We start from the raw sequence: 57,671 nt of genomic DNA on the forward strand, positions 1-57,671 counted from the left end.
AAGGAGGCGGTTAGAGGAAAAAAATGAAAAGAAACGTTCTGATTATTGGTGCCGGTGGTGTCGCCCAAGTTGTTGCTCATAAATGTGCGCAATATAATGATGTTCTGGGTAACATCCACATCGCCTCACGCACGGTCGAGAAGTGTCAACAAATTGTCGACAGCGTACAGGAAAAGGGCAGCTTAAAAACTGCCGGCGACTTGCAAGCTCACGCATTGGATGCATTGGATATTGAAGCAACCAAGGCGTTAATTAGCAAAACACAGTCGCAAATGGTGATCAATGTCGGTTCGCCTTTCATTAATATGTCGGTCCTACAGGCATGCATCGAAACCGGTGCTGCTTATATGGATACGGCTATTCACGAAGATCCCGATAAAATCTGCGAAAACCCACCTTGGTACGCCAACTATGAGTGGAAACGCAAGCAGCTGTGTGCCGATAACGGCATAACTGCCATTCTGGGTGTGGGTTTTGACCCAGGCATGGTGAACACCTATGCCGCCGCCGCAGTAAAAGAAGACTACTTCGACCGCGTTGAATCTATCGATATTATCGATATTAACGCTGGCCACCACGGCCATTATTTTGCCACCAACTTTGATCCAGAAATTAACTTTCGTGAATTTACCGGTCGTGTCTGGACTTGGCAGAATAATGCTTGGGTAAAGAACAAGATGTTCGAAGTGAAGCGCACCGACGACTTACCCGTAGTCGGCATGCAAACCAGCTATATGACTGGCCACGACGAAATTCATTCTTTGTCTCACCACCTAGACGTACCAAATGTGCGTTTTTGGATGGGCTTTGGCGAGCACTATATAAATGTGTTTAACGTGCTCAACAGCCTAGGTTTATTATCTGAGCAACCGGTTACCACTGCCGAAGGCCTAGAAGTAGTGCCGCTCAAGGTGGTGAAAGCCATCTTGCCAGATCCAGCTTCCTTGGCGCCTAACTACACGGGTAAAACCTGTATTGGTGACTTGGTAAAAGGTCAGAAAGACGGTAAAGACAAAGAAATATTCATCTATAACATCAGCGACCACGAAGCCGCCTATCAAGAAGTGGGCAGCCAAGGTATTTCTTATACCGCCGGCGTACCACCGGTGGCTGCCGCCATCTTAATCGCTACCGGCGAATGGGATGTATCGCGCATGGTCAACGTTGAAGAGCTGCCGCACCGCCCGTTCATTAACCTACTTAATGACATGGGCATGCCCACGCGCATTAAAGACGAACACGGCGATCGCCCACTGAGCTTCTAAGCCTAGGCTTTTAGCGTAATAAGCGAACAGCAAAAAGGCCAGCCCCTAGGGGCTGGCCTTTTTTATTGGCTTTGTAGAGGCCGATTTATCTGGCCGGTTTTGCGCAGCAAAACGTCTCGCAGCGGTCGAATACCCTTATAAGAATACCTGATTACCCACAAAGCTCAGCCATGTTTCAGTGAACTCAGCACCAATGAATTCAATAGGTTACAAAGAGGTGCCGCCTCTTCGGTAAAGAATATAAGGCCCAGTTTGGTGTTTTGGTTTAAATCTAAACCTCAGTAACAGCCAGCAGAGCTGGCCTGCCGAATAAATTGGGCAGCTACAAAGAACAAACCTAAACAGGGTGCATTATGGCTAAGGTTCATACGTAATCAGGTAAGAATAAGACGCTTCTACGGCTTGAGGTTTTTCTTCCCGCTCTCAGCTGCAAGCTTACCGCTTCCCTTTCGGTGTTTTACCACCAATGGCCTCGGTCACTTCTTGGGCGGCATCTACTACCAGCTGACTTAAGTGCACTAAGCGCTCGCGCTTTACTCGTACGGCGGGGCCAGAAATTGAGATTGCCGCGACTGCTTCGCCGTATTCGTTATAAATATTGGCGGCAATACAGCGCAAACCCTCAAACTGCTCTTCGTCGTCTAATGAATAGCCTTGTTGCTTAATATACTGCAACTCGGTGGCGAACTGTTCGGCACTGGTGATGGTGTGCTCGGTAAAAGCCACCATGTTGGTCTGCTTGATTAACGCCATGGCATCTTTAATTGGCACCACAGATAACAATGCCTTACCCACCCCAGAAGCATGCAACGGTGAACTGCTACCTAATGACACCACCATGCGCATGGTTTGCGGTGACTCCACCTGCCCCACATAGACGACTCTGCCTTGCTCTAAAATAGCGAGGTTAGAGGTTTCGCCGGTGTCGGCCACTAAACGCTTCATAAAGGGCCGCGACTGGGCAATTACATCACGCTTTTTCAGATAGGCGTTACCTACCGCAAAGGCTTTTACGCCGATGCTCCACAAGCCTTGGGTGTCATCCACATCTACAAAGTCGTGGCTGCGCAAGCTGTTCAGTAAGCGGTGCGTCGTGGAAGGTGCTAGCCCTAGGCTATTGGCGACTTCGGTGAGTGACATTCCCATATCAGAGGCGGCCAAGCACTCAAGTAGCAATAAGGCACGCGAAAGCGACTGCACTTGAGTAGCGCTAGTCGGCTTGCTGGCTTTTGTTTTTTTAGGCATTACTTCTTCGGTCATGATATTGCCATGATCTACAGAGACTTATGGCCATTGTATGGCTATTTAGCCGCGAAGTCCTGTTTGTGTTTAAAGGACGGTGAGGCGTGAGGAAGAAAGCGGGTTAAAGCCAGATATCTCTTTTGTAGGCGCCAATTTATTCGGCGCGGTTTTGATCGATATTTAAAACCATCGACCGCTGGTTCTCACATTGTGCCGCAGGGGCAACTCTTTGGCCGCGACACTAGAAAGCAGAGCAAAATACCTTAAAACTATCCTGCTTCGCAGGACCGCCGAATAAATTGGCGGCTACAAAAGATGGTGAGGAGATGCACAACCAAGCTGTGCTTTCGTGTATGTCTGTAATTTTAGTAAATCGCAGACGAAAAAAAACCAGCTACTTGAGCTGGCTTCTTAATTGGTCGGCGTTGCAGGATTCGAACCTAAGAAAAACTATCCTGCTGCGCAGGACCGCCGAATAAATTGGCGGCTACAAAAGACGGCTCGGCGTTTTGAGTGCCAAAACGCAGACGAAAAAAAACCAGCTACTTGAGCTGGCTTCTTAATTGGTCGGCGTTGCAGGATTCGAACCTGCGACCCTCTGGTCCCAAACCAGATGCGCTACCAAGCTGCGCTAAACGCCGTAAAACTGTGCTACTAAACTTTAAATCAACCGTGCTTATTGCTCACGTCTGACTTTTAATTGGTCGGCGTTGCAGGATTCGAACCTGCGACCCTCTGGTCCCAAACCAGATGCGCTACCAAGCTGCGCTAAACGCCGAAATTTCTTCTTTACTCTTAAGGTCTAAGCCTTACTTTTTACCGCTCTGCATTGTACTCCGTTAGAGTACAATTACAACTTATTGAAGTAGTGGTGCGAAGGGGGGGACTTGAACCCCCACACCCGAAGGCACTAACACCTGAAGCTAGCGCGTCTACCAATTCCGCCACCCTCGCACATTTCTTTACTACTTCCAGGCCGTAACCTGAAACTGGGGTGACTGACGGGGCTCGAACCCGCGACAACCGGAATCACAATCCGGGACTCTACCAACTGAGCTACAATCACCATTAAACCTGACTAACTTTCTTTTTGCTTCGGCTTAGTCTACCAAGCTTTTTATTCTGATACTAGATTGTCTTCATGTACTAGATGGCGCGCCCGACAGGATTTGAACCTGTGACCTCTGCCTCCGGAGGGCAGCGCTCTATCCAGCTGAGCTACGGGCGCTCACATTCGGACGACGCAGATATTAAGACTCCGCCCTCTTCTTGTCCAGCACTATTTCATAATAAAGCCTTAGGTGGTGATTTTGTGGCCAAGCTGCTGCTTTTCTCTGCTAGGCCGCGAATATGCGACGCATCTGCACTGCGTTGAGCGATTGACTTACCAAAGAAAAGACCTAAAATCTCCCAAAATGAATGAACGTTCATTCATGCACTTTTTATACTGCAAGCGGTGATCATAATGCCCGATAAACGCGAACGTATTTTAAGCTCAGCGGAGGCTTTGATTGCCCAACGCGGCTTTCACGGTATTTCGATGCAACAAGTGGCGAAACGCGCCAATGTTGCGACCGGTACTATCTATCGCTATTTTTCTGATAAAGAAACCTTATTACGCTGTGTACACGAAGAACGATTACGTGATGCGGCAACCGCTATACTGCAAAATGTCGATGCCGAAGAGCCCAGTTACGCTCAGTTTCGCCAGCTCTGGCTCAACACCATGCACTATCTGCAAGCGAGCCCCGATAGCCTGTGTTATCGGGTGCAGTATGAAGCTTCTCCGTTGTTTAACCGAGAAGAAGAAAGGCAAATGGATGAACGCTACTTTAAGCCAGTCCATGAGTTTTTCGAGTGTGGTCGAGTCAAAGGGCTGTTTCGCGATTTGCCCGCTGAGTTACTCGGCTTTTTAGCTCTTGAAAATCTTATGTTACTGATCCAAAAGTGCACCAAAGGCTGTATTGAGCTCAATGATGATATATATGAACAGCTGCTTGATGCGAGCTGGAACGCCATTCTTAAACGTTAATATCTTATAAAAGTTGCGGGAGTAGACTAATGAAAAAATGGACATTGTCCATGTTGTTGCTGGTAGTGCTTATTTTCGGCAGCGTCATCGGCTTTAACTTATTTAAACAAAAGATGATGGGCGAATACTTCGCCAATATGCCGGTGCCTAGCTTTCCGGTGACCACCACTGAAATTACCCCCAAAGATTGGACGCCGCGTATTGCTGCCATCGGTTTTATTGAGCCGATCCAAGGCATCAATATCAGCAACGAAGCGACGGGTATCGTGCGCGCCATTCATTTTGAGTCCGGCCAAAAAGTTAAAGCCGGTGATATTTTGCTCGAATTGGATGCCGACGTAGAAAAAGCCAACCTGCGCAGTACTCAAGGCCGCGTGCCCTCGGTACAGGCCAACTTGAAGCGAACCCGCCAGCTGCTTGCCCGTGGCTCGGTTTCTCAAGGCCAGTTAGATGATGCTCAAGCTAATTATCAAGAGCTAATCGGCCAAGTAGACTCGCTGAAAGCGATCATTGCTCGTCGTACCATACGCGCCCCCTTCGATGGCGTTATGGGTATTCGTAATGCTTATCTAGGTCAGTATCTGAATGCAGGTTCCGATATCGCACGTTTAGAAGACAGCAGCCAGTTCCGCATTCGCTTTACCATTCCGCAAACCCGTATCGCCGATATTGCCGTGGGTCAGTCGTTGAATATTTTTGTCGATGCCTACCCAACCACACCATTTGAAGGTGAGATCACCGCCATTGAGCCGCAAGTTAATCCAGAATCCGGTGTGGTGCAGGTGCAAGCCAGTATTCCTAACCAAGATGGTAAGTTGCGTTCAGGCATGTTTGCCAAATTAGATGTACAGCTGCCCGCTCAAACCGCGCAGATTTTGGTGCCCCAGCAAGCCATTAACTTCACCCTCTACGGCCAAACTGTGTATGTAGTTGAAGAGCAGCAGCCAGAAGCAGGCAAAGACGCTAAGAAAGACGCCGAGCCGGTGCTGGTGGCAAAACAACGAGTAGTCGAAGTGGCCGAGCGTGAGGATGATTATGCCCGCGTGGTTAAAGGCCTGAAAGCTGGCGAAGTGATCGTGACCTCGGGTCAGGTGCGTTTGTCTAACGGCAGTCATGTGAAGCCAGTAGAAAACGATGCGCTGGACACCCCAGCGTCAGCGCCCCAGCTGTAAGCGGAGAATCTGATGCGTTTTACTGATATTTTTATTAAACGACCGGTGCTGGCGATATCGATAAGCTTGCTTATCGTGCTGCTCGGGTTGCAAGCGCTGCAAAAAATGCAGGTGCGTGAATACCCAGAAATGACCAATACCGTGATCACCGTGAGTACCGGTTACTTCGGTGCCAGCTCCGATCTGATTCAGGGCTTTATTACTCAGCCGCTAGAGCAAGCCATTGCTCAGGCCGATAATATCGACTTTATGAGTTCGAGCAGTCGTAACGGCAGCTCAAGCATTACCGTGCAAATGAAGCTGAACACCGACTCTAATGCAGCCCTCGCGGATATTTTAGCCAGGGTGAACTCGGTACGATCCCAGCTGCCGCGCGAGGCAGAAGATCCCAGCCTGGAAATGACTACCGGTGCTTCTACTTCCATCATGTATATCGCCTTTAGTAGTGACGAGCTGAGTGCCCCTCAGATCAACGACTATTTAGAGCGCGTAATACGGCCGCAGTTTTACTCGGTAGATGGGGTGGCCAAGATCAACCTATTTGGTGGTGCTAAATTTGCACTGCGTATTTGGTTAGATCCGCTGCGCATGGCGGCGCACAAGCTCACCGCGCCGGAAGTATTGTCGGTATTACAAGCGAACAACTACCAAGCAGCGGCCGGTCAGGTCACTGGCTACTTCATGGTTTACAACAGTGATATCAACACCCAAATAGAAAACCCCGAACAGCTAGAATCCTTGGTGGTCGCCACCCGCGATGATGCGGTGGTGCGCCTGCGCGATATTGCTCAGGTGTCACTGGAAAGAAGTCATGACGTAGTACGCGCGCTGGCAGACGGTCAATCTGCAGTCGTTATCGGTGTTGACCCTACGCCTTCAGCTAACCCGCTGAGCGTGGCAGAAAACGTGCGTAACATGTTGCCTGAGCTTGAAAGCAACATGCCTGACACCATCAAAATGAAGCTTTTGTACGACGCCACCGAAGCCATTAATGAGTCAATCAGTGAGGTTATTAAAACCATACTGGAAGCGTCATTAATCGTTGTTATCGTGATTACCCTGTTCTTAGGCTCGTTTCGTGCGGTGCTTATTCCGATCATCACCATTCCGTTATCACTGATTGGCGTGGCGATCTTGATGAGCGCGTTTGGCTTTAGTATCAACCTGATGACACTGCTGGCCATGGTACTGGCCATCGGCTTGGTGGTGGATGACGCCATCGTAGTGGTCGAAAACGTCGATCGGCATATTAAGGCTGGCGAAGAACCCTATCGGGCCGCCATTATTGGTACCCGTGAGATAGCCGTGCCGGTTATTACCATGACCATCACCTTGGCGGCCGTGTATGCGCCCATCGCCTTGATGGACGGTGTTACTGGCTCACTCTTTAAAGAGTTTGCGTTAACACTGGCGGGAGCGGTATTTATCTCAGGGATAGTGGCGTTAACGCTGTCTCCTATGATGTGCTCTAAGTTATTAAAGCCACACACCAACCCCAACCGTTTTGAGCGTGGTGTAGAAACCACCCTCGATAAGCTGACCCACAACTATTCCCGCATGTTAGATGCGGTGTTGGCGAAGCGTGCGGTGGTGATTGCCTTTGCCGTGTTAGTATTCGCCTCTATGCCGGTGTTGTTTAGCTTTATCCCCAGTGAGCTGGCGCCAAGTGAAGATAAAGGCGCCTTCTTGATGATGGCCAAAGCGCCTAACTCGGCCAACCTGGATTACATCGAAAACAATATGCTTAAGGCAGTGGATGTGCTCAATAAAGAAGATGGCCTAGCCACCTCTTTGACCATCGCCGGTGTACCGAACGCTAACCAAGGTTTGGCGGTGGCGGTACTTAAGCCATGGAGCCAGCGTGACGGCCAAAAAGCCGTTATCGACCGACTGACTCCGGGGCTGCAAGCCATTCCTGCGGTAGCGATCAGTGCCTTTGAGTTTCCTGAATTACCGGGTGCCTCTAGCGGCTTGCCGGTGCAATATGTGCTGACCACGCCTAACTCGTTTGAAAGCCTGTATGAAGTGGCGGCGGATGTGCTGCAAAAAATCAGCAAAAGCCCGCTGTTCGTCTATAGCGAGCTGGACTTGGCCTTTGACTCGGGCACCATGAAAATCAAGGTGAACCGAGATAAGGCCGGTGCTTATGGCATCACCATGCAAGACATCGCCATTACGCTGTCGACCATGATGAGTGATGGCTACGTAAACCGCGTGGACTTAGATGGTCGCAGCTATGAGGTGATCCCACAGGTGTATCGTAAAGATCGCCTTAATCCGGACTCAATCAATGATTACTATGTGCGCGCGCAAAATGGCGACATGATGCCGCTGTCAAACTTAGTGTCGATCACCATGGAAGCACAGCCTCGTTCTTTGCCGCACTATAACCAGCTGAACTCGGCAACCATAGGTGGCGTACTTACGCCGGGTGTCTCCATGGGTGATGCCATTAACTTCTTAGAGCAAGAAGTGTCGGCCAATCTGCCTAAAGGCTACAGCCACGACTACTTAGGTGGCGCTCGTCAGTTTGTTACCGAAGGTAGCGCGCTGTACATGACCTTCTTACTGGCCTTGTTTATCATCTTCTTGGTGTTGGCATCGCAGTTTGAAAGTGTGCGTGACCCACTGGTGATCATGGTATCGGTACCGCTGGCCATTTCTGGCGCCCTAATTGCCTTGGCGTGGGGGCTCGCCACCATGAATATTTATACTCAGGTGGGGCTAATAACCTTGGTCGGTGTTATCACCAAGCACGGTATCTTGATGTGTGAAGTGGCCAAAGAAGAACAGCTCGCCGGCGCCAGCCGTCACGATGCCATTCGCATCGCGGCACGCATTCGGTTACGCGCCATCTTGATGACCACAGCCGCAATGGTTGCCGGCTTAGTACCGCTGCTATTTGCAGTGGGCGCCGGTGCTATCTCACGCTTTGGTATGGGTATCGTTATCGTATCGGGCTTGAGTATTGGTACGCTGTTTACGCTGTTTGTGTTGCCGGTGATTTACACCTTCTTGGCTTCACAGCACAAGCCGCTGCCGGTGTTTGATGAAAACCAAGCACCCAAAATGGTGGATAGCCACTAATTTTTAATAGAAGACGATAGACAAAAGGGCTGCGTTTGCAGCCCTTTTTTATTGGCTTATAAAAGCCGAGCACAAGATGCTAAGCTGCCCTGTTATCTTAGATTAGCGATTATTTTACCTAACGCAGAGCTCAGCGTTGGCATCTAACAAGTAAATCAAGGAGCAACCACATGCTGGGAATAATATTATTAGGGTTAGCCATCGCCGCCGTCTTGCTGATGGTGAACCAGGGCCGCAGCCACCATGATATTGCACAACGCGTTGCGCAGTTAGAAGCACAAAACTTGCAGCTGCACGAACGAGTACAAGTATTGGAAGAATTGGTGTTAGAGAAAGAAAAACAACGCCCTTTTGATACGCTTGAATAGCCGCTTGATAGCAACAGATACATACCAACAGATAGATACAAACTGACAGACACAAACAAGCAGCCATGAAAAATCAAAAAAAAGCCTACCTTTACGGCCTAGGTGCCGTCGCCTGCTGGTCTACCGTGGCTACCGCCTTTAAGCTCTCGCTGGGCTACTTTTCGCCGGCGCAGTTACTGCTGGTGGCTACCGTGACTTCGTCGCTGTTATTGCTGGGCATAGTCGCTTGGCAAGGCAAGCTGCCCTTGTTGGCCAAAAGCTTAAAAGCCCATCCGGGCTATTACCTCTTGCTGGGGCTGATTAACCCTACCCTCTATTATCTGGTGTTGTTTCAGGCCTACGATCGGCTGCCAGCGCAACAGGCACAAACACTTAATTACACTTGGGCGATTACCCTCACCCTGCTGGCAGTGCCCTTCTTAGGGCAAACCATCCGCAAGCAAGACTGGGTAGCCATACTGCTGGGCTATTTAGGCGCCATGGTGATTGCCACCAAAGGTAACTTACTCAGTCTCGACTTTGAGGATCCGCTGGGGGTGGCGTTGGCGTTATTTTCTACGCTACTGTGGGCCGGTTATTGGATTTTAAATACCCGCCATCAAGGCGATGCATTAGTCAGCCTCACCTTGAGCTTCTTGCTGGCCTTGCCGTTAGTGGTGGCCGCCACCGCTTTGTGGTCGGATTTTCAGTTAACCGCTTGGCAAGGTTGGTTGGGTGCGATTTATGTTGGCTTGTTCGAGATGGGCATCGCCTTCGTGCTTTGGCTGCTGGCGCTGCGCCATGCAGAGCACACAGCGCGGATCTCGAACTTAATTTTTATCTCGCCGTTCGCCTCGTTATTGCTGTTACGTTTTTTAGTGGGCGAAGAAATTTATCCCGCCACTCTAGTCGGCCTCATGATGATAGTGGCCGCGCTGCTTATCCAGCAGGTCAAAACTAAACCATGAAGAGATTAAAGATTTTTCGCAACGGAAGAACACGGAATCCACGGAAAAATAGAGATCAGATCTGAAAGAGATCTTGATGGTAAGAGCCGAAATTAGACCCAAGCAAAAGTGACAAGCGAAACAGGGTGCATTATGGCTGAGGTTCTTACGTAATCAGGTACTTTGTAGTCTTGCGCTTTCCTGATTACCCACAAAGCTCAGCCATGTTTCAGAAAACTCAGCACCAATGAATTCAATAGGTTACAGGTAGGTACCGCCTCTTCGGTGAAGAATATGAGGCTCAGTTTGGTATTTCGACCTTGTAGGGGCCAATTTATTCGGCCCGGTTTGGTGTTTGGGTTTAAATCTAAACCTCAGTAACAGCCAGCAAAGCTGGCCAGCCGAATGAATTGGCTGCTACAAAACCCAGACCATTTGACCTTGGAGCCAGACCGGCAGCTACAAAAGAACAAACTGAAACAGGGCGCATAATAGCTGAGGTTCATAAGTAATCAGGTGCGCTTTAGCTGCAAGTTCTGCGAAGCAGAATAGTTTTAAAATACATTCTCGCTGAGACGGGACCGCCGAAGTCCTCTTTATTAAAGAGACGGGCGGGCTACAAAATATCGCCCTATGGTGCGACGCAAGCCTTACCGCTGTGATTTAGGTTTTGCTATAGTCTGTAGCTGACCGCCGATAGCTCACCGTCGCCTTATGCTTAACTAACGGTTAGCCAAGGCGCCTCACCGCCATTACTGCATTCTCATTAAGGAGCCCTAATGCCACACGTTCAGCGCCTCGCAGCGATTCGCCACTCCATGGCCGCCCAAAATCTGCAGGCCTTTATTGTGCCCCACGATGACGAACATCTGGGTGAATATATACCGCCCTACGCGGAGCGTTTGGCGTGGCTGACCGGCTTTACGGGCTCCGCCGGTGCTTGCGTGCTGTTAGCCGAACAGGCCGCCTTGTTTGTGGATGGGCGCTATACAGTGCAAGTGCGCCAGCAAGCTCCCGCTAGCTTATTTAATTATCATCATCTTATTAGCGAGCCCTATCTCGACTGGCTACTCAGCCAACTGCGTAACGGAGATAGCGTGGGCTTTGACTCGCATTTGCACAGCCAGCAATGGTATGAAAATGCCGAGCCTAAGCTGGCGGCGAAAGGCATATCGCTGGTGCCAGTAAGCGAAAACTTAATTGATGCTCAGTGGCACGACCGCCCGCAACCCAGCGTTAATCCGGCACTCTTGCTTAGCCAAGACTACAGCGGCCAACACAGCGAAGCTAAGCGCAGCCGTATCGCCCAAGATTTAGCAGCAGCGAACCTAGACGCGCAATTATTCACCCAAGCCGAGCCCATTAACTGGCTACTGAATATCCGCGGTCGCGATATCGACTGCTTGCCGGTGGTGCTGAGTTTTGCTTTGTTGCATCAAAATGGCAGCGTGCAATTATTTGCCGATCCCGCTAAGTTTGCTGATTTAGACTTAAGCGCCCACAGTGGCTCCGATGTCACCTTGCATCCGGTAGCCGAACTCACAGCGGCGCTAACAGCATTGGGCAATAAAAGCGCACGGGTGCAGCTTGATCCGACCACCGCTAACGCTTGGAGCGCACTTACTTTAAGCGAAGCGGGCGCCGAGTTAGCCTATGCTGATGACCCTTGCATGCTGCCTAAAGCCTGCAAAAACCCAGTAGAAGTCAACGGCAGTCGCGCCGCCCATCTGCGTGATGGTGCCGCCATGTGCCGTTTCTTGGCTTGGTTGGATGCGCGCGTTAGCCAAGCTAACCCCGAGCTTGAAGACGAAGGCAGTTTGGCCGATAAGCTCGAGCAGTTTCGTGCCGCTAACGATGAATTTGTAGAGCCCAGCTTTAGTACTATCTCTGCCTTAGGCCCCAATGCCGCCATGTGTCATTATCGTCATGATAACGGTACGCCGCGCCGCTTAGGCCAAGATGCTATTTACTTAGTGGACTCTGGCGGCCAGTATCTGGATGGCACCACCGATATTACCCGCACCGTGGCGGTCGGCCAGCCAGATGCGGAAATGAAGAAGCTGTTTACACTGGTGCTGCGCGGCCATATGGACTTAGCGGCCGCACGTTTTCCGGCCGGCACTTGTGGTCAGCAGCTTGATGTATTAGCACGCCAACCCTTGTGGCAAGAAGGCTATAACTTCGATCACGGCACCGGCCATGGGGTGGGCCATTACTTAAGCGTGCACGAAGGCCCGCAGCGTATTTCACCCAAAGGCAGCCAAACCGCACTGACTACCGGCATGATAGTGTCTAACGAGCCCGGTTATTATCGGGAAGACGCCTTTGGTATTCGTTGTGAAAATCTACAAGTGGTGCAGCCAGCCAACATAGGCGGGGATATTCCAATGTTCGCCTTTGAAACGCTGACCTTTGTGCCCTTCGACCGTCGTTTAGTGGATACTGCTTGGCTTGAGCCTAAGCATCTTGATTGGCTTAATCAGTATCACGCCCAAGTGTGGGCTAAAATTAGCCCGCAATTAAGCGGGACAGATCTGATTTGGCTGGAGCAGGCAACGCGAGCCCTATAAAGTGAGCACGCTGTCATTTGCCGCCGTTTGCTAAAATTCGCTAAACTGCCCGCGTATATTGTCGCTTGAGTATGATCTTAAGCGACAATTCATTAACCGGATCTACTTATGCCATTAGCTCAACATTACCGCTCCTTACTGCACCGCCTGCCTAGCTTGGCGGTGGATGCAGACCAAATACAAGTTTTGTATTCGGCGCAAAGCTTTAAGCAAAGGTTGTTGGAACTTATTGCAGCCGCGCAACAGCGTATTTATCTGGTTGCCCTGTATTTACAAGATGATGCGGCCGGCCGAGAGATTTTGACCGCGCTGTATGAAGCCAAACAAGCCAATCCGGCGTTAGATATTTGTTTATTTGTGGACTTTCACCGCGCCCAACGGGGCCTGATTGGTCATAAAGGCCAAGGTGGCAACCACAAGATGTACCAAGAATTTGCCGACCGCTATTCGCAGTCGATTAATATTTACGGCGTGCCGGTTAAAGGTCGCGAAGTGCTGGGTGTGCTGCATCTCAAGGGATTTATCTTTGACGATACGCTGCTCTATTCTGGCGCCAGCCTCAACGACATTTACCTGCACCAGCAAGAGCGCTATCGCTTCGACCGTTATCATCAACTCAACGATGCGGCACTGGCCGATACCATGATTGATTACATGACGCGGCTGTTTATGGATAATCCGGCGGTACCTTCACTGCTTGAAGCGCATATTCCCTCGGCACGCCAGTTGCGCTCGGTACTCCGCCAATTTAAGCCGCAAATGAAGCGTGCTCAGTATCAGTTTACTGACGAACCTCGCCAAACCGGTCAAGTGTCGGTCACGCCGCTCGCGGGCTTGGGTAAAAGAGGCAATCATCTCAACCGCGCCATCCGCACCCTACTGCGCAGCAGCGAGCAACAGCTGTTCATTTGTACGCCTTATTTCAACTTACCTAAACCGCTGGCCAAAGATGTGCGCACCTTATTAAAGAAAGGCGTGACCGTGACCTTGGTGATTGGTGATAAAACTGCCAACGACTTTTACATCTCTCCCGATGAGCCGTTTCGCACCATAGGCGGGCTGCCGTATTTATACGAAACCAATCTGCGCCGCTTTGCTCGTGCCCACCAAACCTCTATTTATCAAGGCAAGCTGAACATCATGCTGTGGAGCCACGAGCGCAACTCGTATCACCTTAAGGGCATGTTTGTAGACGACGACTTGGCCATGATCACCGGCAATAACCTCAACCCCCGCGCTTGGGGCCTAGATTTAGAAAATGGCCTGTTATTACAAGATCCCGAGCGGTTGTTGCAGCCCTGCTTTGAGGAAGAAAAAAACAATATTCTCAAACACTGCAAGCGCATTGAGCATTTCTCACAAATCGAGGAAATGGCCGATTACCCAGTACCGGTACAACGACTGCTAAAACGCGTACAACGCACCCGTGCGAATGTGTTGTTGAAGAGACTGCTTTAAACACAGCGCCCGGCGCCCAGCTCAACACCAAACAAAACGCCGCATTCCCAGAGTTCGGCGTTTTGTTGTTTTTGTTGTCTTCCTGATGACCATCAGGATCTCGCTTTGGATCTTAGTGACTTGAGCTATTTGCCACGGAAGGCACGGACAAAACAAGGAAAAATAGTGATCAGATCTGAAAGTGATTCTAGGAGTAAGAGCCAAACACCCCAGCTCATCTAAGATAGAGCTCTTACAAATCATAAGATCTTGTTACTTGTCGACCTTATCCCATCTTAATTTTTCCATGATGCTCGTAAACAAAGAGGGTGTTCTTCCGTGGCAAAAAGTCTTTAATCCCTAGTATCAGCTTTAGCTTGGTACTTATCTTTATGCCGTCTTCCTGACGCACGTCAGGATCTCGCACTATTTTTTAACTTACGGCATACCGCGACTCGAAGCGGCCTATTTTTATCCAAGAAAAATTCATTTTTCGTCTTAATCTTAATTTTTCGGTGGATTTCGTGGATTCCGTGGCAAAAAGTCTTTAATCCCTAGCTAGGCGCTCGGCGCTGCTGTTACTCCCTTTTTAATCAAGCCTTTGCTATTCTCTGTACATATTTACAGGTGAGGCCGTTATGAATCTGGACAAGATGTCTCTCAGTCTGCTCAAGGGCGTAGGCGACAAGATGTTAGAAAAACTGCAACGGCTCAACTTGAGCACGGTGCAGGATTTGCTGTTTCATCTGCCGCTGCGCTATGAAGACCGCACCCGCGTGCATGCCATTGGCGACTTAATGCCCGGCATGCATGTGTCGGTGATCGGTGAAATCGTCGACAGCAATATTAGCTATGGCCGTAAACGCATGCTGTTATGCCGCATGCGTGATGACAGCGGCAGTCTAACGCTGCGCTTTTTTAATTTTGCCGCCGCCCAAATGAATAACCTCACCGCTGGCACCAAAATTCGCGCCTTTGGCGAAATTCGTCCCGGCCAGCATGGCCTTGAGATTATCCATCCGGAATACAGCCTGCAGTTAGGCGACCAACAAATCGCTGGTGAAGCCAACTTAACGCCAGTGTATGGTGCTACCGAAGGCTTGCGCCAAATTACCCTGCGCCAACTCACCGACCAAGCGCTGGCGCTACTTGCGCAAACGCCATTACAAGAATGGCTACCCAGCGGCTTATACGACAAACAAGTGAGCTTAAACACGGCGTTACAGCTGTTGCATCGCCCACCGGCAGACGTGGATTTATTTACCCTAGAGCAAGGCAGCCATCCTGCTCAGCAACGGCTGATCATGGAAGAGCTGCTTGCCCATAATTTGTCGGTACTTAAAGTTCGCGAGCAAAGCCAAGCCCATCAGGCGCGCGGCTTACATTATCCTCAACAACTCATTAATGACTTTTTAGCGCAACTGCCCTTTACACCCACCGGTGCCCAGCAGCGAGTCGTGGCAGACATTGCCGCCGACTTAGCTAAGCAGGTGCCCATGATGCGCCTCGTACAAGGCGATGTAGGCTCAGGTAAAACTCTGGTGGCGGCACTCGCCGCACTGCACGTCATCGGCAATCAAGGCCAAGTGGCGTTAATGGCACCTACCGAATTATTAGCCGAACAACACGCCAATAACTTCGCCGCTTGGCTAGCACCGTTAGGTATTCAAGTGGGTTGGTTGGCAGGCAAGGTAAAAGGCAAGGCGCGCGCCGAGCAACTGGCGCGACTGGCCAGTGGCGAAGTGGGCATGATAGTCGGCACCCACGCACTGTTTCAGGAAGAAGTGCAGTTTAATGCACTGGAATTAGTGATTATCGACGAACAACATCGTTTTGGTGTGCATCAGCGTTTGGCACTGCGTGAAAAAGGCAGCCAAGGGGAGTTTTACCCCCACCAATTGATCATGACCGCCACCCCCATTCCGCGCACTTTGGCCATGACCGCCTATGCGGATTTGGATACGTCCATTATCGATGAACTGCCGCCGGGCCGAACTCCAGTAAAAACCGTGGCCATGCCGGATACCCGCCGTGAAGAAATCGTCGCACGGGTGCGAGAAGTCTGCCGCGAGCAAGGCCGCCAAGCTTATTGGGTGTGTACCTTAATTGAAGAGTCCGATGTACTGGAGTGCCAAGCAGCAGAAGACACCGCCACCGAGCTCACCGCACAGTTACCCCAGCTAAAAGTAGGCCTAGTGCATGGCAGCATGAAGCCCGCAGAAAAACTAACGGTAATGGCGGACTTTAAAGCCGGTAACTTAGATTTATTGGTGGCGACTACGGTAATAGAAGTGGGCGTAGACGTGCCTAATGCCTCTTTGATGATCATCGAAAACCCCGAGCGCTTAGGTTTAGCCCAACTGCACCAATTACGCGGCCGCGTCGGCCGCGGTGCCGTTGCCTCCCATTGTGTGCTCTTGTATCACGCGCCTCTTACCAAAACCGCCGGCCAGCGCTTAGGTGTATTACGCGACACCAACGACGGCTTTATTATTGCCCAAAAAGACTTAGAAATTCGCGGCCCCGGCGAGCTATTAGGCACCAAACAAACTGGCCTTGCGGACTTAAAGATTGCCGACCTCATCCGCGACCAACATCTATTACCCGAAGTACAACGCATCGCCCGTTATTTAGCGGACAAGCATCCAGAAGCCACAGCACCGCTGATCCGCCGCTGGCTAGGCGAGCGCGAGCATTATGGGAAGGTTTAACTGCAGCGCCGGGCGCCCAGCGCCTAGCTAAAGACAAAATCTAAAGCAAAGAGCTATTTTTGCCACGGAATACACGGAAGAACACGGAAAAATAGAGATTAAATCTGAAAGGGATTTTGATGGTAAAGGCTAAGATTAAGACCTTGTAGAAGCCGCTTTAGCCGGCTGGTTTTGCGCAGCAAAACTAAACCAAGAGATTAAAGATGATCTGCAACGGAATCCGCAGAACCAACGGGAAAAATAGAGATCAGATCTGAAAGGGATCTTGATGGTAAGAGCCGAGACTAGACACATGCAAAAGTGACAGGTGAAACAGAGACCGAATATACAGGCTGGTTTGGGTTTTGTAGGCGAACGCTTGCTCTCGCATTTCGCCGTAGGCGGAACGAGTTAAAAACCTAACAAAGAGGCGTATTTGTTGGAATGGGTAAAGCAGTCGGGCAGAGCGCACACTCGTAAAAAGAATGATTAATGCATTCCACAGACTTTAACAATCTCAGCGTAAATTCTAACTACCGATAGTTACGGCCATTATGTTTAATGGCCGTATGTCACTACAGGTAATACGGAGTTATGTTTAAGGAATCAGCGCACCATCTCCTTGGCGCGCTGACAGATTGCCGTTTTGCCGTTACCCTGGCACCTCAAAACTCAATTTTGCACAGGTGAAAACCTATTATGCGCGTTGACCAACTGTGCCTGCTGCTCGATAACGGCGATTTGTAGAACTTGCTGCCATCGAAGAAGTTAGGACTCTAGCGCACACGCTTATAGCATTGCTTTGTTTCCCACATGCCTGCTGGCTAGGTATGATGTAAGTCTCGGTTTCTAAAGGGATGCTGCATGAAAAAGCTGGCCAAATATCTGCTACTTACCTTGCTTGTGTTACTGCTCGCCGGTTGGTTGTTGTTGACGCTGTTTGATGCTAATCGCCTTAAGCAGCCCGTGCTGGCTTGGCTTAACGAGCACACCGACCTCGATGCATCCATAGGTGATATCACCTTTAACCCGCTGCATCCTTATACCTTGCTGGCTGAAGATGTGCGCTTAGGCGACTGGTTTAATGCGCGCCAAGTGTATGTGCAGCTGGCCACGCTTTCGCCGCTGTCCGGCCAAACTCGCATTGCCACCCTAGACCTTATTGATGCCAAACTGCTGCTGGATGACGCCATAGCGCTGCAGTTGCCAGATAACTTGGCCAATATTCACGTCGCCGAGTTCACCACCAAAAACTTGAGCCTAGACTGGCAAGGTTGGCAGGCGAAAGGTACCGATCTTACGCTGCATGATTGGCAGCCAAGGCTGGATGGCAATTGGCAGTGGGGTGCGGATGTGAATATAAGCGGCCAAGCACGCCAGCTTACTCAGCCAAATCTAGAGATGGCGCAACTGACTTTTCATGGCCAAGTACGCCAACAACAGCTGCAATTAACTGAAATAAAAAGCCGCTTATTTGATGGCATATTTGAGTCCAACGTAGTCGTAAACTGGCCCGAGCAACAGCTGACCTTAAACTCCCCGCAATTTAGTCATAACCAACTGCAGTTTGAACAACTGCCAGAACCTGCCTCCGGCTGGAGCTTACAGATCAATAAAGCTCAGCTCGAAAAAGTGAGCATCACTAGCCCTTACCTCACCAGTAATAATATCAGTGGTGAGCTGCGCTATTTTGAGTGGGCGGCAGGCCAGTTACCCGATGCCAGTGGCCAGTGGCAGGCCGATGAAGCCGTGCTGGATTGGCTGCGCCTTGATAAGCACCAAGGTGAGTTACTCAGCAGTCAAAAGCAGCTGAGCCTCAATATTAATGGTCAAGCCTATGAAGGCAGCGTGACCAGCGAGCTGCGCTGGCACCCAGAACAAGGCCGACTCGATATTGACTCTTTAGCGATGCAAAATAATAAGTTTGTGTGGCAAGCAGACATGAAATGGCCGCTACCAGAAGTGCGGTTGCATAAGCTGGACATCAGTAATGGTGAGCTATTATCGCTGGACCCAAACTTGCCGCTTTCTGTAACCGGTGGCGAGCTGTTTGTTAATGATATCGCTTGGTCGGCGGGCCAATGGCGACCTTTAAGTAAGCAAGCGCGAGCGGAAGCCAATTGGAATGAAATTGCCTTTAACAGCTTAATTGCCCGCCAAGGCAAGGCGAAGGCCAAGTTAGATGATACCCATCTGTGGCTAACGGAACTCAGCAGTGATGCACTAGAGGGCCAAGTCACGTTGAGCGGCAAGCTGGGTTTGTACCCGCCTTACGCGATTGACGCCGAGCTTAAAGGCCAAGAGTTAGCCTTGCGCCCGGTAAGCCGTTGGCTAAAGGCAGATCGTAACTTTTCAGGCAAGGTTGAGATTAATGCCGAGCTTAAAGGCGAGATACAAAATAGAAAAACTTGGCAGGGGCAAGTGGCCCTGAGCGGCCAAGAGGTGTTCGTCGAAAAATTGGGGCTAGATAATTGGCTCAGCCAACGACTGCGTGAAGATTATGCCCAGGTTAAAAGCGTAGATGCGCAACTGGCGGCGCTGGATTTAAACCAAGGCGACAGTTTTATTTATCAACTCGAACTTAAAGGACCCATTAACAACGGCCGTTGGCGCCTTGATGGCAGCGCGCTACAAAGTGTCCGCTATTTATTGGCCTTGCGCGGCGAGGTCGACTTAGCCGGCGGCTGGCAACTGGAGGTGGGTGCAGTTAATGATAAAGGCTGTCGCGAGCTGGCCATTGAACTGAGCGAAAGCTGGCGCGCGCCCAAGCTGACGATTCATCAACCCAAACTCGTTAGCCCTTGTAAGCCTTGGTATCAAGGTGGCGTGCCCTACCCTAAATCCGGTTTGTCTGGGAGCATATTAGAAGGTGTACGGGCGTTGCAGATGGGTGAAGAAGAGTAAAGATAGCGGTACGTTTTACGCCGTACGCTGTCCGTAAAGGCCAATGACAAAAGGCTTTCTCTGTTCTGATGTCGTGGCCAAAATGATTTACATCTATGGTGTAATGCGAGAACAAGTGTTCGCCTACAAAAAACACCGCTTTACCCCCTTAATAATGAAAGCAAAGGGCCATGTTATTTTTTTAACGTACGGCGTAAGGCGTGAAACGTATCGCTGCCCTTCGGGCGCTAATGCGGCAAAACCACGTAGCGGCCGTTAAAGATGGCGGCCACTTGGTCGCCGCTATACAAGGTCACCTTTAGCTCGATACGTACTCTCTCGCCGGCTTGTAGCGGGATCAGCTGCTCGCGCAGTCGACCAGTTACTTCGGCGGTGGGTTCATCCCACACCGGCTTGGAGTATTTAATATCACCACTACCCTGCACTATGTCGCCGCTTAAGCCAAATTCTTGCATTTGCAACCAGATAAGTCCCCAGCCAGTGAGCACGCATTGGCTGTAAATACTGCCGGCAAACATGGAGTCATGTAGGTTGAGATTCGCAGTCAGATTGGCCTTGGTCTTAAAGCGGGTACCGGTATATTGGATAATCTTAATGCCCATTTTCTCGGTGATCGGAATACGCTTATGCCACTCGCGCTGTAAATCGTCACACAATTCTGGGCAGTGGCGAATTTGATGAATCGATGTCAGGGCTTTGATCATCTGTCGATGAGGGATTTTGCCAAAACTAATGGGGCCTTCGCCAACCACGGTAAAACCGCAGCGGCTATAAAAAGACACGGCTTCTTCCCGGGCGTTCATCACTAAACGCCGTGCGCCTTGCTGGCGCGCTACCTGCTCTAACGCCTGCACCATGCGCGTGCCCAAGCCGTGGTCGCGATTATCGGATACCACCGCCATAAAACGAATTTGTGCTTCGTCGCCACTCACATACAGCCGACCCACAGCCACTAGTTTGCCTTGGTAATCGACCATCATGCGATGATGCGCATATTCATCAAACTCATCGCGCTCTGAGCCTTTGGGCTGTTGCCAGGGCTTGCGCAGTAATTGCCAACGCAGCTGATAATACGCCTCGAGTTCCGCTTCCGTTTGCGGGGTGACCACACGATACATGGTCTGCTCCTATGTATATAAATATGAGTGCGAATATGAATGTTGATTTAACTACCAGTCACACAGGCGAAACCTAGCCAAAGATTCAATTTAAGCTAGAGATGGAAAATCGTTAGCAATTAACACGCATCAGAGATTAAACCTGTAGCCAAAAGGTGACAGGGCCATCGTTGACTAAGCTCACTTGCATGTCGGCCGCAAAACGGCCAGTTTCGGTCGTCATGCCTTGTGCGCGAGCGGCCTGCACAAAATACTGATACCAATGCTCAGCATCTTGATGGCTGGCACCGTTAGAAAAGCTAGGTCGCAAGCCGGTATTGGTGTCGGCGGCCAAGGTGAATTGCGATACTACCAACAAGCTGCCGCCCACTTGGCTGACATTTAAATTCATTTTATCGTCGGCATCAGCAAACACCCGATAAGCCAAGACTTTGCGCACTAATTTATCGGCCTTGGCTTGGTCGTCACCCTTCTCAACGCCGAGCAAGACTAATAGCCCTGGCCCAATAGTGCCCACAGCTTCACTTTCAACTGTGACTGACGCCGAACTCACTCGCTGAATAAGCGCTATCATGCTTTCGCCAACTCCCTTGCCATCTGATCTGTGGCTTTTACTAAGGCGTCTATAATACTCGGTTCAAAAGCGGAATGTCCGGCTCCGGGTACAATTTGCAGATTTAATTCAGGCCAATGTTCGGCTAATTCTAGCGCCGCCGCAGGCTTACAAATCATGTCATAACGCCCGTGGATTAACACAGCGGGCAGGCCGCGTAATTTCTCCACTTGGCGAATGATGTGATTTTCTTCAATGAAACAATGATTGATAAAATAATGGCTCTCAATTCTGGCCAGTGCCAAGGCATCGTGGGCTTGGCCGTAATGCTCTATTGCGTCTATACGCGGCTGTAACGTTGAGATACGCCCTTCCCAAATTGCCCACGCCCGCGCTGCATTGAGCCGCGCCAGTTCGTTACTGCTGGTGAGCAAGCGATAATAATGAGTGAGTAAGTGGCGCGTCTCACCGTCAAGGGGAGTCAGAAAGTCTTGGTAATAATCGGCAAACACTTGCGCCGCGCCGCCTTCCGGCTGATACAGCCAGTTAAGATCTTGCTCACGCGCCAAAAACAGCCCGCGCAGCACTAAGCCCCGCACTCGATCTCTATGCTCAATGGCATAACAAAGCGCCAAGGTCGCGCCCCAAGAGCCGCCAAATACCAACCACGACTCCACGCCTAAGGTAGTACGGATCTGCTCCATATCGGCGATTAGCGCTTGCGTGTGGTTATCCGCTAATTCGGCGTGAGGTTGTGACTGACCGGCGCCGCGCTGATCAAACAAGATAATGCGATAGCTTTCAGGATCAAAAAAGCGTCTGTGCTCGCCACTGGTGCCCGCTCCTGGCCCGCCGTGCACTAACAGCACCGGAATACCCAACGGATTGCCGCTCTCTTCTACATAAAGGGTATGGCGATCAGAAACTTTAAGTTGATGCTGCTGATAAGGGGTGATACTCGGATATAAGCTGCGCATTAATCCTCCTCCGCCGCGGCGGCTTCTGGGTTTAAATCCTCGAAGCGCTTGCCTAGCAAACGCTCAAATTCGCCTAAGCCTGCGGTAATTTCAGCGCCCAGCAAGGCCACCATCCAGCTCAAATAGACCCACACAAAAATAATAGGAATGGTAGCTAAGGTGCCATAAATCGCTTCGTAAGACGGGAACTGCACTATGTAAAAAGCAAAGGCCCGCTTGGCAATTTCAAATAAGATACCCGCCACTAAAGCGCCACAAATGGCGTGAGTGAAACGCACCCGAATATTGGGCACCACCATGTAAAACACCACAAACATGCCGGTCGATAAGAAAAACGGCAACACAGACAACAAGTATGAGCTTAAGCCTAATACATCGTCATTAAATACTTGAATGGTAGTGATATAAGAGGTCAGCACTAGGCTAGCACCCACCAAGATAGGGCCTAATGTGAGGATCATCCAATAAGTAGCAAAGGCGACGGAGGCGCGGCGTTTATCGGTAACCCGCCAGATATAATTGAAGTTTTGATCGATAGCCGAAATCAACAGCATGGCGGTAAAAGCCAAGGCTGCCACGCCAATGGCGGTGGTTTTAGAGGCGTTATCGACGAAGCTTTGAATTTTTTCTTGTACTACGTCACCGGCGGCCGGCACGAAGTTAGTAAAAATAAAATGCTGTATGGTTGCTCGCAGCTCTTCAAACATAGGAAAGGCCGACATCATGGCAAACACCACCGCAAGCATGGGTACCAAAGACAATAAGGTGATGTAGGCCAAATATCCCGCCGTGACTTTGAGTCGATCATCCTCAATTCGGCGCCACATGAAACAGCCAAACTCTCGGCCGTGATCGCGAAGGAAATGCAGCCGATGCAGTAAGTGCGCGATAAGTTGACGCATAAGGTCCTCAAGGCTTCCGTAAATGTTTCTTATTGTGGCAAATTAACCATCACGAGTGCCAGTCGGATATGATTTACCGACAAATCTACTTCACAAAACTAGTCTTAAAGTACTGAAAGACAGCAAAGGCCGGCGTGTTTTGTGTTTATGCCGTCTTCCTGATGAAAATCAGGATCTCGTTTTTGATATTAGTGCCTAAGTGCGAGATACCGAGGCGAGCTCGGTAAGACGGCATAGGGCGGTATTTTTGTATTTAAGCCGTCTTCCTGATGCACATCAGGATCTCGTTTTTGATGCTAATACCTAAGTGCGAGATATGGTCGCAAGTCCGGTAGGCTGCAAGGGGCGGTGCTTGTCTTTAACTTACGGCGTTAAACGTATGGCGTACCGCTGCCCTTCGGGCATAAAAAAGGGCGCCCTTAGGCGCCCTTCTATTTAGCTGATATTAGTCGAGATTAATCGCGACCAGAGCGCTTACGCTCGTTTTCAGTCAAACCGCGCTTACGAATACGTAAGTGGTTTGGCGTTACTTCAACCAGCTCGTCATCACTGATGAATTCCAGTGATTGCTCAAGGGTCATCTTGATAGGCGTAACCAGGGTCAGCGCTTCATCAGTACCAGAAGCACGAACGTTGGTCAGCTGCTTACCTTTGATGCAGTTAACAGTCAGGTCGTTAGCACGGCTGTGAATACCGATTACCATGCCTTCGTACACTTCGGTAGCGTGGTCGATAAACAAACGGCCACGTTCCTGAATGTTAAACAGTGAGTAGGCAGAAGCCTTGCCCATACCGTTAGAAATCAGTACGCCGTTAGTACGAGCACCAATGGTACCGCCTTTGTGCGGGCCGTAATGGTCGAAGCTGTGGTTCAACAAACCAGAACCTGAAGTCAGGGTCATAAATTCAGTTTGGAAACCGATCAAGCCACGTGCTGGGATAGTAAAGTCGATACGTACGCGACCCTTACCATCTGGCACCATGTTGGTCAGTTCAGCTTTACGCTCGCCCAACTTCTCCATGACGGAGCCTTGGTTGCCTTCTTCGATATCTACGGTCAGGTTCTCGAAAGGTTCTAACTTAACGCCGTTTTCTGTTTTCAAGATTACTTCTGGGCGAGATACTGCCAGCTCGAAGCCTTCACGACGCATGTTTTCGATCAAGATGCCCAAGTGCAGCTCACCACGGCCAGATACGCGGAACTTATCTGGATCTGAACCTTGCTCAACGCGCAATGCTACGTTGTGTACCAGCTCTGAGTCCAAACGCTCCTTGATGTTACGTGAAGTAACATACTTGCCGTCTTTACCAGCAAACGGTGAGTTATTCACCTGGAAGGTCATGGTTACGGTAGGCTCATCTACAGACAATGGCGGCAAGGCTTCAACAGCGCCCACAGCACATACGGTGTCAGAGATTTTCAGCTCGCCCAAACCAGTAATGGCGATGATGTCACCGGCAGTACCTTCAGTGGTTTCGGTACGTTGCAGGCCTAAGTAGCCCATCACTAAGCCGACTTTACCGTTACGGGTCTTGCCATCGGCACCAATAATGGTGACCTGCTGGTTAGGCCTAACGGTACCGCGCTTGATACGACCAATGCCGATAACGCCTACATAAGAGGAGTAATCGATCTGAGAGATCTGCATCTGCAGCGTACCGTCTTGGTTCGCATCAGGAACCGGTACTTGGTCAACAACAGTTTGGAACAGCGTGGTCATGTCTGGCTCAGGCGCGTCCACATCTAAAGAAGCCCAACCGTTGATGCCAGAAGCATAAATGACTTGGAAGTCCAGCTGATCGTCGGTGGCACCTAAGTTATCGAACAAGTCGAAAATTTGGTCCAATACCCAGTCAGGACGAGCGCCTGGCTTATCAACTTTGTTGATGATAACGATTGGCTTTAGGCCTTGAGCAAACGCTTTTTGAGTTACAAAACGCGTTTGTGGCATTGGGCCTTCTTGGGCGTCAACCAGCAACAATACGGAATCAACCATAGACAGTACGCGCTCCACTTCACCACCGAAGTCGGCGTGTCCTGGGGTGTCTACTATGTTGATGCGGTATTCTTGAGCATCAGTAGGAGAAGTCCAACGAATCGCGGTGTTCTTGGCAAGAATGGTAATGCCGCGTTCCCGCTCGATGTCGTTGGAGTCCATGACTCGGTCTTCTGCTTCGCCGCGGCTCTCTAGGGTTCCAGATTGCTGCAACAGCTTGTCTACCAGAGTAGTCTTACCATGGTCAACGTGAGCTATGATTGCGATATTACGTAAATTTTCTAACATTCCTGCCTCAAAATACCGAAAGTGGGTAAAAAATGGTCTGTCATTTTACTCGGCTAGTGCTGATCTACCTAGAAGTATCGAAAATTACTCTAAGCTCGCTTTCCAAGTGACGTCGAATACACCATGATGGGCTGCGCCTAACACAGTGCACTGAGAAGATCCGCTACGCACCAATATGGTGCAGAAATAGCATTAGGCTAGCTCCCACTAGGTTTGCTAATCCAAGCTACTCAACAGCGTAATGACAAATATTGGGTCTTAATATCTAATGTTTGGTCTTATAAAACCAACGTTTGGCTTTATATAATAAGCTTTGACAATGTGGCATAGATTTCGCTTGTTCAGTGCATAAGTAACGTTTAACTCGTGCTAAGCACTGAATTAGGCCGTATTTTTTGGCCATAGCTTCGTTTATAGCTGGCAACGGATCATGAGTCGATTCTACCCATGGTCCACCATAAGATGATTATTTTTGGAGGTCGAAATCCATGTCAATAGACACTGTAATGGACATGATAAAGGAACACGATGTTAAATTCATCGATTTACGCTTTACCGACATCAAAGGTAAGGAACAGCATATCAGCTTTCCGGTCGGGCAGGTAAACGACGATTTCTTTGAAGAAGGAAAAATGTTCGATGGTTCCTCTATGGCAGCATGGAAAACCATTCATGAGTCAGACATGGTATTAATGCCCGACCCAAGCTCAGCGGTCATGGATCCTTTTACCGATGACTCCACGCTGATTATCCGTTGCGACATTCTTGAGCCAGGCACCATGCTCGGCTACGACCGTGACCCGCGCTCTATTGCCCGCCGCGCCGAAGAATATCTTACCGCCACCGGCATCGCCGATACGGTATTAATTGGCCCAGAGCCAGAATTCTTCTTATTCGATGACGTGCGTTTTCATACCGATATGTCTGGCAGCTTCTTTAAAGTTGACGACGTTGAAGCCAAATGGAATTCAGGTCGTGAATACGCGGGCGGCAATAAAGGCCACCGCCCAGGCGTGAAAGGCGGCTACTTCCCAGTAGCGCCTATCGACTCATCTCAAGATATTCGCTCTGCCATGTGCTTAGTGATGGAAGAAATGGGCTTAGTGGTTGAAGCACACCACCATGAAGTAGCCACCGCCGGCCAGAACGAGATTGCCTGTAAATTTAATAGCCTAACGCTAAAAGCCGATGAAATTCAAATCTACAAATACGTAGTGCATAACGTGGCCCATGCCTTTAATAAAACCGCCACTTTTATGCCTAAGCCATTGGTGGGCGATAACGGCTCTGGCATGCACGTGCATCAGTCGCTGGCCAGAAACGGCGTTAACCTGTTTGCCGGCGACTTATACGGCGGCTTATCAGAAATGGCCTTGTTCTATATCGGCGGCATCATTAAACATGCTCGCGCGCTTAACGCCATTACCAACCCTTCCACTAACTCTTATAAGCGTTTGGTACCTGGCTTTGAAGCGCCGGTAATGCTGGCTTATTCGGCTCGTAACCGCTCGGCGTCCATTCGTATTCCTTTGGTAAACTCGCCAAAAGCACGCCGCATTGAGACTCGCTTTCCGGATCCGGCCGCCAACCCTTACTTGTGCTTTGCCGCACTATTAATGGCAGGCTTAGACGGCATTCAAAATAAGATTCATCCAGGCGATGCCATGGATAAAGACTTGTATGACTTGCCACCAGAAGAAGCAGCCGAAATTCCAACTGTGGCTACTTCATTAGATAATGCATTGGATTGCCTAAACGAAGACCGTGAGTTCTTAACTCGTGGCGGCGTATTCAGCGATGAGTTTATCGATGCCTTTATTAAACTAAAGCGCGCCGAAGCCCAGACCGTTAACATGGCCGTGCACCCGCTGGAATATGAGCTGTACTATTCTGTATAGACAAAGCTGGAAGCAGTAAGCTTTAAGCCGTCAGTTAAAGATAAAACCAAAACAAACCCCGAGCCAAAAGCTCGGGGTTTTTTATTTGATTGATTGTTGTCCGTTAAGCAAAACCTATCCTGCTGCGCAGGACCGCCGAATAAATTGGCGGCTACAAAAGACAATGTTTTCTGTAGTGTGCCAATTTATTCGGCACGGTTTGGCTTTAGGGCTAAAAGCGAGATACCAGAGCAAGTCCGGTATGACTCTCTTAGCTCGTAATCTCATGTCGAGTAGAAGGAAACAGATTCAAGATCTTATGCACTAAATACACACAGCACAGGGTGATTAAGATGGCGATGGTCATGGAGCTCATGCGGTATAAGGCGCTGTAGACTAAGTCATGCTCTGGTGAGATATATTGGCCGAACAAGATACCGGTGGTGGTGAGTCCGGCGAAGCCGATACCGGATACGCCTTCTTTAACGTGCCAGCGGGCAAACACCATGGCGCACAGCCAAAACGACAGGCTAAGCAGCACTAGATTATGATAATGACTGTATAAGAACACCTGTGTTAATAAGCCCAGTGCGCAGCCTAATAAGGTACCAATGCAGCGCATGCGCCCAGACTCCACTGCCCCCATAAAGCTCATTGGGAATAGTATTAATACGGTCGCCACTTGCGCCGACAGTGAGTCCACTAAGTCCACCGATTGAAATACCGTAAAGCTTACGGTGGCCACAATAGCGCCGAGCAAGGCCTGATGGCGGATCTGGTTATTGCTCTTAGCCGGTGCCGCCCGTGTCACCAATGGCTCTTTATTGGGCAAGAAGGCGTAGCCAATATAAGCCAGAGCCACCGACAATACCGAAGCAGTAATGTTCATGATGGCCATGTCGGTGAGACTAAAGTGCTCGTAACTGGAAAAATGCAGCATGATACTTAAACTGACGCAGCCTGAAGCACCAAATAACATCAGTGGGCCTTTGGCCATCAATAAAAAACGACCTAAAAACAGACAAAATACCACCACGGTAAAGGCCGGTGGCCAGTTATGCAGCAGGCTGGGCAAGATCATGATTTCCAGCGAGGTCAGCAAAGAAGAAGCAATAAACTGCAGCGCGATAAAGCGATTTAACACCGGTATCATGCCTAACAGCAACATGGGATACACGGTAAAAAATACGCCAAAGTTCCAGTTCAGCAACTTACTAATTAATAAGCCGGCGGCACTGGCAAAGGCGACGCGCAAGCAGATGCGCAACTTATCTTGGGTTAATTCCATCACTGACTCTCCGCTAAGCGCTTAAGTTTTGCTGCACAAAACCGGCCGGCTAAAGCGGCCTCTTCAAAATCAGTGTGATGTTGTTGGTTTTGGAATTTAATGCTCACGCTTAACTCTTGTTTAATAAAGGTAACGCAATACGCTGACCACGCGCGCTTGCATCACGGCCAAGCCATTAAAAATAAAGTTATCCGTGGGGTACAACTGCACCGTAGCTTTGGCGCCGGTAGCTAATTCAGGCCAAGCCTCGTCAAGTTCGATATTGGTGCGCAGGCGCTGCGCATCACGTACCCAGCGGTCCGAACTGACGGTTTGCGCCAATAAGCCATCTGCCGATTCTTGGCCTTCCCGCACGCCGCTTTCGATACTGAGCACATGCCCCTTAAATACTTGGCCAGGCAGTGCATCAAAAATAACATCCGCAGGCGTGCCAGCTTTTACGTGACGGAGGCTTTTTTCTCGTAAATCCGCAGTCACCCAGCCTTGATCAGAGATCAGCGCCATCAGCGGTTGGCCCGCAGTGGCATGCTGGCCTTGGCGTAACTGTAAGTTACCAATGCGCCCGGGCGTTTCTGCGCGCACTTGCGTGCGATCCAAGTCAACGCGCGCCTGACTCAAGGCCACTTCGGCTTGTTGTACCATGATGCTGGCCACCGCCTGCCCCTGCTCCACTTCTTGTTGACGGGCTCTGGACACGGCGCTAGCTTCTCGCGCTAAGCTAACTTTGGTGTTGGCCTGCTCCAGTTGCTGCTTTGACATATGACCCAGCTTGAATAAGCGCGCAATGCGCGCCGCTTCACGGCTCTGCTCTTTGGCTTGCAGCTCACTTTGATGCAGCTCAGCTTTAATTTCGGCAAGACCAGACTGAGTTTTTTGCTGCTCAGATTTAGCTTGGGCGAGCGCTAATTCACTGCGCTTGGCCGCTAAGGCATAATCACTGTCATCCAGTGAAAACAACACCTGACCCGGCTCTACTTGCTGGTTATTCACCACATGTACTTGATTTACTTGGCCGGATACCCGTGACGATACGGGTATTACGTAGCGCTGAATGCGCGCTTCCGTGGTCATAGGAAAATAATTATCGGCTATCACAAAATAGCCAAACAGCACAAAAAATGCGCTTAATGCGATTTTTACCCAACGGCTAAAACTTTGTTCTGGTGTCATTCGTACCTCAATTAGCCTTTGTGATTTGTTAGCCGGTGCAAGTTGCCATTAATATGCTCGACCATGCGCGTGAACTCTTTGATTTCTTGTGCGCTTAAGCCCGCTAATACCTGTGCTCGCGTGTCGTCCAGTATCAAATCCATTTCCGTCACCAGCTCGCTGGCGGTATCAGTTAAATGCACGGTTTTACCGCGTCTGTCATTTTCACAGGGGCGACGCTCCACCAAGCTTAAGCTCTCTAAGCCATCGAGGGTGCGTACTAACGAAGGACTTTCTACGCCCACCAAGCGCGCCAGCTGATGCTGCTGCATACCATCTTCATATTTTAGATGACTCAGCGTAATCCAGCGGCTTTGGGTGAGGCCTAATGGCTTTAGTCGTTCATCATTTACCCAGCGCCACTGTCGTACTAAGCAAGAAAGCGCCATGCCTAAAGTTTTCATCGCCACCTCCAAATTAGTTAGCCTGCTAATTATATTGCTGCTATCTATATCAGACAAACTTTTTATTCCCTGTTTCAATATGCTGTTTCAATATGGAGCACCGTCAGGCAACCTGTTAAATTTCAGCAAGCGCTGATTTCAGCAACCGCTAATTCCAGTAATACCCGAGCGACAGCGTTCGCCGATCCGCGTTAGAATGGCGCACCAAACTGGTGCAACAACTAACACTCTCCTCGACGAGTACTGAATAAGAGTGCTGAAAATACGCTTATGGCCATAATGTCAGATCCCCCCTCCAGCAAACTATCATCCGCATTAACGCTAGAAACCAGAGCCCTGTTAGACAATCTGCTCACCGGCGTGTTAGTCGTGGACGCTCAATTGCAGGTACTTTTCGCTAATACCGCCGCCGAACAATTGCTGCCGCTGAGTAAACGTCGCTTACAAGGTGGGGCTGTGTATCTGCATGATGAAGACGCGGCCTTAGATATTTCGCTGGATTTAGCACGTATTCGCCACTGCATAAGTCTTGAACAAGGTTTTACTGACAGCGAAGTGCAACTCACCATTGAAGGTCTGTCCCGCTGGGTAGAGGTGAGTGTTACGCCCTTGCCGGCGGCTTTTATTTGCACGCCCCCGATTTGTAAACCCTCAGCCGATCACCCAATCGCGGAACAGACCGCTCAGCCAGCCTTGAGCCAAGGCCTAGCCTTGGTTGAAATTCATCTGATCGATCAGCAAAAGAAAATCAGCCAAGAATTGCAGCAACGCACGCAACAACAAGTGGCCCGCGAGCTGGTGCGTGGGCTGGCCCATGAAATAAAAAATCCACTCGGCGGCTTGCGGGGCGCGGCGCAATTATTAGAGCGTGAATTAGAGCAAGAGCTAGGCCGTGGGGATCTGAAAGAATTTACCCAGCTGATCATCGCTCAGGCGGATCGCTTATCTAACTTAGTTGACCGGTTATTAGGCCCGCAGCGTATAGGCCAGCGCCAAGCGGTGAACCTGCACGCAGTATTAGAGCGGGTGCGCCAATTAGTGGCCCTAGAATTACCCGCCGCCATTACCTTAGTTCGCGATTATGATCCCAGCATTCCCGAGCTAGAAGTCGAGCCCGAGCAACTGGAGCAGGCGCTGCTTAATATAGTGCGCAACGCCGCTCAAGCATTAACTGAGCAAGCCGAGTTTTCCACAGGGCAAATTTTGTTAAAAACCCGCACCGCGCATCAGGTCATGTTACAAGGACAGCGCTATCGACTGGCCGCCACCATTCACATTATTGATAACGGCCCCGGCATCGCAGAGATCTTGCGTGACACCTTGTTCTACCCCATGGTGACGGGGCGCCAAGGCGGTACTGGTTTAGGGTTATCGCTGGCTCAAGATATTATTCAGCAACATAATGGCCGCATCGAAAGTCACAGTCGGCCCGGCCATACGGAATTTATTATTTACCTGCCACTGAAGCACTAATTTAGACACTCATTTAGGCAAGAAGAGAACTCATGACAGCACAAGTGTGGATAGTAGATGACGACAGCGCCATTCGTTGGGTATTGGAGCGCGCCATGGCTAACGCCAATCTGAGCTACCAAAGCTTTAGTGATGGCCACAGTTTATTAGCCGCCCTTGAACAGGCCGTACTCAAACAAGCGCCGCCGCAAGTGGTGGTGTCTGATATTCGTATGCCTGAATTGGACGGCTTGGCGCTATTAACGCGTATTCATCAGCAAGTGCCGGCCTTACCGGTGATCATCATGACCGCCCATTCGGACTTAGACAGTGCAGTACAGGCTTATCAGCATGGCGCCTTCGAATACCTGCCCAAGCCCTTTGATATCGACCACGCGCTGACCTTAGTACATAGAGCCATCATTCATGGCCAAGAGCAGCAGGCACCAAGTGCTGCGCAAACCATCAGCCGCACACCGCAAATCATCGGCGAAGCTCCCGCCATGCAAGCGGTGTTTCGGGCCATAGGTCGGCTGGCCCGCTCTTCGATTGCGGTGTTAATCAACGGCCAAAGCGGTACCGGTAAAGAGTTGGTGGCCAAGGCGCTGCACAAGCATAGCCCGCGCGCCAAGCAGCCTTTTATTGCGCTGAATATGGCGGCGATTCCTAAAGACTTGATTGAATCAGAATTATTCGGCCATGAAAAAGGCGCCTTTACCGGTGCCAATAGTATTCGCCAAGGGCGCTTTGAGCAGGCCAACGGCGGCACCTTGTTTCTCGATGAGATTGGCGACATGCCATTAGAAGTACAAACGCGACTGCTGCGCGTATTGGCGGACGGTCAATTTTATCGGGTCGGCGGCCAGCAAGCACTGACTGTCGATGTACGCATTATTGCCGCTACCCATCAAGACTTAGAGCTCAAAGTCAGTGCGGGGGATTTTAGAGAAGACTTATTTCATCGACTGAATGTGATCCGCATCTTGATGCCCGCACTCTTTGAGCGTGCACAAGATATTCCGCAGCTGGCCGCACACTTTTTAGCCCAAGCCGCCAATGAGCTGAGCGTGGAAGCAAAAAGCCTGCATCCCGACACAGTAGCGTATCTGCAAACGCTACCTTGGCCGGGTAATGTGCGCCAGTTAGAAAACGTCTGCCGTTGGCTAACGGTGATGGCCTCAGGCCAAGAAGTGCTCGTCGGCGACTTGCCCGAAGAATTACAAGCCAACGCACCGCCTGCATTGCCAGCCACGCATCCTGTTTCTCAAGCCGACACACAAACCAACCAAGTCCCCGATTGGCGCTTACACTTACAGCTATGGGCCGAGCAAGAATTTAGCCAAGGCCGAGAGGCATTGTTAACGGACGTACTACCGGAAGTGGAGCAAATCTTGCTGGATTGTGCGCTTGCGCATAGCCATGGTCATAAGCAAGCCGCCGCCAAACTACTGGGCTGGGGTCGCAACACGCTGACGCGAAAGCTCAAAGAATAAGCAGAGTTACACGCTATAAGCTGTACGCGATACGTCAAAGAAAACACCAAACTTTCAAGAGCCGAACGTAAGGCGTGGAACGTAAGACGTTTACGCTATTTAAGGAGCCGCTATTATGATTGACGACCGCTTGCCGTTATTAGATTTGCATCGGCATTTAGACGGTAATATTCGCCCGAATACCATTCTAGAGCTGGGTCAACGCTTTAAGATGCAGCTGCCCGCCAATACGCTGGCGGGCCTGCGCCCTCATGTGCAGGTGCAAGATAATGCACCGGATTTATTATCGTTTCTGGCCAAGCTCGACTGGGGCGTGAAAGTGTTAGGCAATTACGATGCGTGTCGGCGCGTAGCCTATGAAAATATCGAGGACTTAAGCCAGGCCGGCATTCATTATGCGGAGCTGCGCTTTAGCCCAAGTTATATGGCCATGCATCACGAGCTAGACCCACAAGGCGTGGTGGAAGCCGTGCTCGATGGCGTAGCGGCGGGCAGTCGTGACTTTGGTATTCCCGTAAACCTAATCGGCATTATGAGCCGCACCTTTGGCCAAGCCGCTTGTGAACAAGAGCTGGCGGCCTGCTTGGCCTATAAAGACAGACTCGTGGCCATGGACTTAGCCGGCGATGAGTTGGGTTTTCCTGGGGAGTTATTCGTGGCGCATTTTAAACGAGTGCGTGATGCGGGCCTGCGCGTGACCGTGCATGCCGGCGAAGCCGCCGGCAGCAGCAGTATCTGGCAAGCCATTAAAGAATTAGGTGCTGAGCGCATCGGCCACGGCGTAAACGCCATAGAGGATGAAGCTTTGCTCGATTATTTAGCCGAGCACGATATCGGCATCGAATCCTGCCTCACCTCTAATCTGCAAACCAGTACCATAACGGATTTGAGCGTCCATCCCATTCATACCTTTTTAGCCCGCGATATTAGAGTCTGTTTAAATACCGACGACCCAGCAGTGCAAGGCATAGAGCTGCGCCATGAATACAGCACCGCAGCTAAAGCCGCGGGCTTAACCCCCGCACATATTCGCCGTTGCCAAGAAAATGGCCTCGCAATGGCGTTTATGAGTGTCGAGCAAAGAGCCAGCCTGACGGCAGCCGTAAATTAAGAACCGCGGTAAGCTGTACGCTTTACGCCGTCCGTTAAAGCTAACCGCCAAGCACACCGTCTTCCTGACGAAAGTAAGCATCTCGGTTTGGTTTTAGGGCTAAGATCGAAATACTGGAGCCAGCCGGTAAGACAGCACAAAAAAGCACAGCGCTGTTGGCTCTGTGCTTTTGCTTACGGCTTACGGCGTATCGCGTATCGCGTATCGCGTACAGCCTGCTCTTAAATCACTCTCGAGAACTGTTGCATTCTGGCTTGGCGGCGTAGATGTACGTCAAAGCACATGCAGATATTGCGGATCAATAGCTCGCCCTTGAGCGTCACTTTAATGCCGGTGTCGCTGAGCGTGACCAATTCATCGTCGATAAAGGTTTGCAGCAAGATTAAATCGTCGGCGAAGTAATCGGTAAACTTGATGTTGTACTCTACCTCTAACGGGGCAAAGTCCAGCTCGAAGTTACAGATTAAGGTTTTGATTAAATCGCGGCGCAAGCAGTCATCTTCATCTAAGGCGTAACCCACGGTTTGGGCATGGCCGAGCGCAGACAGCTGGCTGTAATACTCTTTTAAGTCTTTTTTATTCTGTGAGTAGGCATCGCCAATCATGCTGATCGCCGACACCCCTAAACCTAATAAATCACAGTCGCCTTGAGTGGTGTAACCCTGAAAGTTACGGTGCAATTTACCTTCGCGCTGGGCGATGGCCAAGCTATCGTCAGGCAGTGCGAAGTGATCCATGCCGATAAACTGATAACCCTGTTCAGTCAAAAAGTGAATGCTTTGCTCAAGCATCAGCAGTTTGTTGGCAGGGCTGGGCATATCCGCTTCATTCAATTTGCGCTGGGCAGCAAAGCGGCTCGGAATATGGGCGTAGTTAAATACCGATAAGCGAGCGGGTTTGAGCGCAACTATTTCTTTTAAGGTGTGTTGAAAGCTTTGGGGGGTTTGCAGCGGCAAGCCGTAAATTAAGTCGAGGTTAGTAGAGCGAAAGCCTAACTCGGCGGCGCGCAGCACCAGCGCCTTAATAAAGTCGTTATCTTGGTCTCGATTGACCACTTGCTGCACCGCTTTATTAAAATCTTGTACGCCTAAGCTGATGCGATTAAAACCCACCTCTTTGAGCACATCTAGCAAGCTCAGCTCAATTTTACGCGGATCGATTTCGATGCTGTATTCGCCTTGCTCGGCAAAGTTGAAATGCTCGCGTAACAGGCTATTTAAGCGGCGAATTTGCGGCTCAGTTAAAAAGGTGGGTGTGCCACCGCCCCAGTGCAGTTGGGTCACGGTACGATCAGCAAACAAGGGAGCTAGGTGCTTGATCTCTAGCTCTAAGTAGTCGAGATAAGGATCAGCTTTGCTCTGATGGCGAGTAATAACTTTATTGCAGCCGCAGTAATAGCAGAGCTTATGACAAAACGGGATATGCACATATAAAGATAAGGGGCGCTCGGGATAACGGCCGGCGGCCACTTCCAGCTCTGGCATGCCAAAGTCGCTATTAAACTCCAGCGCCGTGGGATACGAAGTATAACGCGGCCCAGAGTAATTATATTTTTCGATCAGCGCCTGATCCCAAGCAATTTGTGCGGTCATCAACTCTCCCCGGCCTAAGCGCCGGGCAGTGTTAGCCCCGACAGCTGCTTTGCCTCAGTTTTAATTTGTGCTGCCAGCTCTAGTTCAAAACCGGCGCGTTGTATATCTAGGCGCATAATTTCATTGCGCTTATAATTTTTTCGAGCCTCATGCGTAGGCATGTCTTTTACTTTTTCATACAGCTCATACAGGGCCGGATATTCCCGCTCAAAATCGCGCGGCTGACTAAACTGCAGCGCGTTCAGCAGGTTGGTTAAACGAATGGCGCCTTCCGACTGATTGCATTGCTCTTGGCTCACGGCCAGCGCTATGGTGTTAATGCTTTCTAGAATGCGCTCATTACGCGCACTCACGGCTTGAGTTTGGCGCAAGGTTTGTGACTTCACCTGTGCCAATAGCTTGCCCGCATAAATACCCAAGGCCAAGATGATAACGCCGCCCATTAGGGCGGCAATTAACCAAACAGAGATCATGACTTATCTTCCTTATCCTCATATTGCGCAGGATCAAACTCTGCATCCATAAAACGCGACCATAAGTCATCGCCTTCCTCGGACTCTTCATCTTCGTCGTCCAGCAAACCCAGTTGCTCAAGCAGCTGCTGATGGCGAGCCAGTCTTTTGTCCAACCAGCTGGCATCGGCTTTATTAAGCTTCTTTCCTGCATCTACTTGATCCAACAAACCATTTAAACGGTCGTCGTTCTCGAGTTGCTCTAATTCTTGCTCAGGCGTTAGCTCGGGCAGCTCGGCATCGTCTAATACTTCAACTTTGGCGACCTTAGTTTGTTCAGCTGCGGCTTTGTTCGCTGCCTTGGCCGCTTTTTTAGCCGCCGCTGCTTGCAGCTGCTCAACCGTCGGCTCATTAGCTACACCCAAAGTCACCGGCTTTTTCGAACCGTGTCGTGGATCTTTTGGCGCCTGTTTTTCGCCTGCATGTGAGCTTTGCTCTGGCACGTTCTGGCGTGAACCGGCCGCTAAGCCTTTACGTTTAGCTTTGCGCTGGCGCTCTTTGCTCTGCTCTGCAGTTTCCCGATTATCCTTACGGACTCCAACTGCACCCGGGCTACGGGCTTTTTTTATGCGTGTCATATCGACTCCGGTATATACAAAAGTTTTTACATCGATATCGATCAATTCGGTATCGTGCTATTCGATAGCGAGCCCCTCTGCGCGGGCACGCCAAGCTCTGAGTCTTGGCAAAAATCGCGGCAGTGGGAGCCTGTTTGTCGTGCCAATGAGCGTTGCTCACCAGCCTGTTTGGTCATCAAATCAGCCCGCGGCCAAGGCGCAGTAAAAGACCGCCAGTGCCCTGTCTAGCTATACATGCCAAGCTGAGCATGCTTTGTTAATATGTCTGATTAATATTAGTACAGAACATATGCTGCTTTTTACGTTCATCCCCCGCTATACGTTCATTCCCCGCTAATAGTCAGGATCGACAAAAATTAAGGCAAAGCCGGTGTCGCTTTGATCAGCGCGAGCGGCATCCTGCCAAAATAAAGGCGGTTCAGAATGAGAGCAAAGGAGGCAGTTCAGGTCGTGCAACTGGGCAGACATGGAGGAAACCAGAGCAAGCTGGGGGCACTTGGCCCCCAACACTGAGTATTAACGCAGACCAGATACGTATTGAGACAAAATTTCTATGTCTTGATCGGTCAACTTGGCCGCTATACTGCGCATCATGCCGTTCGGATCGTTGTTACGCTCGCCACTGCGAAACAGCTGTAACTGCTCGGCGATGTATTTAGGGTGCTGGCCAGATAAGCTAGGAAATTTAGCTGCTTCTAAGCCTTCGCCCCGTGGGCCGTGACAAGCGATACAGGCGGTAACGCCACGCTCGATATCACCACCTTGGTACAAAGCGGCGCCCTGTTCGATAACATCTTCAGGGGCTGCGTTTGGCGTAATGGCTTGGCTGGCGAAGTAAGCAGATAAGTCTGCTACGTCTTCTTCAGACAAAGACATGGCCATGCCGCCCATGATGGCGTTGGCGCGACCTTCACCACCGGTGGCAGCGGCCTTGTACTCAACTAATTGCTTAGCTAAGTAAGAGGCATGCTGACCCGACAGTTTAGGATACATATCGATGGGGCTGTTGCCATCAGGGCCATGACAAGCAGCACAAGTAGCTGACTTGGCTTTACCTGCTTCTACGTCGCCCTGAGCTTGGGCAACACCAACCACTCCGAGCATTAAGGCTAGCGTGAAAACAATTTTTTTCATGACGTTGCGACTTCTCGTTGTAAGAGCTTCCAGATCACATACCGACAAGGGCATGTTACAATGCGATTCAAAAAACGACACCATTCTACAATTATTTTGCAAGAAAGTAAGCAAAGCGGCACCAGAACCCAGAGGAATTCATATTGGATAACAAACAGATAAGTTTTAACAGCGCCCGCTTTATTACTAGTGCGCCTGATATTAACGAAATGCCCGCCGATACCGGCGTAGAAATTGCCTTTGCCGGCCGCTCAAACGCAGGTAAATCATCTGCCTTAAACACGATTACCCAGCAGAAAAGTCTGGCGCGCATCAGTAAAACGCCCGGTCGTACTCAGCTGATCAACGTGTTTGAGCTGAGCCCTGGTAAACGTTTAATCGACTTACCCGGCTACGGTTACGCCAAAGTACCACAAGAAATGAAGCTAAAGTGGCAGGCTGCTTTGTCTGTTTACTTACAAAAGCGTGACAGCTTAAAAGGTTTAGTGGTGCTCATGGATATTCGCCATCCATTAAAAGACATAGACCAGCAGCTGTTACAGTGGGCCTCTGAGAGTAATTTACCGGTACTAGCACTGCTCACTAAGAGCGACAAGCTCAAGCCCGGCCAGCGTAACTCGGAAGTATTACGCGTGCGCGAAGCAGTAAAAGTATTTGGCGGCGATATTCGTGTTGAATCTTTTAGCTCACTGAAAAGCTTAGGTGTAGACCGCGCTAAAGAAGTGCTTCACGCCTGGCTGAACGAAGACGATGCCGACTCTAACCAAGATGACATTGCCTAATGCGTCTCGACCGATTCTTAGCTGAAGCCACCGGCCTTACCCGTTCTGTAGTGAAAAAAGCCTTACACAGAGGCGAGGTCACCGTAGATGGTGAAGTAGTAAAAAAAAGCGACCAACAAATTAATGGTCAAGAAGTGCGTTTAGAGGGCCGTTTATTAGGCGAGCCTAAGGCGCGTTATGTGTTATTGCACAAACCGGTTGGCTATATCAGCGCCACCCAAGATGATGTTCATCCTTGTGTGTTACAGCTGTTGCCACCTGAGCTGTGCCGTGGCATTCAGTGCGCCGGCCGCTTAGACGTGGACACCACAGGGGCATTGTTGCTCACCGACGATGGCAAATGGTCCCACCGCTTGCGTGCGCCTAAGCATGGCTGCAAAAAGGTCTATCAAGTGGATTTAGCCGAGCCATTAGCTATAGACGTGGCAGCACAGTTTGCCGAGGGCATTATGCTGCACGGCGAAGACACGCCTACCTTACCCGCACAGCTTGAGACTATAACTCCCACCCGCGTGCTACTGACCATACAAGAAGGTAAGTACCATCAGGTGAAGCGCATGTTTGCTGCCGTTGGCAACTTTGTGGTGGGGTTGCACCGCCTACAAGTGGCCGAGATAGTGCTGGGTGATTTACCCGAGGGCCAATGGCGCTACCTTACTCCTGAGGAAGTGGCGTCGATTTAACCGCCAGTAAGGAGTGAAGTATAAAGAGTGAGGCGCAGGTGACGCCTCTATTCTATGCTTATCGACTTCATTACCTGCGTTGTTTTACGCTGTGCTCGCCTCATTAACACAGCGTAAGAAAAAGCCGAGCCCAGCAGGTTCGGCTTTTTTCTGCTCGTTTTACGCCTCACACCTCACCCTTTACTCCTCACAAGACTCAGGCACATCCAACCAAAAACAGGCACCTTGGCCGGGGACTGACTCATAATCCACGTGCCCCTGCATGCCTTCGATTAACTGGCGCGTAATGGCTAAGCCCAGACCGGTGCCACCTTTTTGGCGGCTGTCTGAGCTATCGGCTTGGGCAAACTTCTCAAAAATTCGATCTCTAAAGTTCAGCGGCACGCCCTCGCCTTGATCCTGCACTCGCACACGAAAATATCCCGCCCCACCCTGCTCGATAGCCACCGTCACACGTCCATCAAGGGGGGAAAACTTAATGGCATTGGCTTGTAAATTAGACAGCGCTTGTAAGAATCTGTCTTTATCAATCAATACCCGCGCGCCGGAGACCTCGGCTATTAGTGCCAGCGCCACGCCTCGCTCTTTACCTAAGGGCTGATTCATATTAATGGCCGCCTTAACCAGCGCGGTTAAATCATGGATTTGTAAATTAAAATGCATCTTACCGGCGGCTAATTTTTCAATATCAAGCAGATCGTTGATCAATAAATTTAAGCGCTGACTGTTGTGATAAGCCACCCGCAGTAATTTATCGACCTTAGGCGGTAAATCGCCCAACACCCCTTGCACCAGCAAGCCTAACGAGCCGGTGATCGAGGTTAAGGGAGTGCGCAATTCATGGCTGATGGTGGCCACAAATTCTTTTTGCAGTTGCTCAACTTTTTTCAGCTCAGAAATATCTTCCACCAAAGACCACAATAAAGTGCGGCCGTCGGCTTCGGTCATTAACACCCCTTGTTGGCGCACCGGAAAATGGCTGCCATCTTGGCGAACATATTCTTTTTCGTAGGGCGCGTAACGGCCGCTGGCTTGTAACTCTGCGCCAGCTTGCTGGTCTAGCGCTTGATACTCACGCGGCGTTAAGCGTCGAAAATCCAAACTCAGCAGCTGCGCTTTATCAAAGCCGGTGGCATCGAGCAACGCCTGATTCACATCAATAAACTCGCCACTGTAAAAATCATTGAGGGCAATGCCAATCGATGACAACTCAAACAAACTGCGCAACCGCTGCTCACTGGCCACTTGCGCTAACTGCGCTTGTTTCTCCGCTTGTACGTCCACTAAGTAGCCGTGCCAAATGATGCTGCCATCGTCGAGGCGTTCCGGTTGCGATCGCCCCTCTACCCAGCGCAAGCTGCCATCGGCTTGTTTGATGCGAAATTGCACATACCAAGTTCCCAGTTGTTGTTCAGACCGTAGGTTTGCCGCCAGCACCTTTGCCACATCGGGTTCATAGATGCAGTCAAAAACCTGACCGGCATCTTGCAGTACTTGCTCAGGTGTGACGCCATAAATATTTTTAATGCCACTGCTGCTGTAAGGAAAGCTAATATGGCCGTCGGGCCATTGTCGGTACTGAAACAACATACCGGGCATTTGGTCGAGCAACTTAGTTAAGCGCTCTTCATGCTGCTTGCTACTTAACATCTCGCCCAGCCAATGGGCCAGCAATCCTAAAAACATATAATCAGTATCATCAAAAGGCTGTGCGCGCGCCTGCGTATCCGAGAAGTTAAGGGTGCCAAATAACTGACCGTCTACTTCTAGGCGAATAGCCAAATAGCTTTCTAGCCCTAATTGTTGATAGCAGCCTTCATGCTTAAAAGCAGACTCACTCATGCGGGCAATGGCCAGCACGCCCGTTTGTTGTAATAACAGCTGGCAATAGGTTTGCTCCAGTACAAAGTGCAACCCGGAGCTAATGCCCACTGCTGGTGGTGCCGCCACCCAACGCACCACATACAGATCGCCGATAATCTCGCTGGCGATGCCAATATCAAGCCCTAAAAATTGGCAGCCGAGCGCCAGCGCCTGATTAATCTTGTCATCTAAGCTGCCATTGAGTTCAAACGCGATGCGATTAAGCAAAGCAAGCGCTTGGTTTTTACGCTCTAGCTGCACCAAGGCCAAGTGTTCGGCGGTAATATCCATGTGCGAGCCATACAATTTTAGTGCGTGGCCTTGTGCGTCTCGGCTTACCACCTGACCGCGGCTTTGCACCCAGATCCAATGGCCCGCCTTATGGCGCATGCGATACTTGTATTCATATTTAGGCTCAAGGCCCTCAAGGTAGCGCGCTAATAAATTCGCTAACTTAGGCTGGTCTTCCGGGTGCAAGCGACTGCGCCAGGTTTCTATATCGATGGGGATTAACTCGAATAGTTGATAACCTAGCATCTGCGCCCAGCGCTCATTAAATTCACACTCTTGAGTCTGCAGATCCCATTGCCAAGTGCCGACACTGGCGTTGGTAATCACCAACTGCGCTCTCGCTTCACTGGCCTCTAGTGCTTGGCTTAGCTCCAGTAATTGGCGTTGGCGGATCTGTTCTTCCACACAATCGGCCAATTCCCGTAATAACTGGGCATCTTGCTCACTAAAGGCTCGTGGTTGCTTGTCGATCACGCATAAGGTGCCCAGTCGGTAGCCATCATTAGTGCGTAAAGGTGCGCCCGCATAAAAGCGAATATAAGGGGCGTGCTGCACCAGCGGGTTATCGGCAAAGCGGGGATCGGCTAGTGTGTCTTCTACAATAAACACCGCTTCATCTAAGATGGCATGGCCGCAAAAAGATAAGTCACGGTGGGTTTCACGCACCTCTAACCCTTGGCGCGACTTAAACCACTGCCGCTCATGGTCAATCAAAGACACCAAGGCAATTTCGACGCCAAAGGTTTGCTGGGCAATCCGCGTAATGCGATCTAATCCCGCCTCAGGCGGGCTATCGAGCAGCCCAGTCTTTAACAGCGCTTGCAGTCGATGCCACTCATTAGCGGGGATCAGCGGTGGCTTCATGGCGCGGTTCCTTATCTGGGCTTAGGCCTGGGGTTGGAGCTAGAGCTGGGGTAAATTGCGGCAACTCCAGCCAAAAATGGGCGCCAGCACTGTTATAAAAACCGATTTTTCCTTGCATCAAGGTCACCAGATCTTTGCAGATGGTTAAGCCAAGGCCGGTGCCTTTACTGGCGCGCATGGTGCCATGCTCGGCTTGAGAAAAACGCTCAAATAAGTGCTGACTAAAATCGGCAGCTATGCCTAAACCTTGATCGCTCACGGTAATACGTAGTATCCCGCTTTTTACCGTTTCGGCACGCACAGTAACCCAGCCCTCGGGCGGCGAAAATTTAATGGCGTTGCTGGTCAGATTATCTAATATTTGCCGCAGGCGCAGCGGATCGACAAAGGCAGTTAATGAGTCCGCAACCTGCAGCCGTAGCTTCACCTTATAGCTGCTAGCCATGGGTTGGTTGGCGGCTACCGCTTCCGCTATTAGATCACTCATTTCTATCAGCACCGGCGCCAAAGTCATTTTTCCGCTACTGAGCTTATTAAAATCTAATAAATCATTGATGATCAGTTGCAAGCGCTCGCCATTACGCAAGGCAAGCTCCGCCAAATCATGCGCTTTCTCTGGCATGGGCCCTATCAACCCCGAGCCTAGTAATTTTAAGGCTCCATTGATGGAGGTAAGCGGGGTGCGCAATTCATGGCTGATCACGGCCACAAAATCATTTTTCACTTCGCTCAGCGCTTTACGCTCGGCGGTCAGTTGATTAAAGGCTTGCGCTAACCGTGACACCTCGGTCACGCCCGCTTCTGATAAGGGCGTGCTATCACAACCTTCGCTAGCCATGTCGCGAATTTGACGGGTCATAGTTTCTAATGGCCGCATCAAGATCCATACCCGCCAAAAAGCCAGCGTAGACAGCACGACGCCGATTAGGATACTAATACCCGCAAAACGCACAAAAAAGGCTTTAGCGGGCGCGATAGCTCGGGCATAGGGCACGGCACTCACAAATACCCAATCCAACACTTCGAGTCGGGTATGAGCAAACACCCATTGCTGCGTGTTCAGCTCCACTATCCCCGCGCTAAAGCCAGAGAAAGCCGCGTCCACTAACGGATCGACTAAGGGTGCCGGCAAAGGCGCTAACTCAGTTTGTGGATCGCTATCCTCGCCGTTATAGGCGTACAGCTGATTATGAGTGTCAATAATCTTAAACTGCACACCCTCGCGCCGCGCTTGCCTGACGCTTTGCTTGGGCAAAAGTGAAGCGTGGGCCAAGTTAATCACCCCCACCAGCACACCCAGCAAGTCTCCTTCATCCGAGAGAATGGGCTGTAACATAAAGATTAACGGTTGGCCTGAGGTTTGACCGATCACAGGTGGGCTGATCACCACTTTTTTACTGGCGAGCACTTGCTGAACATGAGGTCGACTCGAGTAATCCATGCCGACTCGGCCAGGCTCAAACAGGCTCTCCGCTTGCGCCACCCCCTGTTTATCTAGCACTACAATGCCATCTGGAAACATGGCATAACCATTGATCTTGCGCTGGCGCGTAAGCTGATGGTTGAGCTCAGTCATAGAATGGAGGCGTTGGCCATTAGACAGCAGCACACTAATATGGGCTAATGTATTCAAGCGTAATGCCAGCAACTGCTCTACTTGCTCGGCGGCACGGGCGGTCATGGCCACTTGATTGGCACGTAACTGACGTTCAGTGCCATTCACTAACATATGATAAGCCGTGAGCAGTACCGCAAATATGGTCACAAAGGCGGCGGCTAAAATAATAATGACAATCTGTTTCTTGAGTGATAAGCGCATCCGACTTCTTCCTTGATGGTGCGTTGCAGCCGTTAGTGTATTACTTAACGTGATAACATTAAGCGATAAATACGGTGTTTAACGTATCAAGTTATTATTTTGCTCGCATACAAAACGGGCATCACGCTGCTGGCTGACTTATTTTGGCTGAGCAGCTGTTTACTGGAGGACACGCATGACGTCTGAAGTCACCGCTATCGACAACCGTCTTATGATGTTAAAAAAACGGTTTGCCGAGCGCACCACAGCTCAACTCACCGAGCTAGCGCCTAAGCTGGCTGATTGGCAAGGCGGCGTCTGTCATCCAGATGATCTGCAAGACCTCTATCATTTGTTGCATCGTTTAGCCGGCTCAAGCGGCACCTTTGGTTTTCATCAATTAGGCGAAGAAGCCAGCCAGTTAGAGCAGCTGATTAAAGAGGTGATACATACCGTTGAGCCGGCTCAGTTATCAACAGGCTGCCAGATAGAGCCAGCCGTTCTAACACGGCTAAGCCAATTATCGCAGCTGTTATTGGCAGCAGAGGCGCCCGCGTCTACTGCCATTAACTGGGATCTGGTGGAGCATACGGGTGAAAAAACTCAATTATTAGTGCTGGATGCCGGCTTGGCAGCGTTGGGCGAGGCCTTAATGACTTATGGCTTTAACGTGCGCCATTGTGAAAATTTACCGCAACACTGCACACAGTGCTGGCATCCGGCGAGCATTATCATCACTCCTGCTGCATTGTTAAGCCAAGTGGTGGCCTGGAATCAGCAACAAGCCCAAGCACAACACAAAGCGCCAGCCCCGATATTGTGCATCGGTCAAGATGACAGTTTTCAGGCGCGCTATGCCTTGGCCGCACAAGGTGCCGATGGCTTATTTATGCAACCGGTTGAGGTGCCTAAACTGGCCAAGCGCATCGAGCAACTTAAAGCCGAGCAACAACAGCATCATGCCAGTAAGGTATTACTGCTGGATGATGATCAAGAGCTCACCGAGCATTACCGCGTAGTGCTCACGCAGGCGGGTAAGAATGTCAAAGTGATGGCCCAGCCTGAGGGCTTATTGGCGGTGTTGGCAGAATTTCGCCCCGACATAGTGCTGTTAGATGTGCATATGCCGCCCTATTCAGGTGTCACCTTGGCGCGCATGATCCGCCTCGAGCCCGAATGGCTGAGTTTGCCGATTATTTATCTCTCGTCGGAGCAAGACCGCGACTTGCAAATTAACGCACTCGCCCAAGGCGCCGATGAATTTATCACTAAGCCGATTTCCGATGAGCAGCTGATCCGCACCGTGCGTACCCTCTGTTATCGCGCGCGCCAGCTCGCCAAGCTAGTATCCTGCGATGGCTTAACCGGCCTGCTTAATCATTCGCATATTAAACAAGCTCTCACTCATGAATACGCGCGCGTACAGCGCCTCGGCCACCACACTAGCATCGCTATTTTAGACTTAGATCATTTTAAACAGGTTAACGACCGCCATGGCCACGGCGTGGGCGACTTAGTAATCAAAGCATTGGCGCAAGTATTACAAAAGCGGCTGCGCACCACCGATCATTTAGGCCGCTACGGTGGCGAAGAATTTGTGATTATCTTACCGGACTGCAAACTGGCTCAATCGGAGCTAATGTTTAAGGATATTTGCCATCACTTCTCCCAGCTAAGTTTTATTGGCAGTGACGGCACCTTTCATGCCACCGTAAGCGTAGGGCTGGCTGAGCTCAATAACTTTAGCGGTGAAGAGCAAGCCCTGAATGCAGCAGACGACGCGCTTTATCAACAAAAGCAAGCCGGCAGAAATGGCGTCACCTGCTACCAGCACCCACGCTTGGGGCGAGACGAAAATTTAGCTCAGGATGGGGCTGATTAATCATGGATATTTTGCTGTTAGATGATGACCCTTTAGTCGCCGAGCTGATTGAGCTGGTGTTAGCTAATTTAGCGCCCCATGCTCAAGTGCAATACTGCAGCACTCTGGCAGAGGCCAAAGCCGCTTGGCAGCCTAGCATGCAACTGGTTATTTGCGAGTACCAGCTCACGGATGGTTCAGGCCTAGACTTGGTGAAGTTAGTGCGCAGCCAAGCGCCTGAGTTGCCGGTGGTCATGATCAGTGCCCATTCCGACCGCGAAGCCGTGATCGCGGCAGCGCGCTGTGGGGTAAGTGAATTTATTGCCAAGCCGCTAAACCTGCCCATGCTGCAGCAGCGACTAGAGCCGCTATTAGCTCGTCTAATTCAGCAACAGAGCCAAGCTAAGCTCACTGTTTGTTTAAACACTTGGTTAAGCCAAGCTTTAACCGGCAAGCTTACTTTACCCAGCGAGTTAGCGCTGGAAGCCCTATTGCCCTTGCTGGAGAGCAGTACTGAGTTATCAGCACAAGACTTGGCGCGCGCATGGAAAAATGAGATACCGCTTACCGCTCGCCTGCTGAATTTAGCCAATGGCGCCTCATTAAAGCGCAGTGGCCAACCCATAAGCCGCGTCGATGAGGCTATCAGTATCCTAGGGGTCGATATGGCATTGGCCACGGCCATGGCACTGGCGCTGGATATTCGCGGCTCGCTGCAAGATGCGAGATTACTAAAGCAAGCACAGCTTTATCACTCCACCGCCGAGCAAGTGGCCAGTCTCGCGCGCGCCATGGCAATGAGTGTGGGTTTAAGCAGCGCCAGTTGTTATACGGCTGGCCTCTTGAGTCGCGTCGGCGAATTAGCGGTGCTGCGTGCCCTGCAAGATTTTATTGCGCAAGGCGCCACACTCAATGATGAACAGCTGCCATTAGCAATTTCCGAGTGGAGCCCTAATTACGGCAACCAACTTAAGGTACAGTGGGGTTTGCCCTTACCCACTCGCGAGCTAATCGGTGCCATTCATCAAGCACCGACTCATGCCACACAACGACCTTTGTTGATCATGCACTTAGCTGCCTTAAGAGTAGCCTCTCGCCTAGACACCCCAGAAGCACTGCGCATGTTGCGCCAAGCGGGCTTAGATGTAGAAAAATGGTGGCCCAAAGCGGCAGAGGAAGCGAGCCACACTCAACCCAGCCAAGAGGCGCTTTCCTTATCCTCTGCTGCTAACAGGAACTAATATGCCTCACCCCGCCTTGAGCCGGATTTTGTACGTAGAAGACGATGCTGATATACGCGAGATAGCCCAATTGGCACTGGAAATGGTCGGTGGCTTCAAGATGTTATTGTGCGCCAGCGGCGATCAAGCATTAGCACAAGCGCCCGCCTTTGCGCCGCAGTTGATTTTGCTGGATGTGATGATGCCAGGTATGGACGGCCCGACCACGCTGACCGCCCTGCGCCAGCAACCGGAGCTGGCTCATATTCCCATCGCTTTTATGACCGCAAAAATTCAGCCCCAAGAAATTGCCGCCTACAAAGCCATGGGTGCTGCAGACGTGATCGCCAAACCCTTTGATCCCATGCTCTTACCCCAGCAAGTGACTGAAATTTGGTTGAGCAGTAAGTAGCGAGGCCATACGCCTTACGCGATACGTAAAGAGCCGAACCCTAAGGTTCGGCTTTTTTGTTTGGCTCTTTTCTTGTTTTAACGGATAACGTAACGCGTACGGCGTACAGCTGTCTTAATAAGTATCTTCATCATCCCTTCGTTTAGGCGCACTGCCTAAGCGGCGGGTTTTTAAGTCGTAGCGCTCTTTGATGACGTCTTTAATAGTGCCTTCCCACAACTCGATACCCACAAAATAACCGGCACGCGCCAAGACGTGGGCGGCGATGGGAGCAGTCACGAGTACAAACACCACCATGGCCAGGGCGCGCACCACTAAACTGGTGTCGGCGCTGTAAAACACCATATAGCCGCAAGCCATAAGACCTATACCTAAGGCGCCGGCTTTACTGGTGGCGTGCATGCGGGTTAATAAGTCCGGCATACGAATAATGCCAATCCCCGAGAGCAGCATTAAAAACGCGCCCAGTAGCAGCAATACGCTGGTAGCGATTTCAATCATCATTGAGTTGCGCTCCTCGCTCCAGATAACGGGCAAAGGCCACCGCCGTTAAAAACGACGTTAATGCCAGTACCAGTGCCACATCAATCAACGCGGGCACGCCATAACTGATGCTGTACAGCAAAATAAAGCCCACCGTCATGGAGGCAATCACTTCTAGCGCCACCACTCGGTCTGGTAGCGTGGGCCCGCGCAACAGGCGGATGGTGGCCAGCACTAAGCCGATACTTAAAAAAATAAAAGAGATGGTAATCGATATCTCGAGCATGGTTTACCTCAACAAATTCATTACTCTGGCTTCTAGTGACTTCAACTCTGCCAACTGAGCGCCTTCGTCATCCAGATACATCAAATGTACATACAGCACCTTGCGATCACTGGATACGTCCAGCGCCAAGGAGCCCGGCGTCACCGTAATCAAGTTAGCAAATAAGCTAATAGCGGCGTCGTCTTTTAAGTCCAAGGGAATAGCAATAACGCCCGGGCGCATCAAGTGCGTAGGCGTCAGCACGTCATAGGCCACGCGTGCGTTAGCCTTGGTTAAATCCCAAATGAAAAATAAGATAAAGCCGATGATATTGAGCGCCTTGCCAAAGTAGTTAGCAAATTCCGGCTTATCTCGCGCCACATAGGCCAACACCAAATAACTGAGCACCATGCCGGCCACCAAGTTAGTTATGCTGTAACTGCCCGATAACACGACCCAAAACAGGGCCAATAACATATTCCAGCCAAAGGCCTTCATGGGCGACTCCTAGCTTCAATAGGGCCTAATACGGCGTCAATGTAGCCGCTGGGCGTTAATAATTGGTCGGCGGTATCTAACGCTAATTGCACAAACCACTCGGCACCTAAACCTATGGTGAGCGTCATACCGGCCAGTACGGCGACCGGTAAATACAACAAATAGCGATTGGGGTCTTCGCCACCGCGCAGCGGTTTTGCTTCTTCTGGCAAAGGTTTCCAGAAGGCTTCGGCCCAAATTTTCACCATCGAATACAAGGTCAGTAAGCCCACCAATAAGGCGATACCCACCATCCACCAAGCGCCTTCTAATACACCGGCCTTGATCACCGTATATTTGGCGAAAAAGCCCGATAACGGCGGTATGCCCGCCAGCGACATGGCCGGAATTAAGAACAAGAGGGCCAGCCAAGGTGTGGCCCGATACAGTCCACCTAACTTCGATAACTCGTAGCTACCATGATAGCGATACATGATGCCGCTGATCAGAAACAGGTTCGTTTTCACGATTATATGGTGAAAAATATAGAAGACGCCGCCGGCGATGGCGAGCGGCGTAAATAACGCCAAACCCACTAACATATAGCCAATTTGGCTGACAATATGAAACGAGAGAATGCGCCGCACTTCAAACTGCGCCGCCGCCCCCAGTACCCCGGTGAGCATGGTAAAAATACCCATGCCCATCAAAATATGATGATGGGTTAAGCTGATATCTTGTACGAAAATCAGGCTAAAGACGCGATACAGCGCATACACACCCACCTTGGTGAGCAAGCCGGCAAACACCGCCGAAATCGCCACCGGTGGTGTGTGATAAGACGCCGGTAACCAGAAAAACAACGGAAAGGCCGCTGCCTTAATGCCAAAGGCCACCATAAACAGCATGGCAATCACCGTCACTAAACCCGGCTGTTCGCCGGTACCTAATTTGACGGCTAAGTCCGCCATGTTCAGCGTGCCCGCGTAACCGTAGAGCAAGCCCACTGCCGTTAAGAATAACGCCGAGGATAATAAGTTTAGGGTGACGTATTTGACCGCCCCTTCCATCTGCGCCCGCTCGCCGCCCAAGATCATCAAGCCAAACGAGGCAACCAACATGATCTCAAACCACACATAGAGGTTAAAGATATCGCCGGTTAAAAACGCGCCCGCCACGCCCGCTAACATCAAATGCAGCAGTGGATAATAACCGAAGGCTTCGTGCTTCTGGCTCATGGTCGCCAGCGAATAAACCGCCACACTTAAGCCCACAATGCCGGTCACCAACACCATAATGGCGCTCAGTAAATCCGCCACTAAGGTAATGCCGTAGGGTGCGGCCCAATCCCCCATGTAGGCGACCAAGATGCCTTGCTCGCGTACTTGGATAAACAGATAAATGCCCGCCAGCAACAGGCCTGTGCCCGATAACAAGGATAACCAGCGCTGTACGTTGCGCCATTGCCAACAGGCCAAGGTGAGGGCACCGGCCAGCATGGGAATAAAAATAGGTAGAACTATGGCTATATTCACGAGTCGGTGCTCTTCATTTCATTCATATCATCGGCTCCAATCACTTCATAAGCGCGGTGAATTAGCACCACGGCGAAGGCGAGAACCCCAAAACTAATCACGATGGCGGTTAAAATCAGCGCCTGCGGCAAAGGGTCTGCCATGGTCGTGGTGACACGCTCTAAGTGATCGGGGATCAAAGGCGGCGCGCCGCGCACCAAACCACCGGCGGTTAAAATCAGTAAATTGGCGGCGTTCGATAAAATCATCAGCCCGATCACCAATTTCACTATGCTGCGTCTGAGCATCATAAATAAGGCGGTGGCGTACAGGCCGCCAATCACGAATGCGAATAGGTTTTCCATTAATCCTCCGACTTATCTAGCGACAGTAAAATGGTCGACACCACGCCGATCACCACTAAATAGACACCGATATCGAACAATAAAGGCGTACTCACGCTTAACTCACCAATGCCTGGCACATAAAACGCGGCCCATTGGCTGGTTAAAAAAGGCTGACCTTTTAACAGCACGCCGACCATGCCGCTAACCAACGCCATGCACAGCCCCACGCCCATCAGATGCTGGCTTTCGACTTTTAGCAGCACACGGGTACTGCGCGCATCAAAGGCAAACAGGTGTAAGCCAAAGGCACACGATGCCACTAAGCCCGCAATAAAGCCGCCGCCGGGTTCGTTATGGCCGCGCAACAGTAAAAAAATGGAAAACAATAACAGCAGCGGCACCAGCATGCGGGTGGCGGTTTGTAGAATTATGGAAGTATCTGTTCTCATGATTTAGCCTCATCGCGAAGGCGGATCATGGCGTTCACGCCTATGGCCGCCAAGGCCAACACGAAGATTTCGCCTAAGGTATCGAGCGCCCTAAAGTCCACCAAGATCACGTTCACTATATTGCGACCATGGGCCAGCACGTAACTGTTAGCGGCCAGATAATCCGAGATACGCTCACCCGGCAGGGCAGTTTGATGCACGGTAAGCAGCATCATGGTTACCAGCACACCAAAGGCTGCGGCCACGACGGCATCTCGCCAGCGCACCACACGACCGGATAGCTCCTGAAAACGCGGTAAGCGGAATAACACCAGTACCAGCATGATCACGGTCAGGGTTTCTACCAAAATCTGGGTAATGGCTAAGTCTGGTGCGCTAAAGAACACGTAGACCATGGCCATCACAAAGCCTAACACACCAAGGGCCGCCACAGATCCTAAACGCAAGGTAGTGCCACAGGCATAGACCGCCGACACCATCATTAGCAGCACTATCACCACTTCATAAAAACGCACTCCTTCAAAGGATAAGGAGTAGACGAAGGCATCTTCAGACCAGAAGACGTAGGTTAATAAGCCAATGGTGGTCAGCAAGATAGTCAAAATATAATTGGCCATATAGCCGTTTTGCAGCACCCGCGTTTGCTTATCGGCAATCCACACTAGGCCTTGCATAATGTGTTCATAGCCACGCTCAGGCCCATAAGCCAAGAAATCGATGGCACTGCTTAACGGCTCGCGAACCTTATTCCAGTAGCAATATAAGAGTGCGCCGCACAATAACGCCACACCGCTCAGCAATAACGGAAGATTGAAACCGTGCCATAACGCCAGATCCAGCTCGACGCTAGCGCCGCCGTTAATGGCCGCGATTGACGCCTGTAATAATGGAGAAACCAAGCTGGGCATTAAGCCAAATAGCAGGCTAAGCAGCGCCAACACCGTGAAGCCTAAGCGCATCGACCAGTGCGCTTCTTCCGGTGTTCGGGGTGTGACTTTATAAGGGCCATAAAAGGGCTTAACGGCCACCAAGGCACTGGCCGCCACTATGCAAATAGCGGTAATCAAGCACAGCACAGTTAATAAAGCGGCCAGTTTAGTACTGCCTAAAGCACCACTAAACATCAGCTCCTTGGCGATAAAGCCAAACAAAGGCGGAATACCCGCCAATGACAGGGCGGCAAGAGTGGTAAACATCGCCGTGTGCGGCATATAGATGCGCAGGCCCGACAAGTCGCGTACATCTTTAGTGCCGGTGGAGTAATCCAAGGTGCCAGCGGCCATAAAGAGCGCGCCTTTATATAAGGCATGGGCCAGCAAGAATACCATGGCCGCTTCTAGCGCATGAGGCGTGCCGATGCCAATCAGCATGGTCAAAGTACCCAGCGCCATGACAGTCGAAAAGGCCAAGATACGTTTAAGATCGGTACTGCACACCGCCATAATGGCGCCCACCGTCATAGTCACGCCGCCAAATAACGACAGCGTAGTAGTCCAGACTTCATGGCCGGCCATCATGGGTTGTAAGCGCGCCATTAAATAAATGCCGGCTTTTACCATGGTCGCCGAGTGCAAGTAAGCACTCACCGGAGTGGGGGCCGCCATGGCATTAGGCAACCAAAAATGAAACGGCGTTTGTGCTGATTTAGTAAAGGCGCCCAGCAGTATCAAGCCCATCATGGCGATAAACAGCGGGTTGTCTTGTAATGAGGTGCCTTGGGCCAATAGCTCGCTGAGCTCAAAACTGCCGCCTATATGGCCCAGTAAAATCAAGCCGGTCATCAAGGCAAGACCACCCGCCACGGTAATAAAAAAGCCCTGCAAGGCGGCCTTGCGGGCTTTTTCTTGTTCGTGATTAAAGCCGATCAGCAAATAGGAGGTAAAGCTGGTCAGCTCCCAAAATACAAACATGGCAATCAAGTTGCTGGATAATACCAAGCCCAACATCGCCGCCATAAAGGCCAGCAAATACATCAATAACTTATGAATATCTCGGTGGCCTTGTAGATAACGGCCCGCATAAATAAAGATAAAAGTACCAATGCCGGTGATCAGCAAGGCAAACATCAGGCTTAGGCCATCGACCATTAAGCTCAGATTAATATTGAGACTGGGTATCCAAGAATAATGATAATGCAGCGTTTCGCCTGCGGTCACCGCCGGCCAAAACGTTAAAAAATAGCCAAACAATGCCGCCGGCAGTACCGACAGGCACCAACCAATCTTCGCGCCCATAATGCGAGACAGTTGTGGCACCAGAAAGGCTAAAATAAAGCCCGATAAAATGGCAACAAGCATAGGAAAATGCCTCCTTTCCTTGCCTGTTCAGGCAATAGAATAAGCTAAAAATAGGGAAGAGATAACACTGGGCAGAGGCTATAGTTAGAAGCTATTTCGATTATTTATCAATAAGCTTATCAATCAGTTAATCGATTATTTTTATATTATTATGGCGATCGATACTACAAGTCGACCTAGTAAAACGCAAGCAGGCCACAGTTTTTTCGCCCGCTTGATAACGTTAATTGAGAGATTGATCTAAGTATTCACCAACTCTATATGCAATAGCGATTCCAATATTTTATTTATGGTACAAGTCGGGTCGGGCCTATTTTGGTAGCGAAAAAATGCTCCACCGGACCTCGGCCTTGGCCGATACGCACTAAACTGCCAGCCAAAATCGCCTGATCGATATAGTGCTTAGCCCGCTCTACGGCTTCTTCTAAGCTAAAACCTTGACCTAAATAACTGGCCAGCGCCGCCGATAAAGTACAGCCAGTGCCGTGGGTATTCGCCGTCATAATGCGCGGCGTATCGAAGCAGCGCACTTGACCACCCATTAATAACCAGTCTGGGCTACGCGCTTCTTGTTGCAAGAAGCCGCCTTTGATTAATACCGCCTTACAATCCAACTGCTGTAAACCGGCAAATAAGGCTTCTACGTCAGACAAATACTCAGGAATCGCCACCCCCAATAAAGCCGCCGCTTCCGGTAAGTTAGGCGTGATCACATCCGCCAACGGCAGCAACTCGGTGCGCAAGCAATGCACCGCATCGTCCGCCAGCAACATGTCGCCATTGGCGGTCACCATCACAGGATCCACCACTAAATGCTGGGGCTGATAACGGCGCAACGCCGCCGCTACTGTGCGAATGGTTTCGCTATCACCGAGCATGCCTACTTTCACCGAAGTAATGGCCAAATCGCTGAATACCGCGTCTAATTGCGCTTGGATCATGGCTTGCGGCGTTGGGTGTACTGCGGTCACGCCTTGAGTATTTTGTGCAGTGAGGGCCGTTATCACAGAGCAGGCGTAACCGCCGGTGGCAGAAATGGCTTTAATATCCGCTTGAATACCCGCGCCACCGCTGCTGTCTGAGCCGGCAATGGTGAGGACTATTGGTTTTTGGTGATGTGGCTTTTGGTGATGAGGTTTTTGCTTATTTGCTGCATTAGCAGAGAACTGAGTGGACATTTATTAAGCTCCTTCGGGCGAAGGACTTGCAGGTAAAGTGGCACTTACCCGTTAGTTTCCTACGCCAGCATTAACTGGATCAGGTACAGCGGGTCCGGCATCTACCGTCTCAGCACTTAGGTTTTTGACCAAGGCTCCCCGACTAACAATGGTTGGATAATAGCGACCTACACCTTGAAAAGAAAGCCGTACGCTTTACGCCATACGCGGTAAGTCATACATAAAGAAACACCGAACCAACCGGCTCGGTGCTTTGTTGTTAACGTAACGCGTATAACGTACGGCGTGCAGCTGTCAGTTAATGCGCTTGATCCCAGTTATCGCCGTCGCCGGCTTCAACCAGTAATGGCACATCAATACTGGCCGCATGCTCCATGAGATCGCAGATCTGCTGTTTAAACTCTTCGACTTTATCTTCACGAATTTCAAACACCAACTCATCGTGTACTTGCATCAGCATGCGCACTTCACCGTCGGCTTGGCTCTTTAACCAAGCCGCGACCTTGATCATGGCTTTCTTGATGATATCGGCGGCGGTTCCCTGCATTGGCGCGTTGATCGCGGCACGTTCGGCGCCTTTACGGCGCGCACCGTTTTTAGCGTTGATCTCAGGCAAATATAAGCGACGACCAAACAAAGTCTCCACGTAGCCTTTATCTGCGGCCAGAGCGCGGGTGTCTTCCATGTATTTGAGCACGCCTGGGTAGCGCTCAAAGTAAATATCCATATAAGCCTGAGACTCATGGCGCGCAATACCTAACTGGCGAGACAAACCAAAGGCACTCATGCCATAAATCAAACCAAAGTTAATGGCCTTGGCCCGACGACGCTGCTCGGTAGTTACGCTGTCGAGCGCCACGCCAAACACTTCCGCCGCGGTGGCCTTGTGGATATCCAAGCCTTGGCCGAAGGCATCGAGCAGGCCTTTATCTTTGGAGAGGTGCGCCATGATGCGCAGTTCAATTTGCGAGTAATCCGCCGCCACCAACTTATAGCCTGGCTCGGCAATAAAAGCTTGGCGAATGCGCCGCCCTTCGGTCGTACGAATCGGAATATTTTGTAAGTTAGGATCCGAGGACGACAAGCGACCAGTCGCCGCATTGGCCTGATGATAGGAGGTATGAATGCGCCCACTGTGCTGATTCACCATCAATGGCAGCTTGTCCGTGTAAGTGGACTTGAGCTTGCTTAAGCCACGATATTCCATCAATAACTTAGGCAGCGGATAATCCAGCGCCAGCTCTTGCAGCACTTCTTCTGCCGTTGAAGGCGCGCCCTTAGGCGTCTTTTTCAAAATCGGCAGTGCCAGCTTGGTAAACAGGATTTCACCCAACTGCTTAGGCGAGCTTAAGTTAAAGGGTTCGCCCGCTAATTCATGAGCTTGTAGCTCTAGTTCTTTCAGACGCTTGGCAATTTCATCGCTTTGGATGGCCAGCAGCTTGCTGTCTATCTTAACGCCTGTGTACTCCATCTCAGCCAAAATCGGCACTAATGGCATTTCAATGTCGGTAAATACGCTTTGCAGCTCAGGCTCGGCGGCCAGTTGTTCGGCTAAATGATGGTGCAAGCGCAGCGTTATGTCTGCGTCTTCTGCCGCATAAAATGCCGCTTCTTCTAAGGGAATTTGATTAAACGTCAGCTGCTTAGCACCCTTGCCGGCAATGGCCTCAAAGGGCGTGGTGGCGTGATTTAAGAAGAAATTAGCCATGCTGTCCATGTCGTGACGCGTTTGTACCGAGTTCAGTACATAAGACTCCAACATGGTATCCAGCCCAATGCCACGCATCTGAATATCGTGATTTTTCAATACATTGGCATCGTACTTTAAATTCTGACCCAATTTAATCGGCAGCTCGGCTTCTAGCAGCGGCTTTAACGCCGCCAATACCACGGCTTCACTCAACTGCTCCGGCGCATCTAAATAATCATGGCCAAAGGGCACATAGGCCGCCTCTCCCGCCTCTACGGAAAACGACATGCCCACTATTCGTGCGTCGCGATAATTTAGGCTGGTGGTTTCGGTATCAAAGGCAAAATACGGTGCCTTGGCCAAGCGCCCTACCCAGTCTTGCAACTCGGCTTCGGTCAGAATGGTCTGATAATTCACGTCCATGGCCGGTGCCGCAGGCTTGGCGGATACCGCGGCAAGCTCTGGATCCAACTCGGCTAACAAATTACGAAATTCATATTCTTGATATAGCGCTTTTAGTGCTTCGGTATCCGGCGGGGTTTGCAGCAACTCGGCGGGGCCACAATGCAACTCCACATCGGTTTTAATGGTGGCCAAGGTATAAGATAAGTCCAAGATCTCTTTATGTTCGACAAACTTAGCGGCAAAGCTCTTAGATCCACGAAAGCCCAAATCCGCCACTTTATCGAGCTGAGCTGCAATCTGTTCAATCGAGCCCAAGCCCTGCAACAAGGCCAGCGCGGTTTTTTCACCTACGCCCGGCATGCCCGGAATGTTATCCACTTTATCGCCCACTAGCGCCAGCAGATCTATGATCAGCTCTGGCGGCACGCCAAACTTCTCGATCACACCATTGCGGTCCATAAACTCATTTTTCATGGTGTCCATTAACAGCACATGATCGGTGACCAACTGCGCCATGTCTTTATCGCCGGTGCTGATCACCACATCTAATTGCTGCTCGGTGGCTTGGCGCGCCAGCGTGCCGATCACGTCATCCGCTTCTACGCCAGACTCAA

The 57,671-nt window shown here is 50.6% G+C and carries 44 protein-coding genes, 5 tRNA genes and 1 riboswitch (1 of these 50 only partly in view); of the genes, 19 read left to right on the plus strand and 30 right to left on the minus strand.

Annotated elements, in window-relative coordinates; all coding sequences use genetic code 11:
- Positions 1-23: 23 nt before the first annotated feature.
- A complete protein-coding gene (locus R0134_RS14995; RefSeq protein WP_319782751.1) occupies positions 24-1,265 on the plus strand; it encodes a saccharopine dehydrogenase family protein in 1,242 nt (413 codons plus the stop codon).
- A 435-nt stretch (positions 1,266-1,700) separates the two neighbouring features.
- Here R0134_RS14995 and R0134_RS15000 read toward each other — a convergent pair whose 3' ends face one another.
- From R0134_RS15000 to R0134_RS15030, 7 genes are all read right to left on the minus strand, one after another.
- On the minus strand, positions 1,701-2,525 hold the full coding sequence (locus R0134_RS15000; protein ID WP_319782752.1) for an IclR family transcriptional regulator: 825 nt from the start codon (positions 2,523-2,525) through the stop codon (positions 1,701-1,703).
- 546 nt (positions 2,526-3,071) lie between these two features.
- Positions 3,072-3,148, minus strand: a tRNA-Pro gene (locus R0134_RS15005).
- Positions 3,149-3,208: 60 nt separating this feature from the next.
- Positions 3,209-3,285: transfer RNA gene (locus R0134_RS15010), tRNA-Pro, on the minus strand.
- A gap of 91 nt (positions 3,286-3,376) precedes the next feature.
- Positions 3,377-3,461, minus strand: a tRNA-Leu gene (locus R0134_RS15015).
- 36 nt (positions 3,462-3,497) lie between these two features.
- Positions 3,498-3,573, minus strand: a tRNA-His gene (locus tag R0134_RS15020).
- An 85-nt stretch (positions 3,574-3,658) separates the two neighbouring features.
- A tRNA-Arg gene (locus R0134_RS15025) sits at positions 3,659-3,735 on the minus strand.
- 56 nt (positions 3,736-3,791) lie between these two features.
- A complete protein-coding gene (locus tag R0134_RS15030; protein ID WP_319782753.1) occupies positions 3,792-3,938 on the minus strand; it encodes a hypothetical protein in 147 nt (48 codons plus the stop codon).
- 34 nt (positions 3,939-3,972) lie between these two features.
- On the opposite strand from R0134_RS15030, the gene R0134_RS15035 reads away from it, so the two are divergent.
- From R0134_RS15035 to R0134_RS15075, 9 genes are all read left to right on the plus strand, one after another.
- Positions 3,973-4,539 carry a TetR/AcrR family transcriptional regulator gene (locus R0134_RS15035; RefSeq protein WP_319782754.1) on the plus strand — a complete coding sequence of 189 codons (567 nt, stop codon included), beginning with the start codon at positions 3,973-3,975 and terminating at the stop codon, positions 4,537-4,539.
- 29 nt (positions 4,540-4,568) lie between these two features.
- Entirely contained in the window at positions 4,569-5,711 is a 1,143-nt protein-coding gene (locus R0134_RS15040; RefSeq protein ID WP_319782755.1) for an efflux RND transporter periplasmic adaptor subunit, read from the plus strand.
- Between the two features lie 12 nt (positions 5,712-5,723).
- Positions 5,724-8,798 carry a multidrug efflux RND transporter permease subunit gene (locus tag R0134_RS15045; protein ID WP_319782756.1) on the plus strand — a complete coding sequence of 1,025 codons (3,075 nt, stop codon included), beginning with the start codon at positions 5,724-5,726 and terminating at the stop codon, positions 8,796-8,798.
- 170 nt (positions 8,799-8,968) lie between these two features.
- Positions 8,969-9,166, plus strand: coding sequence for a hypothetical protein (locus R0134_RS15050; protein WP_319782757.1), 198 nt, complete (start codon positions 8,969-8,971; stop codon positions 9,164-9,166).
- Between the two features lie 65 nt (positions 9,167-9,231).
- Positions 9,232-10,113: a DMT family transporter gene (locus R0134_RS15055; RefSeq protein WP_319782758.1), complete on the plus strand. Its 882-nt coding sequence runs from the start codon at positions 9,232-9,234 to the stop codon at positions 10,111-10,113.
- A 758-nt stretch (positions 10,114-10,871) separates the two neighbouring features.
- Positions 10,872-12,662: an aminopeptidase P family protein gene (locus R0134_RS15060; RefSeq protein ID WP_319782759.1), complete on the plus strand. Its 1,791-nt coding sequence runs from the start codon at positions 10,872-10,874 to the stop codon at positions 12,660-12,662.
- A 108-nt stretch (positions 12,663-12,770) separates the two neighbouring features.
- The gene (gene pssA / locus R0134_RS15065) at positions 12,771-14,120 is read left to right on the plus strand and encodes a CDP-diacylglycerol--serine O-phosphatidyltransferase (protein ID WP_319782760.1); all 1,350 of its coding nucleotides are present in this window, start codon (positions 12,771-12,773) and stop codon (positions 14,118-14,120) included.
- Between the two features lie 617 nt (positions 14,121-14,737).
- A complete protein-coding gene (recG, locus tag R0134_RS15070; RefSeq protein WP_319782761.1) occupies positions 14,738-16,810 on the plus strand; it encodes an ATP-dependent DNA helicase RecG in 2,073 nt (690 codons plus the stop codon).
- 843 nt (positions 16,811-17,653) lie between these two features.
- On the plus strand, positions 17,654-19,693 hold the full coding sequence (locus R0134_RS15075) for an AsmA-like C-terminal region-containing protein (protein WP_319782762.1): 2,040 nt from the start codon (positions 17,654-17,656) through the stop codon (positions 19,691-19,693).
- 227 nt (positions 19,694-19,920) lie between these two features.
- On the opposite strand, the gene R0134_RS15080 is transcribed toward R0134_RS15075, so the two are convergent.
- The 5 genes from R0134_RS15080 to typA form a co-directional block, all read right to left on the minus strand.
- Positions 19,921-20,811 (minus strand): bifunctional GNAT family N-acetyltransferase/hotdog fold thioesterase, encoded by an 891-nt coding sequence (locus tag R0134_RS15080; RefSeq protein ID WP_319782763.1) that lies wholly within the window; start codon positions 20,809-20,811, stop codon positions 19,921-19,923.
- A gap of 136 nt (positions 20,812-20,947) precedes the next feature.
- Entirely contained in the window at positions 20,948-21,385 is a 438-nt protein-coding gene (dtd, locus tag R0134_RS15085) for a D-aminoacyl-tRNA deacylase (RefSeq protein ID WP_319782764.1), read from the minus strand.
- A complete protein-coding gene (gene pip / locus R0134_RS15090) occupies positions 21,382-22,341 on the minus strand; it encodes a prolyl aminopeptidase (RefSeq protein ID WP_319782765.1) in 960 nt (319 codons plus the stop codon). The genes dtd and pip overlap by 4 nt, the downstream gene beginning before the upstream one ends.
- The gene (locus R0134_RS15095; protein ID WP_319782766.1) at positions 22,341-23,243 is read right to left on the minus strand and encodes a virulence factor BrkB family protein; all 903 of its coding nucleotides are present in this window, start codon (positions 23,241-23,243) and stop codon (positions 22,341-22,343) included. The genes pip and R0134_RS15095 overlap by 1 nt, the downstream gene beginning before the upstream one ends.
- Positions 23,244-23,698: 455 nt before the next feature.
- A complete protein-coding gene (typA, locus tag R0134_RS15100) occupies positions 23,699-25,528 on the minus strand; it encodes a translational GTPase TypA (protein ID WP_319782767.1) in 1,830 nt (609 codons plus the stop codon).
- Between the two features lie 488 nt (positions 25,529-26,016).
- Between typA and glnA the strand changes: the two genes are divergently transcribed.
- Positions 26,017-27,426, plus strand: a complete 1,410-nt coding sequence (glnA, locus tag R0134_RS15105) for a glutamate--ammonia ligase (protein WP_413641412.1) — start codon at positions 26,017-26,019, stop codon at positions 27,424-27,426.
- A 250-nt stretch (positions 27,427-27,676) separates the two neighbouring features.
- Here the strand turns inward: glnA and R0134_RS15110 are convergent, their stop codons facing one another.
- From R0134_RS15110 to slyA, 3 genes are all read right to left on the minus strand, one after another.
- Positions 27,677-28,693 (minus strand): DUF2955 domain-containing protein, encoded by a 1,017-nt coding sequence (locus tag R0134_RS15110; protein ID WP_319782768.1) that lies wholly within the window; start codon positions 28,691-28,693, stop codon positions 27,677-27,679.
- A 120-nt stretch (positions 28,694-28,813) separates the two neighbouring features.
- Positions 28,814-29,863, minus strand: a complete 1,050-nt coding sequence (locus R0134_RS15115; protein WP_319782769.1) for an HlyD family secretion protein — start codon at positions 29,861-29,863, stop codon at positions 28,814-28,816.
- A gap of 11 nt (positions 29,864-29,874) precedes the next feature.
- Positions 29,875-30,306 (minus strand): transcriptional regulator SlyA, encoded by a 432-nt coding sequence (slyA, locus tag R0134_RS15120; RefSeq protein WP_319782770.1) that lies wholly within the window; start codon positions 30,304-30,306, stop codon positions 29,875-29,877.
- A 279-nt stretch (positions 30,307-30,585) separates the two neighbouring features.
- On the opposite strand from slyA, the gene glnL reads away from it, so the two are divergent.
- The 3 genes from glnL (at position 30,586) to add (ending at position 34,362) form a co-directional block, all read left to right on the plus strand.
- Positions 30,586-31,779, plus strand: coding sequence for a nitrogen regulation protein NR(II) (gene glnL / locus R0134_RS15125; protein WP_319782771.1), 1,194 nt, complete (start codon positions 30,586-30,588; stop codon positions 31,777-31,779).
- Between the two features lie 32 nt (positions 31,780-31,811).
- Entirely contained in the window at positions 31,812-33,251 is a 1,440-nt protein-coding gene (gene glnG / locus R0134_RS15130; RefSeq protein WP_319782772.1) for a nitrogen regulation protein NR(I), read from the plus strand.
- Positions 33,252-33,366: 115 nt separating this feature from the next.
- On the plus strand, positions 33,367-34,362 hold the full coding sequence (gene add, locus R0134_RS15135) for an adenosine deaminase (RefSeq protein ID WP_319782773.1): 996 nt from the start codon (positions 33,367-33,369) through the stop codon (positions 34,360-34,362).
- A gap of 221 nt (positions 34,363-34,583) precedes the next feature.
- Here the strand turns inward: add and hemN are convergent, their stop codons facing one another.
- The 4 genes from hemN to R0134_RS15155 all read right to left on the minus strand — a co-directional run bounded on the left by hemN (position 34,584) and on the right by R0134_RS15155 (position 38,178).
- Positions 34,584-35,954, minus strand: coding sequence for an oxygen-independent coproporphyrinogen III oxidase (gene hemN / locus R0134_RS15140; RefSeq protein ID WP_413641413.1), 1,371 nt, complete (start codon positions 35,952-35,954; stop codon positions 34,584-34,586).
- 14 nt (positions 35,955-35,968) lie between these two features.
- The gene (locus R0134_RS15145) at positions 35,969-36,427 is read right to left on the minus strand and encodes a DUF2489 domain-containing protein (RefSeq protein WP_319782775.1); all 459 of its coding nucleotides are present in this window, start codon (positions 36,425-36,427) and stop codon (positions 35,969-35,971) included.
- Positions 36,424-37,044 carry a Der GTPase-activating protein YihI gene (yihI, locus tag R0134_RS15150; RefSeq protein WP_319782776.1) on the minus strand — a complete coding sequence of 207 codons (621 nt, stop codon included), beginning with the start codon at positions 37,042-37,044 and terminating at the stop codon, positions 36,424-36,426. Before yihI ends, R0134_RS15145 begins: the two co-directional genes overlap by 4 nt.
- Before the next feature lie 516 nt (positions 37,045-37,560).
- Complete coding sequence (locus tag R0134_RS15155; RefSeq protein ID WP_319782777.1) at positions 37,561-38,178, minus strand: c-type cytochrome; 618 nt, start codon at positions 38,176-38,178, stop codon at positions 37,561-37,563.
- Positions 38,179-38,321: 143 nt separating this feature from the next.
- On the opposite strand from R0134_RS15155, the gene yihA reads away from it, so the two are divergent.
- Entirely contained in the window at positions 38,322-38,960 is a 639-nt protein-coding gene (gene yihA, locus R0134_RS15160) for a ribosome biogenesis GTP-binding protein YihA/YsxC (protein WP_413641414.1), read from the plus strand.
- Positions 38,960-39,643, plus strand: a complete 684-nt coding sequence (locus tag R0134_RS15165) for a pseudouridine synthase (RefSeq protein WP_319782778.1) — start codon at positions 38,960-38,962, stop codon at positions 39,641-39,643. Before yihA ends, R0134_RS15165 begins: the two co-directional genes overlap by 1 nt.
- A gap of 180 nt (positions 39,644-39,823) precedes the next feature.
- On the opposite strand, the gene R0134_RS15170 is transcribed toward R0134_RS15165, so the two are convergent.
- Both R0134_RS15170 and R0134_RS15175 read right to left on the minus strand, forming a co-directional pair.
- Positions 39,824-42,661 carry a PAS domain-containing protein gene (locus tag R0134_RS15170; protein ID WP_319782779.1) on the minus strand — a complete coding sequence of 946 codons (2,838 nt, stop codon included), beginning with the start codon at positions 42,659-42,661 and terminating at the stop codon, positions 39,824-39,826.
- Positions 42,636-44,480: a sensor histidine kinase gene (locus R0134_RS15175; RefSeq protein WP_319782780.1), complete on the minus strand. Its 1,845-nt coding sequence runs from the start codon at positions 44,478-44,480 to the stop codon at positions 42,636-42,638. The genes R0134_RS15170 and R0134_RS15175 overlap by 26 nt, the downstream gene beginning before the upstream one ends.
- Positions 44,481-44,655: 175 nt before the next feature.
- On the opposite strand from R0134_RS15175, the gene R0134_RS15180 reads away from it, so the two are divergent.
- The 3 genes from R0134_RS15180 to R0134_RS15190 are packed head-to-tail and all read left to right on the plus strand — an operon-like array spanning position 44,656 to position 47,952.
- A complete protein-coding gene (locus tag R0134_RS15180) occupies positions 44,656-46,341 on the plus strand; it encodes a diguanylate cyclase (protein WP_319782781.1) in 1,686 nt (561 codons plus the stop codon).
- A gap of 2 nt (positions 46,342-46,343) precedes the next feature.
- Positions 46,344-47,561 carry an HDOD domain-containing protein gene (locus R0134_RS15185; RefSeq protein ID WP_319782782.1) on the plus strand — a complete coding sequence of 406 codons (1,218 nt, stop codon included), beginning with the start codon at positions 46,344-46,346 and terminating at the stop codon, positions 47,559-47,561.
- A gap of 1 nt (position 47,562) precedes the next feature.
- Complete coding sequence (locus R0134_RS15190; protein WP_319782783.1) at positions 47,563-47,952, plus strand: response regulator; 390 nt, start codon at positions 47,563-47,565, stop codon at positions 47,950-47,952.
- Between the two features lie 114 nt (positions 47,953-48,066).
- Here R0134_RS15190 and mnhG read toward each other — a convergent pair whose 3' ends face one another.
- From mnhG to polA, 9 genes are all read right to left on the minus strand, one after another.
- A complete protein-coding gene (mnhG, locus tag R0134_RS15195; protein WP_227874966.1) occupies positions 48,067-48,456 on the minus strand; it encodes a monovalent cation/H(+) antiporter subunit G in 390 nt (129 codons plus the stop codon).
- Positions 48,446-48,721: a cation:proton antiporter gene (locus tag R0134_RS15200; RefSeq protein ID WP_319782784.1), complete on the minus strand. Its 276-nt coding sequence runs from the start codon at positions 48,719-48,721 to the stop codon at positions 48,446-48,448. The genes mnhG and R0134_RS15200 overlap by 11 nt, the downstream gene beginning before the upstream one ends.
- Positions 48,722-48,724: 3 nt before the next feature.
- Positions 48,725-49,198 (minus strand): Na+/H+ antiporter subunit E, encoded by a 474-nt coding sequence (locus tag R0134_RS15205; RefSeq protein WP_319782785.1) that lies wholly within the window; start codon positions 49,196-49,198, stop codon positions 48,725-48,727.
- The gene (locus R0134_RS15210; protein ID WP_319782786.1) at positions 49,195-50,712 is read right to left on the minus strand and encodes a Na+/H+ antiporter subunit D; all 1,518 of its coding nucleotides are present in this window, start codon (positions 50,710-50,712) and stop codon (positions 49,195-49,197) included. The genes R0134_RS15205 and R0134_RS15210 overlap by 4 nt, the downstream gene beginning before the upstream one ends.
- Complete coding sequence (locus R0134_RS15215) at positions 50,709-51,056, minus strand: Na+/H+ antiporter subunit C (RefSeq protein ID WP_319782787.1); 348 nt, start codon at positions 51,054-51,056, stop codon at positions 50,709-50,711. The genes R0134_RS15210 and R0134_RS15215 overlap by 4 nt, the downstream gene beginning before the upstream one ends.
- Positions 51,056-51,487 (minus strand): Na+/H+ antiporter subunit B, encoded by a 432-nt coding sequence (locus R0134_RS15220; RefSeq protein WP_319782788.1) that lies wholly within the window; start codon positions 51,485-51,487, stop codon positions 51,056-51,058. Before R0134_RS15220 ends, R0134_RS15215 begins: the two co-directional genes overlap by 1 nt.
- The gene (locus R0134_RS15225; RefSeq protein WP_319782789.1) at positions 51,484-53,784 is read right to left on the minus strand and encodes a putative monovalent cation/H+ antiporter subunit A; all 2,301 of its coding nucleotides are present in this window, start codon (positions 53,782-53,784) and stop codon (positions 51,484-51,486) included. The genes R0134_RS15220 and R0134_RS15225 overlap by 4 nt, the downstream gene beginning before the upstream one ends.
- Before the next feature lie 287 nt (positions 53,785-54,071).
- On the minus strand, positions 54,072-54,962 hold the full coding sequence (gene thiD / locus R0134_RS15230) for a bifunctional hydroxymethylpyrimidine kinase/phosphomethylpyrimidine kinase (RefSeq protein WP_319782790.1): 891 nt from the start codon (positions 54,960-54,962) through the stop codon (positions 54,072-54,074).
- A 39-nt stretch (positions 54,963-55,001) separates the two neighbouring features.
- Positions 55,002-55,113: riboswitch (TPP riboswitch) on the minus strand.
- 147 nt (positions 55,114-55,260) lie between these two features.
- A protein-coding gene (gene polA / locus R0134_RS15235) for a DNA polymerase I (RefSeq protein WP_319782791.1) crosses the window boundary here: on the minus strand, positions 55,261-57,671 show its 3' portion. 328 nt of this gene lie beyond the right edge of the window; 2,411 of the gene's 2,739 nt are visible here — the last part of the coding sequence; the start codon falls outside the window, past its right edge; its stop codon occupies positions 55,261-55,263.

The sequence above is a fragment of the Oceanisphaera sp. IT1-181 genome (assembly GCF_033807535.1).
Taxonomy (GTDB): domain Bacteria; phylum Pseudomonadota; class Gammaproteobacteria; order Enterobacterales; family Aeromonadaceae; genus Oceanimonas.

Bases quoted from the DNA above. Each gene is read 5' to 3' on its own strand.
- hemN (WP_413641413.1), bottom strand. From the start codon at position 35,954: ATGACCGCACAAATTGCTTGGGATCAGGCGCTGATCGAAAAATATAAT.
- recG (WP_319782761.1), top strand. From the start codon at position 14,738: ATGAATCTGGACAAGATGTCTCTCAGTCTGCTCAAGGGCGTAGGCGAC.
- R0134_RS15035 (WP_319782754.1), top strand. From the start codon at position 3,973: ATGCCCGATAAACGCGAACGTATTTTAAGCTCAGCGGAGGCTTTGATT.
- R0134_RS15185 (WP_319782782.1), top strand. From the start codon at position 46,344: ATGGATATTTTGCTGTTAGATGATGACCCTTTAGTCGCCGAGCTGATT.
- R0134_RS15180 (WP_319782781.1), top strand. From the start codon at position 44,656: ATGACGTCTGAAGTCACCGCTATCGACAACCGTCTTATGATGTTAAAA.
- R0134_RS15145 (WP_319782775.1), bottom strand. From the start codon at position 36,427: ATGATCTCTGTTTGGTTAATTGCCGCCCTAATGGGCGGCGTTATCATC.
- pssA (WP_319782760.1), top strand. From the start codon at position 12,771: ATGCCATTAGCTCAACATTACCGCTCCTTACTGCACCGCCTGCCTAGC.
- R0134_RS15055 (WP_319782758.1), top strand. From the start codon at position 9,232: ATGAAAAATCAAAAAAAAGCCTACCTTTACGGCCTAGGTGCCGTCGCC.
- R0134_RS15225 (WP_319782789.1), bottom strand. From the start codon at position 53,784: ATGCTTGTTGCCATTTTATCGGGCTTTATTTTAGCCTTTCTGGTGCCA.
- R0134_RS15205 (WP_319782785.1), bottom strand. From the start codon at position 49,198: ATGAAGGCCTTTGGCTGGAATATGTTATTGGCCCTGTTTTGGGTCGTG.
- R0134_RS15110 (WP_319782768.1), bottom strand. From the start codon at position 28,693: ATGGAATTAACCCAAGATAAGTTGCGCATCTGCTTGCGCGTCGCCTTT.
- R0134_RS15030 (WP_319782753.1), bottom strand. From the start codon at position 3,938: ATGAACGTTCATTCATTTTGGGAGATTTTAGGTCTTTTCTTTGGTAAG.
- R0134_RS15075 (WP_319782762.1), top strand. From the start codon at position 17,654: ATGAAAAAGCTGGCCAAATATCTGCTACTTACCTTGCTTGTGTTACTG.
- R0134_RS15220 (WP_319782788.1), bottom strand. From the start codon at position 51,487: ATGAGAACAGATACTTCCATAATTCTACAAACCGCCACCCGCATGCTG.
- R0134_RS15190 (WP_319782783.1), top strand. From the start codon at position 47,563: ATGCCTCACCCCGCCTTGAGCCGGATTTTGTACGTAGAAGACGATGCT.
- pip (WP_319782765.1), bottom strand. From the start codon at position 22,341: ATGCGCAGCTTATATCCGAGTATCACCCCTTATCAGCAGCATCAACTT.
- R0134_RS15155 (WP_319782777.1), bottom strand. From the start codon at position 38,178: ATGAAAAAAATTGTTTTCACGCTAGCCTTAATGCTCGGAGTGGTTGGT.
- glnA (WP_413641412.1), top strand. From the start codon at position 26,017: ATGTCAATAGACACTGTAATGGACATGATAAAGGAACACGATGTTAAA.
- glnG (WP_319782772.1), top strand. From the start codon at position 31,812: ATGACAGCACAAGTGTGGATAGTAGATGACGACAGCGCCATTCGTTGG.
- R0134_RS15045 (WP_319782756.1), top strand. From the start codon at position 5,724: ATGCGTTTTACTGATATTTTTATTAAACGACCGGTGCTGGCGATATCG.
- glnL (WP_319782771.1), top strand. From the start codon at position 30,586: ATGTCAGATCCCCCCTCCAGCAAACTATCATCCGCATTAACGCTAGAA.
- R0134_RS15095 (WP_319782766.1), bottom strand. From the start codon at position 23,243: ATGCGTCAACTTATCGCGCACTTACTGCATCGGCTGCATTTCCTTCGC.
- R0134_RS15050 (WP_319782757.1), top strand. From the start codon at position 8,969: ATGCTGGGAATAATATTATTAGGGTTAGCCATCGCCGCCGTCTTGCTG.
- R0134_RS15200 (WP_319782784.1), bottom strand. From the start codon at position 48,721: ATGCTCGAGATATCGATTACCATCTCTTTTATTTTTTTAAGTATCGGC.
- dtd (WP_319782764.1), bottom strand. From the start codon at position 21,385: ATGATAGCGCTTATTCAGCGAGTGAGTTCGGCGTCAGTCACAGTTGAA.
- typA (WP_319782767.1), bottom strand. From the start codon at position 25,528: ATGTTAGAAAATTTACGTAATATCGCAATCATAGCTCACGTTGACCAT.
- R0134_RS15080 (WP_319782763.1), bottom strand. From the start codon at position 20,811: ATGTATCGTGTGGTCACCCCGCAAACGGAAGCGGAACTCGAGGCGTAT.
- R0134_RS15170 (WP_319782779.1), bottom strand. From the start codon at position 42,661: ATGAAGCCACCGCTGATCCCCGCTAATGAGTGGCATCGACTGCAAGCG.
- slyA (WP_319782770.1), bottom strand. From the start codon at position 30,306: ATGAAAACTTTAGGCATGGCGCTTTCTTGCTTAGTACGACAGTGGCGC.
- R0134_RS15040 (WP_319782755.1), top strand. From the start codon at position 4,569: ATGAAAAAATGGACATTGTCCATGTTGTTGCTGGTAGTGCTTATTTTC.
- R0134_RS15215 (WP_319782787.1), bottom strand. From the start codon at position 51,056: ATGGAAAACCTATTCGCATTCGTGATTGGCGGCCTGTACGCCACCGCC.
- add (WP_319782773.1), top strand. From the start codon at position 33,367: ATGATTGACGACCGCTTGCCGTTATTAGATTTGCATCGGCATTTAGAC.
- R0134_RS15000 (WP_319782752.1), bottom strand. From the start codon at position 2,525: ATGACCGAAGAAGTAATGCCTAAAAAAACAAAAGCCAGCAAGCCGACT.
- R0134_RS15175 (WP_319782780.1), bottom strand. From the start codon at position 44,480: ATGCGCTTATCACTCAAGAAACAGATTGTCATTATTATTTTAGCCGCC.
- R0134_RS15165 (WP_319782778.1), top strand. From the start codon at position 38,960: ATGCGTCTCGACCGATTCTTAGCTGAAGCCACCGGCCTTACCCGTTCT.
- R0134_RS14995 (WP_319782751.1), top strand. From the start codon at position 24: ATGAAAAGAAACGTTCTGATTATTGGTGCCGGTGGTGTCGCCCAAGTT.
- R0134_RS15060 (WP_319782759.1), top strand. From the start codon at position 10,872: ATGCCACACGTTCAGCGCCTCGCAGCGATTCGCCACTCCATGGCCGCC.
- R0134_RS15115 (WP_319782769.1), bottom strand. From the start codon at position 29,863: ATGACACCAGAACAAAGTTTTAGCCGTTGGGTAAAAATCGCATTAAGC.
- mnhG (WP_227874966.1), bottom strand. From the start codon at position 48,456: ATGATGATTGAAATCGCTACCAGCGTATTGCTGCTACTGGGCGCGTTT.
- thiD (WP_319782790.1), bottom strand. From the start codon at position 54,962: ATGTCCACTCAGTTCTCTGCTAATGCAGCAAATAAGCAAAAACCTCAT.
- yihI (WP_319782776.1), bottom strand. From the start codon at position 37,044: ATGACACGCATAAAAAAAGCCCGTAGCCCGGGTGCAGTTGGAGTCCGT.